General features: G+C 71.1%; 51 protein-coding genes (2 of these 51 cut by a window edge). 23 read left to right on the top strand and 28 right to left on the bottom strand.

All coding sequences use genetic code 11. The features are described from left to right. Positions 1-755: the beginning of a glycosyltransferase gene (locus tag AC07DF_RS29500; RefSeq protein WP_478977865.1), read on the bottom strand. It extends 2,938 nt beyond the left edge of the window; the window shows 755 of its 3,693 coding nt (coding positions 1-755); it begins with the start codon at positions 753-755; its stop codon lies beyond the left edge, outside the window. Between the two features lie 163 nt (positions 756-918). After that, positions 919-1,182, bottom strand: a complete 264-nt coding sequence (locus AC07DF_RS29495; protein WP_003990679.1) for a WhiB family transcriptional regulator — start codon at positions 1,180-1,182, stop codon at positions 919-921. 660 nt (positions 1,183-1,842) lie between these two features. On the opposite strand from AC07DF_RS29495, the gene AC07DF_RS29490 reads away from it, so the two are divergent. The 4 genes from AC07DF_RS29490 to AC07DF_RS29475 all read left to right on the top strand — a co-directional run bounded on the left by AC07DF_RS29490 (position 1,843) and on the right by AC07DF_RS29475 (position 5,762). Next, the gene (locus AC07DF_RS29490) at positions 1,843-2,349 is read left to right on the top strand and encodes a cysteine dioxygenase (RefSeq protein ID WP_478977861.1); all 507 of its coding nucleotides are present in this window, start codon (positions 1,843-1,845) and stop codon (positions 2,347-2,349) included. A 33-nt stretch (positions 2,350-2,382) separates the two neighbouring features. Then, on the top strand, positions 2,383-3,342 hold the full coding sequence (gene cofD / locus AC07DF_RS29485) for a 2-phospho-L-lactate transferase (protein WP_478977858.1): 960 nt from the start codon (positions 2,383-2,385) through the stop codon (positions 3,340-3,342). Next, complete coding sequence (locus AC07DF_RS29480) at positions 3,339-4,670, top strand: coenzyme F420-0:L-glutamate ligase (protein WP_478977855.1); 1,332 nt, start codon at positions 3,339-3,341, stop codon at positions 4,668-4,670. Before cofD ends, AC07DF_RS29480 begins: the two co-directional genes overlap by 4 nt. A 90-nt stretch (positions 4,671-4,760) precedes the next feature. After that, positions 4,761-5,762 (top strand): DNA-3-methyladenine glycosylase family protein, encoded by a 1,002-nt coding sequence (locus AC07DF_RS29475; RefSeq protein WP_478977852.1) that lies wholly within the window; start codon positions 4,761-4,763, stop codon positions 5,760-5,762. Positions 5,763-5,964: 202 nt separating this feature from the next. Here AC07DF_RS29475 and manB read toward each other — a convergent pair whose 3' ends face one another. Both manB and AC07DF_RS29465 read right to left on the bottom strand, forming a co-directional pair. After that, positions 5,965-7,047: a mannose-1-phosphate guanylyltransferase gene (gene manB / locus AC07DF_RS29470; RefSeq protein ID WP_478977849.1), complete on the bottom strand. Its 1,083-nt coding sequence runs from the start codon at positions 7,045-7,047 to the stop codon at positions 5,965-5,967. A gap of 134 nt (positions 7,048-7,181) precedes the next feature. Next, positions 7,182-8,636, bottom strand: a complete 1,455-nt coding sequence (locus tag AC07DF_RS29465) for a peptidoglycan recognition protein family protein (protein WP_478977846.1) — start codon at positions 8,634-8,636, stop codon at positions 7,182-7,184. A 149-nt stretch (positions 8,637-8,785) separates the two neighbouring features. On the opposite strand from AC07DF_RS29465, the gene AC07DF_RS29460 reads away from it, so the two are divergent. The 6 genes from AC07DF_RS29460 to AC07DF_RS29435 all read left to right on the top strand — a co-directional run bounded on the left by AC07DF_RS29460 (position 8,786) and on the right by AC07DF_RS29435 (position 18,667). Beyond that, positions 8,786-9,541, top strand: coding sequence for a TIGR03089 family protein (locus AC07DF_RS29460; protein WP_478977843.1), 756 nt, complete (start codon positions 8,786-8,788; stop codon positions 9,539-9,541). A 242-nt stretch (positions 9,542-9,783) separates the two neighbouring features. After that, the gene (locus AC07DF_RS29455) at positions 9,784-11,019 is read left to right on the top strand and encodes an LCP family protein (protein ID WP_478977964.1); all 1,236 of its coding nucleotides are present in this window, start codon (positions 9,784-9,786) and stop codon (positions 11,017-11,019) included. A gap of 240 nt (positions 11,020-11,259) precedes the next feature. After that, positions 11,260-13,023: an LCP family protein gene (locus AC07DF_RS29450; RefSeq protein ID WP_478977840.1), complete on the top strand. Its 1,764-nt coding sequence runs from the start codon at positions 11,260-11,262 to the stop codon at positions 13,021-13,023. A gap of 74 nt (positions 13,024-13,097) precedes the next feature. Next, entirely contained in the window at positions 13,098-14,729 is a 1,632-nt protein-coding gene (locus AC07DF_RS29445) for an LCP family protein (RefSeq protein WP_478977837.1), read from the top strand. Between the two features lie 186 nt (positions 14,730-14,915). Next, entirely contained in the window at positions 14,916-16,697 is a 1,782-nt protein-coding gene (locus AC07DF_RS29440) for an LCP family protein (RefSeq protein ID WP_478977834.1), read from the top strand. Between the two features lie 92 nt (positions 16,698-16,789). Further along, complete coding sequence (locus AC07DF_RS29435; protein WP_478977830.1) at positions 16,790-18,667, top strand: LCP family protein; 1,878 nt, start codon at positions 16,790-16,792, stop codon at positions 18,665-18,667. Between the two features lie 52 nt (positions 18,668-18,719). Here AC07DF_RS29435 and AC07DF_RS29430 read toward each other — a convergent pair whose 3' ends face one another. Continuing rightward, positions 18,720-19,757 carry a glycosyltransferase family 2 protein gene (locus tag AC07DF_RS29430; protein ID WP_478977827.1) on the bottom strand — a complete coding sequence of 346 codons (1,038 nt, stop codon included), beginning with the start codon at positions 19,755-19,757 and terminating at the stop codon, positions 18,720-18,722. A 127-nt stretch (positions 19,758-19,884) separates the two neighbouring features. Here AC07DF_RS29430 and AC07DF_RS29425 point away from each other — a divergent pair, with 127 nt between their 5' ends. Beyond that, positions 19,885-21,375 (top strand): LCP family protein, encoded by a 1,491-nt coding sequence (locus tag AC07DF_RS29425; protein ID WP_478977824.1) that lies wholly within the window; start codon positions 19,885-19,887, stop codon positions 21,373-21,375. 25 nt (positions 21,376-21,400) lie between these two features. Here AC07DF_RS29425 and AC07DF_RS29420 read toward each other — a convergent pair whose 3' ends face one another. Then, a complete protein-coding gene (locus AC07DF_RS29420) occupies positions 21,401-21,985 on the bottom strand; it encodes an acyl-CoA thioesterase (RefSeq protein ID WP_478977821.1) in 585 nt (194 codons plus the stop codon). 92 nt (positions 21,986-22,077) lie between these two features. Between AC07DF_RS29420 and AC07DF_RS29415 the strand changes: the two genes are divergently transcribed. Continuing rightward, positions 22,078-23,379, top strand: a complete 1,302-nt coding sequence (locus AC07DF_RS29415; RefSeq protein ID WP_478977817.1) for an LCP family protein — start codon at positions 22,078-22,080, stop codon at positions 23,377-23,379. 73 nt (positions 23,380-23,452) lie between these two features. Here the strand turns inward: AC07DF_RS29415 and AC07DF_RS29410 are convergent, their stop codons facing one another. Both AC07DF_RS29410 and AC07DF_RS29405 read right to left on the bottom strand, forming a co-directional pair. Further along, the gene (locus AC07DF_RS29410; protein ID WP_382495842.1) at positions 23,453-23,818 is read right to left on the bottom strand and encodes a four-helix bundle copper-binding protein; all 366 of its coding nucleotides are present in this window, start codon (positions 23,816-23,818) and stop codon (positions 23,453-23,455) included. A 218-nt stretch (positions 23,819-24,036) separates the two neighbouring features. Then, a complete protein-coding gene (locus AC07DF_RS29405; protein ID WP_478977813.1) occupies positions 24,037-25,194 on the bottom strand; it encodes an acyl-CoA dehydrogenase in 1,158 nt (385 codons plus the stop codon). Between the two features lie 189 nt (positions 25,195-25,383). On the opposite strand from AC07DF_RS29405, the gene AC07DF_RS29400 reads away from it, so the two are divergent. Further along, positions 25,384-26,727: a UDP-glucose dehydrogenase family protein gene (locus AC07DF_RS29400; protein WP_471294242.1), complete on the top strand. Its 1,344-nt coding sequence runs from the start codon at positions 25,384-25,386 to the stop codon at positions 26,725-26,727. 168 nt (positions 26,728-26,895) lie between these two features. Here AC07DF_RS29400 and AC07DF_RS29395 read toward each other — a convergent pair whose 3' ends face one another. Then, entirely contained in the window at positions 26,896-27,402 is a 507-nt protein-coding gene (locus AC07DF_RS29395; RefSeq protein ID WP_478977808.1) for a CGNR zinc finger domain-containing protein, read from the bottom strand. A gap of 116 nt (positions 27,403-27,518) precedes the next feature. Here AC07DF_RS29395 and AC07DF_RS29390 point away from each other — a divergent pair, with 116 nt between their 5' ends. Both AC07DF_RS29390 and AC07DF_RS29385 read left to right on the top strand, forming a co-directional pair. Then, complete coding sequence (locus AC07DF_RS29390; RefSeq protein ID WP_478977805.1) at positions 27,519-27,890, top strand: VOC family protein; 372 nt, start codon at positions 27,519-27,521, stop codon at positions 27,888-27,890. Between the two features lie 14 nt (positions 27,891-27,904). Then, a complete protein-coding gene (locus AC07DF_RS29385; protein WP_478977802.1) occupies positions 27,905-28,297 on the top strand; it encodes a VOC family protein in 393 nt (130 codons plus the stop codon). A 55-nt stretch (positions 28,298-28,352) separates the two neighbouring features. Here AC07DF_RS29385 and AC07DF_RS29380 read toward each other — a convergent pair whose 3' ends face one another. After that, complete coding sequence (locus AC07DF_RS29380) at positions 28,353-29,486, bottom strand: dipeptidase (RefSeq protein ID WP_478977799.1); 1,134 nt, start codon at positions 29,484-29,486, stop codon at positions 28,353-28,355. 122 nt (positions 29,487-29,608) lie between these two features. Then, complete coding sequence (locus AC07DF_RS29375) at positions 29,609-29,968, bottom strand: MerR family transcriptional regulator (protein ID WP_478977961.1); 360 nt, start codon at positions 29,966-29,968, stop codon at positions 29,609-29,611. A 52-nt stretch (positions 29,969-30,020) separates the two neighbouring features. Between AC07DF_RS29375 and AC07DF_RS29370 the strand changes: the two genes are divergently transcribed. Then, positions 30,021-31,154 (top strand): alkene reductase, encoded by a 1,134-nt coding sequence (locus AC07DF_RS29370; protein WP_478977796.1) that lies wholly within the window; start codon positions 30,021-30,023, stop codon positions 31,152-31,154. On the opposite strand, the gene AC07DF_RS29365 is transcribed toward AC07DF_RS29370, so the two are convergent. Genes AC07DF_RS29365 through AC07DF_RS29355 form a run of 3 tightly spaced genes read right to left on the bottom strand, consistent with a single transcriptional unit; the run spans position 31,103 to position 33,950 of the window. After that, on the bottom strand, positions 31,103-32,281 hold the full coding sequence (locus AC07DF_RS29365; protein WP_478977793.1) for a dipeptidase: 1,179 nt from the start codon (positions 32,279-32,281) through the stop codon (positions 31,103-31,105). The two genes, AC07DF_RS29370 and AC07DF_RS29365, sit on opposite strands and share 52 nt — an antisense overlap. Positions 32,282-32,286: 5 nt before the next feature. Then, entirely contained in the window at positions 32,287-32,814 is a 528-nt protein-coding gene (gene purE / locus AC07DF_RS29360) for a 5-(carboxyamino)imidazole ribonucleotide mutase (protein WP_478977790.1), read from the bottom strand. Further along, the gene (locus AC07DF_RS29355; protein WP_478977787.1) at positions 32,811-33,950 is read right to left on the bottom strand and encodes a 5-(carboxyamino)imidazole ribonucleotide synthase; all 1,140 of its coding nucleotides are present in this window, start codon (positions 33,948-33,950) and stop codon (positions 32,811-32,813) included. Before AC07DF_RS29355 ends, purE begins: the two co-directional genes overlap by 4 nt. 163 nt (positions 33,951-34,113) lie before the next feature. Here AC07DF_RS29355 and AC07DF_RS29350 point away from each other — a divergent pair, with 163 nt between their 5' ends. Continuing rightward, a complete protein-coding gene (locus AC07DF_RS29350) occupies positions 34,114-34,605 on the top strand; it encodes a GtrA family protein (RefSeq protein WP_478977783.1) in 492 nt (163 codons plus the stop codon). A gap of 22 nt (positions 34,606-34,627) precedes the next feature. On the opposite strand, the gene AC07DF_RS29345 is transcribed toward AC07DF_RS29350, so the two are convergent. Then, positions 34,628-35,905, bottom strand: coding sequence for an ATP-binding protein (locus tag AC07DF_RS29345; protein ID WP_478977780.1), 1,278 nt, complete (start codon positions 35,903-35,905; stop codon positions 34,628-34,630). A 28-nt stretch (positions 35,906-35,933) separates the two neighbouring features. Next, complete coding sequence (locus AC07DF_RS29340) at positions 35,934-36,611, bottom strand: response regulator transcription factor (RefSeq protein ID WP_382495813.1); 678 nt, start codon at positions 36,609-36,611, stop codon at positions 35,934-35,936. 483 nt (positions 36,612-37,094) lie between these two features. On the opposite strand from AC07DF_RS29340, the gene AC07DF_RS29335 reads away from it, so the two are divergent. Beyond that, complete coding sequence (locus AC07DF_RS29335) at positions 37,095-38,591, top strand: oligopeptide:H+ symporter (RefSeq protein ID WP_478977775.1); 1,497 nt, start codon at positions 37,095-37,097, stop codon at positions 38,589-38,591. 167 nt (positions 38,592-38,758) lie between these two features. On the opposite strand, the gene AC07DF_RS29330 is transcribed toward AC07DF_RS29335, so the two are convergent. The 4 genes from AC07DF_RS29330 to AC07DF_RS29315 form a co-directional block, all read right to left on the bottom strand. Beyond that, entirely contained in the window at positions 38,759-39,856 is a 1,098-nt protein-coding gene (locus AC07DF_RS29330; protein ID WP_478977958.1) for a hypothetical protein, read from the bottom strand. Positions 39,857-40,266: 410 nt separating this feature from the next. Then, positions 40,267-40,971 carry an LPXTG cell wall anchor domain-containing protein gene (locus tag AC07DF_RS29325; RefSeq protein WP_478977772.1) on the bottom strand — a complete coding sequence of 235 codons (705 nt, stop codon included), beginning with the start codon at positions 40,969-40,971 and terminating at the stop codon, positions 40,267-40,269. A 277-nt stretch (positions 40,972-41,248) separates the two neighbouring features. Further along, positions 41,249-41,803 (bottom strand): ATP-binding protein, encoded by a 555-nt coding sequence (locus AC07DF_RS29320; protein WP_184598229.1) that lies wholly within the window; start codon positions 41,801-41,803, stop codon positions 41,249-41,251. Between the two features lie 243 nt (positions 41,804-42,046). Then, positions 42,047-42,424, bottom strand: coding sequence for an STAS domain-containing protein (locus AC07DF_RS29315; protein WP_189726744.1), 378 nt, complete (start codon positions 42,422-42,424; stop codon positions 42,047-42,049). Between the two features lie 242 nt (positions 42,425-42,666). Here AC07DF_RS29315 and AC07DF_RS29310 point away from each other — a divergent pair, with 242 nt between their 5' ends. Next, positions 42,667-43,593 (top strand): RNA polymerase sigma factor SigF, encoded by a 927-nt coding sequence (locus tag AC07DF_RS29310; RefSeq protein WP_478977768.1) that lies wholly within the window; start codon positions 42,667-42,669, stop codon positions 43,591-43,593. 94 nt (positions 43,594-43,687) lie between these two features. Here the strand turns inward: AC07DF_RS29310 and AC07DF_RS29305 are convergent, their stop codons facing one another. From AC07DF_RS29305 to hutU, 5 genes are read right to left on the bottom strand one after another with little or no spacing between them, the layout of a single operon-like run. After that, on the bottom strand, positions 43,688-44,008 hold the full coding sequence (locus AC07DF_RS29305) for a hypothetical protein (RefSeq protein WP_478977765.1): 321 nt from the start codon (positions 44,006-44,008) through the stop codon (positions 43,688-43,690). A gap of 22 nt (positions 44,009-44,030) precedes the next feature. Next, complete coding sequence (gene hutI / locus AC07DF_RS29300) at positions 44,031-45,335, bottom strand: imidazolonepropionase (RefSeq protein WP_478977762.1); 1,305 nt, start codon at positions 45,333-45,335, stop codon at positions 44,031-44,033. Then, on the bottom strand, positions 45,332-46,681 hold the full coding sequence (locus AC07DF_RS29295) for a formimidoylglutamate deiminase (RefSeq protein WP_478977759.1): 1,350 nt from the start codon (positions 46,679-46,681) through the stop codon (positions 45,332-45,334). Before AC07DF_RS29295 ends, hutI begins: the two co-directional genes overlap by 4 nt. After that, positions 46,678-47,895 carry an allantoate amidohydrolase gene (locus tag AC07DF_RS29290; protein WP_478977755.1) on the bottom strand — a complete coding sequence of 406 codons (1,218 nt, stop codon included), beginning with the start codon at positions 47,893-47,895 and terminating at the stop codon, positions 46,678-46,680. Before AC07DF_RS29290 ends, AC07DF_RS29295 begins: the two co-directional genes overlap by 4 nt. Beyond that, positions 47,892-49,556 (bottom strand): urocanate hydratase, encoded by a 1,665-nt coding sequence (hutU, locus tag AC07DF_RS29285; protein WP_478977752.1) that lies wholly within the window; start codon positions 49,554-49,556, stop codon positions 47,892-47,894. The genes AC07DF_RS29290 and hutU overlap by 4 nt, the downstream gene beginning before the upstream one ends. On the opposite strand from hutU, the gene AC07DF_RS29280 reads away from it, so the two are divergent. Continuing rightward, positions 49,555-51,054 (top strand): type III PLP-dependent enzyme domain-containing protein, encoded by a 1,500-nt coding sequence (locus AC07DF_RS29280; RefSeq protein ID WP_478977749.1) that lies wholly within the window; start codon positions 49,555-49,557, stop codon positions 51,052-51,054. The genes hutU and AC07DF_RS29280 overlap by 2 nt on opposite strands. Before the next feature lie 87 nt (positions 51,055-51,141). Here AC07DF_RS29280 and AC07DF_RS29275 read toward each other — a convergent pair whose 3' ends face one another. The 3 genes from AC07DF_RS29275 to AC07DF_RS29265 form a co-directional block, all read right to left on the bottom strand. Continuing rightward, on the bottom strand, positions 51,142-51,726 hold the full coding sequence (locus tag AC07DF_RS29275; RefSeq protein ID WP_478977746.1) for a hypothetical protein: 585 nt from the start codon (positions 51,724-51,726) through the stop codon (positions 51,142-51,144). Positions 51,727-51,864: 138 nt separating this feature from the next. Then, entirely contained in the window at positions 51,865-52,728 is an 864-nt protein-coding gene (locus AC07DF_RS29270) for a MurR/RpiR family transcriptional regulator (protein ID WP_478977743.1), read from the bottom strand. Continuing rightward, positions 52,725-54,230: an aromatic amino acid ammonia-lyase gene (locus AC07DF_RS29265; protein WP_478977740.1), complete on the bottom strand. Its 1,506-nt coding sequence runs from the start codon at positions 54,228-54,230 to the stop codon at positions 52,725-52,727. The genes AC07DF_RS29270 and AC07DF_RS29265 overlap by 4 nt, the downstream gene beginning before the upstream one ends. A gap of 141 nt (positions 54,231-54,371) precedes the next feature. Between AC07DF_RS29265 and AC07DF_RS29260 the strand changes: the two genes are divergently transcribed. The 3 genes in view from AC07DF_RS29260 to AC07DF_RS29250 are tightly spaced (at most 1 nt apart) and all read left to right on the top strand, a layout consistent with a single transcriptional unit that may run on beyond the window. Beyond that, the gene (locus AC07DF_RS29260) at positions 54,372-55,415 is read left to right on the top strand and encodes an ABC transporter ATP-binding protein (RefSeq protein ID WP_478977737.1); all 1,044 of its coding nucleotides are present in this window, start codon (positions 54,372-54,374) and stop codon (positions 55,413-55,415) included. Next, the gene (locus AC07DF_RS29255; RefSeq protein ID WP_478977734.1) at positions 55,412-56,053 is read left to right on the top strand and encodes an ABC transporter permease; all 642 of its coding nucleotides are present in this window, start codon (positions 55,412-55,414) and stop codon (positions 56,051-56,053) included. The genes AC07DF_RS29260 and AC07DF_RS29255 overlap by 4 nt, the downstream gene beginning before the upstream one ends. Position 56,054: 1 nt before the next feature. Then, positions 56,055-56,636, top strand: partial view of an ABC transporter permease gene (locus AC07DF_RS29250; RefSeq protein WP_478977731.1) — the 5' portion only. The gene runs 117 nt beyond the window's last position; only the first 582 of its 699 coding nucleotides appear in the window; its start codon is at positions 56,055-56,057; its stop codon lies off the right edge, out of view.

The following is a 56,636-nucleotide window of genomic DNA, read 5'->3' as shown; positions in this document are numbered from 1 at the left end:
TCGAAGCCGCCGAGCTGTTCGAAGATGTCGCGGCGGACGAGCATGCCGGCGGTGGACACGGACAGCACGGTCCGGACGTGGTCGTGCTGGCCCTGGTCCTGCTCCCGGCGGTCCAGGCCGGTCCAGCGACGGCCGGAGTTGGCGATGGAGACACCGACCTCCAGCAGCTGCCGCCGGTCGTACCAGCCGCGGAGCTTGGGGCCCACGACGGCGACGTCCTCGCGGCCCAGCTCGTACTCGTTGTCCACGACGCGCAGCAGCTGGGCCAGGGCGTCGGGTTCCGGGGCGCAGTCGTCGTGCAGCAGCCACAGCCATTGCACCGGCTCACCGTGCGGGAGCTCGGGCATGTCGTAGGCGTCGTCCCGCCAGGAGCGCGTGACGGGGTCCCAGCCGCTGGGGCGCTTCAGGTACGGCAGTTCGTCCGGGGTGAGGACCGGGGCACTGCGGTCGCACTCCTCGACGGCCTGGCCGAAGCCGGTACGGCGGGCGAGGTGCAGCACCCGGTCGGCGCCGAGCGCGTCGGTGACCAGCTGGGCGGAGGTGTCCGCGCTGCCGGTGTCGGCCCCCATCGCGTACTGGACGGGGCGCTCCTGGCCGAGCAGCCCGGCGAGTGCGTCGGGCAGCCAGCGGGCGCCGTCGTGGGAGACGAGGACCGCGGTCACCACATGACGCGGGAACTCGGGTGGGTGGGCCGGGTCAAACACGGCGGTGGCAGCGGTGTCGTGATGAGCTGCCGGGTGGCTGTGCACGGACATCGAGGTACGGGCCCCGGTTCGGTGGACTGCGGTGGACGCCTGCGACCGGCGGGGGCCGCGGGGCGTCTCGGACGAGCGCCCACACTATCGGCTGGCAGCGCGACGGCCCGCCGCCTGTGGATAACCCACCCGCGACGGGCCGTTCACGCATCCATGGGTCCGGTCAGACCGCGGCCTTCTTCAGCCGGCGGCGTTCCCGCTCGGACAGGCCGCCCCAGATACCGAAGCGCTCGTCGTTGGCGAGGGCGTACTCGAGGCACTCGGAGCGGACCTCGCAGGAGAGACAGACCTTCTTGGCCTCCCGGGTCGAGCCGCCCTTCTCGGGGAAGAAGGACTCGGGGTCGGTCTGGGCGCACAGCGCGCGCTCCTGCCAGCCGAGTTCCTCGTCCGCGTCGTCGACCAGCAGTTGCTGCACCAGCTCGGTCATGTGCGCCCCTCGTCTGTTCTTTTCCGCGTCCCCGTGATGTAGCCGTTACCGATTGCGGCTGAACGACACGAGTGAAATTACAAGTGTGCTGCTCCGGGCGAGTCAAGCCGAGATCTGCTATTGAGCCCCTTATTCACTCTGCGGAACCAAGGCCGTGCGGAAAGTGTTCAAATCGGCATAAACCTTGACACGCAGACGGAGCCCGCGAGGAGCCCCACCGTCACCCAGGCCCCGTACAGACCTGTACGGGGGAGGACGCCCAGGAGTTCGATCTCGTTCCGACGCACACGCCGAAGCGAATCTGATCACAGTCTGATCACGAGTACGCAACGAGGTTTGTGCGCCCGGTGAACGCCAAGTGTCCCGGCCTGGCCCTGAACAAACCTTTCATCTGAGTGAACGACCGGATGAGGTGAACCTCGTCCCACATACCGGGTGCCGAGTTGACACCGGAGGTGTGACCCGGTGTCCTAGTGGGCATGCTCGCGAACTTGGCACTCACCTCGACCCGCACCGCCGGGTCCCACGGTGCTGCCCGCGCTCGCTGTAGCTGTCGCTGTTCCAGCTGTTGAGCCACACCCGCTCCAGCTGAAGGCCGGGCCACCAGTCCCTCGGCTCTCGTTCCCTCTGACCCACTTTCACTGAGGAACCACGCACCCCATGAACAGCGACAGCGACCTCCAGATCGCCGGCGACATCCTCGAAGTACCGCACCTGCTCCAGGTGGAGCGCGAGCACCCGGCCACCGTCGCCGAGTTCGTCGGCCTGGCCCGCTCCATCGCCGCCGACCGCTCCCAGTGGGAGCACCTCGTCCGCTACGACGCGGCCAGCCGCTGGTACCACCGGTTGCGCACCGGACCGGGCTACGAGGTGTGGCTGCTGTCCTGGGTGCCCGGGCAGGGCAGTGGGCTGCACGACCACGGCCGCTCCTCCGGTGTGCTGACCGTGCTGGACGGCACGCTGACGGAGCGCACGGAGCGGGGCACGCGCGCGTTGCGGGCGGGCGCGCAGCGCGTGTTCGCGCCGGGGTATGTACACGAGGTCGTGAATGACGCACTCGAGTCGGCGGTGAGTCTTCACGTCTATTACCCGGGGCTGACGGCGATGCCGATGCACACTGCCCCGCACTGCGAGGCCCGGAGCGTGCCGGAAGCCCTGACTACCTGACCCGCTGTCGTACCCGCCTGCAAGACTGCTCCCATGCGCATTGTGGTTCTGGCAGGCGGCATCGGTGGTGCCCGGTTCCTGCGTGGTCTGAAGCGGGCCGTGCCGGACGCGGACATCACGGTCATCGGCAACACCGGAGACGACATCCACCTCTTCGGGCTGAAGGTCTGCCCGGACCTCGACACGGTGATGTACACGCTCGGCGGCGGCATCAACGAGGAGCAGGGCTGGGGCCGTGCCGACGAGACCTTCCACCTCAAGGAGGAGCTCGCGGCGTACGGCGTCGGGCCCGAGTGGTTCGGCCTGGGCGACCGGGACTTCGCGACGCACATCGTGCGGACGCAGATGATCGGCGCCGGTTACCCGCTGAGCGCGGTGACTCAGGCGCTGTGCGAGCGCTGGAAGCCGGGCGTGCGGCTGATCCCGATGTCCGACGACCGCGTCGAGACCCATGTGGCGGTCGAGATCGACGGTGAGCGCAAGGCGATCCACTTCCAGGAGTACTGGGTGCGGCTGCGCGCCTCGGTGCCCGCCGAGGCGATCGTGCCGGTGGGTGCCGACCAGGCGAAGCCCGCGCCGGGGGTCCTGGAGGCCATCGCCGAGGCGGACGTGATCCTCTTCCCGCCGTCCAATCCGGTCGTGTCGATCGGCACAATCCTCGCCGTGCCCGGCGTCCGGGAGGCGATCGCCGACGCCGGGGTGCCGGTGATCGGCCTGTCCCCCATCGTCGGCGACGCGCCCGTGCGAGGCATGGCCGACAAGGTGCTGGCCGCCGTGGGCGTCGAGTCGACCGCGGCGGCGGTGGCCGAGCACTACGGCTCGGGACTGCTGGACGGCTGGCTCGTGGACACGGTGGACGCGGGCGTGGTGGAGCAGGTCGAGGCGGCCGGGGTGCGCTGCCGGGCCGTGCCGCTGATGATGACCGACACCGACGCGACCGCGCGGATGGCCCGCGAGGCCCTGGCGCTGGCGGAGGAGGTGCGGGGGGCTTGAGCGGAGAGATCTCCGTCCGGCAGCGGGATGCCGACGGGTACCGGGTGTGGGCCGTGGGCGGTCTGCCCGAGGTCGCGGCCGGGGACGATCTGGCCAAGCTGATCGCGGCCGCCGAGCCCGGTCTGGCCGACGGGGACGTGCTGCTCGTCACGTCGAAGATCGTGTCCAAGGCGGAGGGCCGCATCGTCCAGGCGGCGGACCGCGAGGCGGCCATCGACGCGGAGACGGTACGGGTGGTGGCCCGGCGCGGCGCCCTCCGGATCGTCGAGAACCGGCAGGGCCTGGTCATGGCCGCGGCCGGGGTCGACGCGTCCAACACCCCCTCCGGGACCGTTCTGTTGCTGCCCGAGGACCCGGACGCGTCCGCCCGCGCGATCCGTGACGGGCTGCGGGACATCCTCGGCGTCGAGGTCGGTGTCGTCGTCACCGACACCTTCGGGCGGCCCTGGCGCGCGGGGCTCACGGATGTCGCGATCGGCGCCGCCGGGGTGCGCGTCCTCGACGATCTGCGCGGGGGCACGGACGCGTACGGCAATCCGCTGAGCGCCACCGTGGTCGCCACGGCAGACGAACTCGCCTCCGCGGGCGACCTGGTCAAGGGCAAGGCCGCCGGGCTGCCCGTAGCCGTCGTACGCGGACTCCCGGACCTGGTCGCCGGGGACGGCGACGAGGAAGGCGCCCGGGCCATGGTGCGCGGCGCGCGGGACGACATGTTCCGGCTCGGCACGTCGGAGGCGGTACGGCTGGCGGTGACCCAGCGGCGTACGGTCCGGGCCTTCACGGACGAGCCCGTCGACCCCGGTGCCGTACGGCGGGCGGTGGCCGCCGCCGTGACGGCGCCCGCGCCGCACCACACCACACCGTGGCGGTTCGTGCTGCTGGAGTCCGAGGAGTCGCGGACGCGGCTGCTCGACGCCATGCGTGACGCCTGGATCGCCGATCTGCGGCGGGACGGCAAGACGGAGGAGTCCATCGCCAAACGGGTGCGCCGCGGGGACGTCCTGCGGAACGCGCCGTACCTCGTCGTCCCCTGCCTGGTCATGGACGGCTCGCACGTCTACGGCGATCCGCGGCGGGACGGCGCCGAACGGGAGATGTTCGTGGTCGCCACGGGCGCCGGCGTGCAGAACCTCCTGGTCGCGCTGGCCGGGGAGCGGCTGGGGTCGGCGTGGGTGTCGTCGACGATGTTCTGCCGGGACGTGGTGCGCGAGGTGCTGGGGCTGCCCGCGGACTGGGATCCGATGGGCGCGGTGGCGGTAGGGCATCCGGCGGAGGAACCGCGACCGCGGCCGGAGCGGGACGCGGGGGCGTTCATCGAGGTGCGGTGACCGGGGTGGGGTGGCGTCTACGCTCGTAGGGCTGCTTCTCTCATCCATCCCGGTCGGTCATCCCGGCGACTTTTCTCAGGGGCCTTGTTCATGGCAGGACGGTTCACTCCCCGGCCCACGCGGACATCTGTGCGCGGCGGGCAGGTCGCCGTGGGCGGGGGTGTGCCCCGGCAGGCGGCGGGGCCGGGCCGGGTGCGCGACTGGGTGCCGGACGGGCCGCTGGATCTCGGTCTTGTGCTCGGGCCGCTGCGGCGCGGGCCGGGTGATCCGACGTTCCGGACGACGCCGGACGGGTCGGTGTGGCGGACCGCGCTCACTCCTGCCGGGCCCGGGACGCTACGGGTGCGCGCGTCCGGCGGTGGGGTGCGCGGGGAGGCGTGGGGGCCCGGGGCCGAGTGGCTGCTGGAGGGGTTGCCCGAGCTGCTCGGGGCCGCCGATGATCCGTCCGTGTTCGTACCGCGGCACCGGCTGGTGGCGCTGACCCGGCATCGGCGGCCGGGGCTCAGGCTGACGCGGAGCGGGCTGGTGCTGGAGTCGCTGATCCCGTCGATTCTCGAGCAGAAGGTCACGACCGATGAGGCGTATCGGGCGTGGCGGTTGCTGGTGCGGAAGTTCGGGGAGCCGGCGCCGGGGCCCGTGCCCGTGCCGATGCATGTGATGCCGGGGCCTCGGACGTGGGCGTTGATTCCGTCGTGGGAGTGGCATCGGGCCGGGGTCGACAACAAGCGGGCGGCGACGATTCTGCGTGCGGTCCGGGTGGCCGGGCGGTTGGAGGAGGCGGCCGGGATGGAGCCGGGGGCGGCTCGGGCGCGGTTGGAGGTTGTGCCGGGGGTGGGGCCGTGGACGTCGGCGGAGACGGTGCAGCGGAGTCATGGGGCGGCGGATGAGGTGACGACGGGGGATCTGCATCTGCCGCGGATCGTGGGGTGGGCGTTGGGCGGGGATCGGGATGCGGATGATTCCGTGATGCTGGAGTTGCTGGAGCCGTATGCGGGGCAGCGGCATCGGGCGGCTCGGTTGGTGCTGTTGAGTGGGCGGGTGCCGGGGCGGCGGGCGCCGAAGATGCCTCGGTGGGATATCGGGGGGTTGTGAGGGGCTGCCGTTTTCGGGTGCCCTGCGTTGGTGCCGGGGGGCGGGTGGGTCCGCAACCCGGCGGAGCGGGGTGCCTCCCCCACTCTCGGCTTCGCTCGAGCGGGGGGGGACCCCCACCGCCCACCCGTGCCGCCCCTAGCGGCACGCATGCCCGCAGCTAGGAGGCACGGGGGCCCGCAGTGGGGCGGCGTGGGGCTGGTGCCTACTGGTCCGAGGAGAAGCGGACCGCTCCCGCTGGGATCTGGGTGTCGCACCAGATGCGGGTGCCTTCCAGGAGTTCGTTGTCGGGGCCGATGGTCGCGCCGTCGCCTATGACCGTGCCGGTGAGGACGGTGCGTTCGCCTACTCGGGCCCGGGCTCCTATGAGGGAGTCGGTGATGACCGCGCCGGGTTCGATCACGGCGCCCGGCATGATCGTGCTGCCGAAGATCCGCGCACCCTCGGCGACGAAGGCGCCCTCCCCCACCACCGTGCCGCCCGACAGCTTGGCGTCGGCCGCGACCGTCGCCGTCGGCAGTACCAGGCGGTCGCCGCAGCGGCCGGGGACGGCGGGCGACGGTGCCCGGCCGAGGACCAGGTCCGCCGAGCCCCGGACGAACGCCGCCGGTGTGCCGAGGTCCAGCCAGTACGTGGAGTCGACCATGCCCTGGAGGTGGGCTCCGGCGGAGAGCAGGTCGGGGAAGGTCTCCCGTTCCACCGACACCGGCCGGCCCGGCGGGATCGTGTCGATGACCGAGCGGCGGAAGACGTACGCCCCCGCGTTGATCTGGTCGGTGACGATCTCCTCGGGGGTCTGCGGCTTCTCCAGGAAGGCCAGGACCCTGCCCGTGCCGTCCGTGGGGACCAGACCGTAGGCACGCGGGTCGGTGACCTTCGTGAGGTGCAGGGAGACGTCCGCGCCCGTCGTCTCGTGGGTGTCCACCAGGGCCCGGATGTCCAGGCCGGTCAGGATGTCGCCGTTGAAGATCAGCACCGGGTCGTCGGGGCCGGAGCGCAGCCGGGAGGCGACGTTGCGGATGGCGCCGCCCGTGCCGAGGGGCTCCTCCTCCGTCACGTACTCCAGGTGCAGGCCCAGCGCGGACCCGTCGCCGAAGTACGGCTCGAAGACCTCGGCCAGATAGGACGTGGCCAGGACGATGTGCTCGACGCCCGCCGCTCTCGCTCTCGCGAGCTGGTGCGTGAGGAAGGGCACCCCAGCCGCCGGGACCATGGGCTTGGGCGTGTGCACCGTGAGCGGGCGCAGCCGGGTGCCCTTGCCACCGACCAGGAGGATCGCTTCAGTCACGTGTCGTCTCTGCTTCCTGCCGGGACCGGCCGAACTGTCTTTCGGCCGGTCAGTGTATGCAGACCGTTCCGTGGCGCCTTCGCTGGCCGTGCGGCATTCCGCCCTCCTGTCCCCCGACGGCGGTGAACGTGTTCTCAGCGTCCCTGGTAGCGGGCCGCCTTGGAGCGGGCCGAGCCGAGCTTGCCGTAGAGCTTCCGTCCCGGGCAGGCGGTCTTGAAGCCGTCCCGGTGACCGGAGATCACGTTCAGTCGTACCTTCTTGCCTTTGCGGTAGAGGTTGCTGCCGGCCGACTTCAGATAGGTCTTCCCCCGCGGATTCATCCGGTACAGGCCCAGCTTCCACGCCGTGACCCGGGCGATGGCCTTGACGGCTGCGGACGACGGTTTCTTGGCTCCGTACGATCCGATGACGGCGATGCCCATGCTGTTGCTGTTGAAACCAAGGGTGTGAGCGCCGAGCACCGGCCTCGCCACGCCCCCGGCGCGGCCCTCGTAGATCTTTCCGCACTTGTCGATGAGGAAGTTGTAGCCGACGTCCCGCCAGCCCATGCTCTTGACGTGGTAGCGGTAGATACTGCGGATGAGTGACGGGGACTGCGAGCAGCTGTACTTGTTGCCGCTGGCGGTGTGGTGCACGAAGGCCGCCTTGACCTTCTTCGTGTAGACGAACTTCCGCTCCCGCAGCCCCTCGTTCGCGCCCCAGCCGCGACGCGTGACGATACGCGGGCGCGGGCCGACGTACGGTTTCGCCCGCTTCCGCTCCACCGGCTGGCCGGCGCGGAGGGCGTAGAACTCGCGCTCGGTCGCCGCCCGGCTCAGTGCCGTGATCTCGGTGGCGCCGAGGGGGGCGAGGTCCGCGTTGGCGGCGGAGGCGTCGGTGGCGGCGGAGGCCTCGGTGTTCAGGCCGCCGGTGCGGGGGCCGTCCACGGGGCCGCCGGGCAGTGCCTCGTCGCCCTCGCCGGGGTCGACGAGTTCGAGACGGAGGCCGGAGGGGAGCGAGGGCGCCGCGACCGCGATGCTGCGGCCGCCCGTGCCCTGGAGTTCCGAACGGACCCGGAGTTCCACGCCGTCGGAGGCGCCCACCCACAGTGGTGCCGTGGCGCCGCGCACGCGGCCCGAGGTGCTCTCGGGGGTGTCCAGGTCGGCCGCGTGGTCGGCGTTGTGCGTCTCCACGTCCTGCCAGCCCGACCAGGTGCCGGTGCCTGCGGCGCGGGTGCGGACGTGGACGCGGCCGTGCAGTTCGGCTCGGGGGTCGTCCCAGATGACGCCGACGAGGGAGAAGCGGCGTACGGCACGGCGGGACAGGCCCTGTTCGGCGTAGGCGGAGGCGGACGCGGAGGGGGTGGCGCGGTTACGGGTGAGGGGTTCGAGGGGGAGGGACTGGGTGCTGCCGGAGGCGTTCGGTTCGGCCCCGCGCCGGGCGGTCATGGTCGTGTCCGGCGTCCCCGCGTGGGGCGCGGGTCTCGCGGCCGTGGCGGCCTCGGTGGTCGACACCGGTCTCGCCGTCGCCGCGAGGGCGGGCGGGGTGAGGGGAAGGGCCAGAGCGGCCGCACAGGTGACACCGATCGAGGAAGCAAGGAATCCACGCATGCCCCTGATCTTTGACATAGTCCTATAAGTCTGTCCATTTGGGATTTGACGGACTGTCGGCCTGAATTCGCCCGAACCGGTGGTGAACGCACGGTGGGCGGTGGCCGGGCCGTTGGGCGGAGTCCGGCGTGCCGCGTACGCTTGCGCGGGTGAACGCCACCGATCGCACCCCCGCCGACCTGCTGGGTTCCGCGCTCGCCGCGGATCCGGGACGCCCCCTGGTGACCTTCTACGACGACGCCACGGGCGAACGCGTCGAACTGTCCGTGGCCACCTTCGCCAATTGGGTGGCCAAGACCGCGAACCTGCTCCAGGACGAGCTGTCCGTCGAGCCCGGGGACCGGGTCGCGCTTTTGCTGCCCGCGCACTGGCAGACGGCGGTGTGGTTGCTCGCGTGTGCGTCGGTCGGTGTGGTCGCGGACGTGTCCGGGGACGCTCGGGCCGCCGATGTCGTGGTGAGCGGGCCGGACGGGCTGGAAGCGGCACGGGCGTGTTCCGGGGCGCGGATCGCGATGGCGCTGCGGCCGCTCGGGGGGCGGTTTCCGCAGCCGCCCGAGGGGTTCGTCGACTACGCGGTGGAGGTGCCGGGGCAGGGGGACCGGTTCGTGCCGTACGCGCCCGTGGATCCGGAGGAGCCCGCGCTGATCGTGGCGGGGCGGGAGTTCAGCGGGGCCGAGGTGGTCGAGCGGGCCCGGGCGGAAGCGACGGGGCTGGGGCTGACCGGGCCCGGGTCGCGGATCCTGTCGGGGTTGCCGTACGACACGTGGGAAGGGCTGAACGCGGGGTTGTACGGGCCGTTGGCCACGGGAGGGTCCGTGGTGCTGTGCCGGAATCTGGAGTTGGCGGGGGGCGAGGTGCTGGACAAGCGGGTGGAGAGTGAGCGGGTTACGGCGCTTGCCCGGTAGGTCGTTCGCAGGTGCTCTGCGTCGGCGCTGAGGGCGGGGCGTGGCGCAGCCCGGCGTAGCGGGGTGCCGCTGCGCCCACCCGTGCCGCCCTTAGCGGCACGATTGCCCGCAGTTCAGCGGCTGAGCGGCTGAGTGCCCCCCCATTCGGCCCATCCCGACCTCTCCCCCACCCCCCATCCACGCCACAGTCGTAAGAACAGTGCGCGCGGCACGTTCGTACGACGTGAGGGGTGGTCCCTGTCGTGGCCGACACCGGTGGTGGGTCCTTGCGGAGGCTTGGGCCGGGTGCGGGGGCCTCGGCCGGTGGGCGGGGGCTGGCGCGGCGGCGCCGGCGGCGGTGGGTGCGGTACACGGCGTTCGGGATCACCGGCCTCGTCGTGGCGGCCGCCGGGGCCGGATGGGCCGTGTACGCCAAGCTCAGCGGGAACATCACGCCCGACGAGGCCGCCGCCGCCGAGCTCGCGCGGTACGAGAAGGAGCGGCCCACCTCGCTGGTCAAGGACGCGCGGAACATCCTGCTGATCGGCTCGGACTCGCGCGAAGGGAACGACAACGCCCGTTACGGCCGGGACTCCGGGACCGAGCGGTCGGACACCACGATCCTGCTGCACCTGTCCGCGGGACGGCGCAGCGCCACCGCCGTCTCCCTGCCCCGGGACCTGATGGTGGAGCTGCCGGGCTGCCGGCGCCCGGACGGGTCCCGCAGCGCTCCGCGGTTCGCGATGTTCAATCAGGCCTTCCAGCTGGGCGGTTCGGCCTGCACGATCCGGACCGTGGAGAAGCTCACCGATGTCCGCGTCGATCACCACGTCGTCGTCGACTTCCACGGCTTCAAGGAGATGGTCGACGCGGTCGACGGTGTCGAGGTGTGCCTGCGGCAGCCGGTCGACGACCGGGCCGCCAAGCTGAGGCTGCCCGCGGGACGCGTGACGCTCAACGGCGAGCAGGCCCTCGGCTACGTCCGCGCCCGCAAGTCCCTCGGCGACGGCAGCGACACGGAGCGGATGGAACGGCAGCAACGATTCCTCGGCGCACTCGTCAACAAAGTGCGCAGCAATGACGTCCTGCTGAATCCGGTGAAGCTGTATCCCGTCCTGGACGCCGCCACGTCCTCTCTCACAACGGACCCGGATCTGGCCAGCCTCCGCGGTTTGTACGAACTCGTGCGCGGTCTGCGCGACATCCCCATGGAACAAGTGCAATTCCTGACCGTCCCCCGGGAGTCGTACGCATACGACGCCAATCGCGACCAACTCGTGGAGCCCGAGTCGGACAGGCTGTTCGAGCGGCTGCGGACGGACACTCCGGTGGTGGTCGCGGGGGACGCACCGGGAAGTTCCGCCCCGCCGAGGCCTGCCGATTCGCGTGAACGGTCGCACGGGGATCCGTATCCGGGCCCGTTCACGAAATCCGCCGTCACCGTTTCTCCTCCACCCACGTTCCGTGGAAACACGGCAGCCGAGGACACCTGCGAGTAAAGCGGACACCAAGGCCGCCTCAAGGTAACGCGCTCTTCACCCGGAAAATGGGCGAATTGCCCAGGTGTAGGGACGTGGACTTCGTCACCGTCGTCCCTCGACGCTGAACTGGGCGGTTAGTGTGAGCGATCCCGGTGCGCCCGGCTCTGAGGATGTTCCTGAGAGCGCGCACTGTGTGACCGAGACCGAGCGCCTTGGAGGGGTAGGCGCCGCGTGCCCCGACGGAGGAATCAGACAACCGTGGACGCGCAAGGCCGTGGGCGGGCGGACGACATCGATCCCGCAGACCAGTGGGTGCTCAATCCGAACACCGGCGAATACGAAATGCGACTGCCCGCTTCCGCACCGCGGTCGGGTGTCCCCTCACCCCGCAAGCCACCGCCCTCCGACGGAGACCTGTCGGCGCTGGGCACCACGCAGCCGCTCGGCCGCACCGAGGCGCCCGGACGCCCGCGGCCCGAGACGCCCGGCCGTGCGGTGCCGTCGCGCAGGCGCCGGGGGGCTCCGGCGCCGGAGGAACCGCTGCCGGGGCGGCGTGGCCGCCGGCCCGCCAAGAAGGCCGCGAAGGGCAAGAAGGTCCTGCTGTGGACCGGCGGCGTGATGGCGTTCGTGCTGGTCGCCGGGGCGGGCGCCGCCTACTTCTACATCGAGCACCTGAACAGCAACATCGCGTCCGTCTCCGACGACGGCGCGAGCACCGGTGGCTTCCAGAAGGACAAGGCCATCAACATCCTGCTGATCGGCACCGACAAGCGCACCGGCGCGGGCAACGAGAAGTACGGCGACGCGGGCAGTGTCGGGCACGCCGACACCACGATCCTGCTGCATGTCTCCAAGGACCGTTCCAACGCGACCGCCCTGAGCATCCCGCGTGACCTGATCGTCGACATCCCGGACTGCCCGACCACGCAGGAGGACGGGTCCCAGAAGGTCATCCCGGGCACGCCGAAGACCCGCTTCAACACCAGCCTCGGCCAGGACGAACGAACCCCGAGCTGCACCATGCGGACCGTGACGGAGCTGACCGGGGTCAAGCCGGACAACTTCATGGTCGCCGACTTCAACGCGGTCAAGACGCTGACCAGCGCGGTCGGCGGGGTCGAGGTCTGTCTGGGCAAGGACATCGACGACCCGGACTCGCACCTGAAGCTGTCGAAGGGCAACCACACCATCGAGGGCGAGCAGGCGCTGGCCTTCGTGCGCACCCGGCACTCGGTCGGCTTCGGCGGCGACCTGAGCCGGATCGGGCTCCAGCAGCAGTTCCTGAGCGCGCTGATGCGCAAGCTGAAGTCCAACGACACGCTCACCAGCCCGTCGAAGATGCTCGATCTGGCCGAGGCGGGCACGAAGGCGCTGACCGTCGACTCGCAGCTGTCCAGCATCGGCAAGCTGAAGGACCTCGGTCTGGAGCTGGGCAAGCTCAACACCAAGAACCTCACCTTCGCCACGACCCCGGTGATCGACAACCCGGCGGAGAAGGTCCCGACCACGGTCGTCCTCAACGAGTCGTCGGCACCGCAGGTCTTCGACATGATCAAGAACGACGTCTCCTTCACCGCGGTCAAGGAAAAGAAGAAGAAGGAAGCCGCCGCGGTGGCCGCCAGGCTGAAGGGCACCAAGTCCGCGGCCTCCGAGGTGCGGGTGCGGATCATGAACGGCGGTGCCGTCGCGGGCAGCGCCCAGGAGACGCTGAGCTGGCTGCAGAACGAGGAGGGCGTGACCAAGTCGGAGAACGCCGGCAACGCGCCCGCCGAGCTGGCGAAGACGACCCTGGAGTACGCCCCCGACCAGGCCGACCAGGCCCGGCGCCTCGCCGACATCATGGGCCTGCCCGGGTCCGCGCTGAAGCCGGGCGAGAGCGTGGAGAACGCCCAGGGCGTACCCGCGATGACCCTGACCCTCGGCAAGGACTTCAAGGGCGCGGGCGCTTCCCAGACCACTCCGACCAAGGCGCCGGCGGACGTGGACAAGTCCACGGCGGACAAGGTGGAGTGCGCCGAGTGACCTGAGGGGCCTGACGTACGTCTCACAGGGCGTACGGCAGGCCTTGTCCGGTGACACGGGGGTGGGGAAGACAGATGGCGCGGAGCAGCGGCGTGTATGGGGAGGGGACGAAGCCGGGTGCCGTCCCGCGGGAGCCGGCCCCGGGCAGATCCTCCGGGCCGGTCGGCGGGGACGGCCGCAGAGGCCGCCGGGCCCGCCGCGGACGCCGCGTCCTGCGCTGGTCGGCTACGACCCTCTCCCTGCTGGTCCTCGGGACCGCCGGCGCCGGTTACCTCTACTACGAGCACCTGAACGGCAACATCGAGAAGGGCCAGCGCAGCAGCGGCGACTCCAAGGCGAGGCGGGCCGCTCCGAACGCGGCCGGGCAGACGCCCCTGAACATCCTGCTGATCGGCTCCGACAGCCGTAACTCCGACGAGAACGTGAAGCTGGGCGGCGCCAGGAAGGACCGCGGCACTCCGCCGCGAGGCGATGTGCAGATGCTGATCCATCTGGCCGCGGACCGCGAGAGCGCCGCCGTGGTGAGCATTCCGCGCGACACCCGGGTCGACATACCCAAGTGCACCGACCCGGAGTCCGGTCGGGCGTATCCGCCGGTCAACACGATCATCAACGCCTCGCTGGCCCGGGGCGGAGCGGGCTGCACGCTGGCGACCTGGGAGAACCTCACCGGGGTCTACATCGACCACTGGATGACGATCGACTTCGCGGGCGTGGTGAAGATGGCGGACGCCATCGGCGGGGTCGAGGTGTGCGTGGAGCAGAACGTGTGGGACCGCCCGCTGCCCCGCGTGCCCGGCGGCTCCGGCCTGAAGCTGAAGGCCGGCCGGACGAAGGTACAGGGAGAGCAGGCCCTGCAGTGGCTGCGCACCCGCCACGCCTGGGGCAGCGACCCGCTGCGGGCCAGGGCGCAGCACATGTACATGAACTCGATGATCCGCACGCTCAAGTCGCAGAACGTCTTCACCGACACCGGCCGGCTGACGGACCTGGCCGAGGCGGCGACGAAGTCGCTGCACGTGTCCGAGGAGATCGGCACGGTGAAGAAGCTGTACGACCTGGGGGCGCAGCTGAAGACGGTGCCGACGGACCGCATCACCATGACGACGCTGCCCACGGCAGCGGACCCGGAGGACGCCAACCACCTGATCCCGGCCGGTGCCGACGCCGACCGGGTGTGGGAGATGATCCGCGACGACGTGCCCTTCGACGGCAAGGGCGGGAAGTCCGGCTCGAAGAAGGCCGGTTCCAAGCAGCCCGGGGAGAAGGCGTCCCGGGATCCGGCCGCGGCGGACGGCGAGATCGGCGTCCTGGTGCAGAACGCCACGCGCGCCGGCACCCTCGGTCCGGTGACCGGACGCGCGGGCGCCGTCACCCGGTCGCTCGTGGACAAGGGCTTCACGAAGGCCGCCGCGGACACCTCGGGTGCGCTGGCCGAGGAGCGGACCGTCGTGCGCTATCCGAGCGCCGAGTTGGCGGGAGATGCCCAGCGCGTCGCCAAGTCGCTGGGCATTCCGCTGACTTCGGTGCGGCGGTCCACCGAGGTGTCCGGTGTCACGGTCGTCGTGGGTGCCGACTGGCGTACGGGGACGGCGTATCCGAAGCAGCCGGCGCCGAAGGCCGGAGACCTGCCCGGTGACGCGGACGCGCTCAACGGTTCGGACTCCGGTAAGTGCATGGATGTGTACGCGCCCTACCGCTGGTAGAGATTCCTGGCAAGGAATTGCGCCGGATTGCCCAAATGTAGGGACGTTGAATTTGTCATTCAGCGCACATCGGCGTTCAACTGGGCGGATAGTGTGAGCGATCCAGTGCTTCTGTGATGACCAAGTACCCGCGCGCCTTCCGGGGGGAGAAGGCGCCGCGTGCCCCGACGGAGGAATCGGACAACCGTGGACGCGCAACGCCGTGGGCGGGGGGAACAGATGGACCCCGCAGACCAGTGGGTACTCAATCCGAACACCGGCGAATACGAACTGCGACTGAATCCATCCGCAGCGCAATCGGGGGCGGCTCCCCGTACAGCCACCGCACGTTCGGCTTCGGCACGTTCGGCCTCCGCACGTTCGGGTTCCGCACGTGCGGCCGCTCCCCGTGAGGGCGTTTCCCGTGGGGCCTCTCCCCGCGGCGGCGCGACTCGCACCGACGTTCCGCCGCAGCGCAGGCGGCGCGGTGCTCCCGAGGAGCCGCCGCCGGGGCGCCGCGGCGGCCGCCGGCCGGTGCAGCAGAAGCCGGGCAAGGCGAAGAAGGTGCTGCTGTGGACCGGCGGCACGATGGCGTTCGTGCTGGTCGGCGTCAGTGCGGCCGGCTACTTCTACCTCCAGCACCTGGAGGGCAATGTCTCGACGACCGACGTCGGCAGCGCGGGTGCCAGCAACTTCAGCAAGGACGAGGCCTTCAGCGTCCTCATCATCGGTACGGACAAGCGCACCGGCGAGGGCAACGGGGGCTACGGCGACAAGGGCAGCTCCGGGCACGCCGACACCACGATCCTGCTGCATGTCGCGAAGGACCGCTCCAACGCGACCGCGCTCAGCATCCCGCGCGACCTGATCGTGAACATCCCCGACTGCCCGACGAAACTGGAGGACGGCTCGGAGAAGGTCGTACCGGGGATCCAGGGCGCCCGCTTCAACCGGAGCCTCGGAGAGGGCGGCCGGGACCCCGGCTGCACGATGCGCACGGTGAAGGAGAACACCGGCATCACCGTCGACCACTTCATGATGGCCGACTTCAACGCGGTGAAGACGCTGACCACGGCGGTGGACGGGGTCGACGTGTGTGTGGAGAAGCCGGTCAACGACAAGCAGTCCAAACTCGTCCTGCCCGCAGGCGAGTCCACGGTCGAGGGCGAGCAGGCCCTCGCGTTCGTCCGTACGCGCAAGAGCTTCGGCAACAGCGGCGACCTGGACCGGATCAAGGTGCAGCAGCAGTTCCTGGGCTCGCTGATGCGCAAGATGGCCTCCAGCGACACCCTCACGAGTCCCTCGAAGCTGCTGAACCTGGCCGAGGCCGCGACGAAGGCGCTCACCGTGGACCAGGCGCTCGGCAAGGTCAGCACGCTCAAGGACGTCGCCCTCGAGCTGAAGAAGGTGCCGACGAAGAACATCAGCTTCACGACGGTGCCGGTGGTGGACAACCCGGCGGAGACGGTGAAGGCGACGGTCGTCCTCGACGACTCCAAGGCCCCGCAGGTGTTCGACATGATCGAGAACGACGTGTCGTTCACCGAGGTCAAGCAGCAGGAGAAGAAGGAGAAGGACGCCCAGGCCGCCCGGTTGAAGGGCCCCAAGTCCGCGGCCTCCGAGGTGCGGGTGCGGATCATGAACGGCGGTGCCGTCGCCGGCAGCGCGCAGAAGACCCTCCAGTACCTCCAGGTCGAGGAGGGCGTGACCAAGTCGGACAACGCCGGCAACGCGCCCGCCGAGCTGGCGAAGACGACCCTCGAGTACGCCCCCGACCAGGCCGACCAGGCCCGCCGCCTCGCCGACATCATGGGGCTGTCCGGGTCCGCGCTGAAGCCCGGCGAGAGCGTGAACAACTCCCAGGGCCTGCCCGCGATGACCCTGACCCTCGGCAAGGACTTCAAGGGTGCCGGCGTGAAGCTCAACGCCCCGGTCGAGGCGGCGGACGTGGAGAAGTCCACCGCGGACAAGGTGAAGTGCGCGAGTTGACCCGTTGAGGGCAACTGACAGGCCCGTCGTGCGTCTAACAGGAGGCAGGGCGGGCCTGCTGCATGCGCCGGGGGGCGGAGAGGACCGGGGAAGTGACGCAGAGCGGTGTGCGGGAGGACGGTAAGCGGCAGAGCGTCCGCCACGAACCGGACCCGGGCGAGGAGGAGCCGACGCCGGGCAGCCGGTCGCCCGGCGGCGACGGCACGTCGGCACAAGGCGCGCGAACGCCCGGCGCCGAGACCCTGCCGACGGGCAGCGCGAACCCGCCCGGCCACGACGGCGCACCGACGACGGACCCGGACTCACCCGACCGCGACAGCACGTCGACGACAGCCGCGGACTCACCCGACCGCGACAGCACGTCGACGACAGCCGCGGACTCACCCGCCCGCGACAGCACAGCGGCGACACCCCCGGACTCACCCGACCGCGACGGCGCGGCCGGAGGCGACGGTGGGGGAAGCGGCCGGCCGCGGGGAGGCCGGGCGCCGCGCAAGCGGCGGGTGCTGAAGTGGTCCGCTGCCGTGCTGGCCGTGCTGATACTCGGGACGGCCGGGGCCGGCTACCTCTACTACCGGCACCTGAACGGCAACATCAAGAAGGACGCCCTGAACCTCGGCGACAGCAAGGTCGCCGCTCCGACGCCCAACGCCGCCGGGCAGACCCCGCTGAACATCCTGCTCATCGGCTCCGACGCGCGGGACAGCAAGGAGAACCAGAAACTCGGCGGCGCCCGCGAGACGTTCGGCGCCACGCCCCTCGCGGACGTCCAGATGCTGCTGCACCTGTCCGCCGACCGCACCAACATGTCGGTCATCAGCATGCCCCGCGACACCCTGGTGAAGATCCCGAAGTGCACCGACCCGGACGACGGGAAGGTCTACCGGGCGACCCAGGGGCGGACGATGACCAACCAGAGCCTCGGACACGGCGGTCCGGGCTGCGCCGTGGCCACCTGGCAGGAGCTCACCGGCATCCACATCGACCACTTCATCATGGTCGACTTCGCGGGCGTGGTGTCGATGGCCGACGCCGTCGGAGGCGTCCCCGTGTGCGTCGACGCCAACATCCACTCCCGCACCTCCGACGGCAAAGGCTCGGGCCTGAAGCTGGAGAAGGGCACTTCGTACATCCAGGGCGAGCAGGCCCTGCAGTGGCTGCGCACCCGCTACGGCTTCGAGGACGGCAGCGACCTCGCCCGCGCCAAGGCCCAGCACATGTACATGAACGCGATGGTCCGCCAGCTCCGCGACAACATGACCCTGAGCAGCCCGAACAAGCTCCGCAGACTGGCCGAGGAGGCCACCCGGGCCATGACGGTCGACCCGGGCCTCGACACCGTCAAGAAGCTCTACGACCTCAGCGACGAGCTGCGCAAGGTGGAGCCGGAGCGCATCACCATGACGACGATGCCCAACCGCTACGTGGGCGCCCGCGTCGAGCCCACGGAGGACGCCGAGCAGCTGTTCCGGCTGGTGCGGGAGGACATCGCGCTGGACGGCAAGGACAAGGCGAAGAAGCCGGCCGCGGAGAAGGCCTCCGCCGACCCGGCCGCGCCCGACGACGAGATCCCGGTCCAGGTCCGCAACGGCACCCGCACCGACACCCTGGCCGCGGCCCGCGGACGCGCCGGCACGGTGGCCGGCCTCCTGAAGGACGAGGGCTTCGCCCAGGCCGTCGCCGACACCACCGGATCGTGGCGCGAGGACCGGACCGTCGTCCGCTACCCGAGCACCGACCTGGAGGGCGACGCCCGGCGCCTCGCCAAAGCCCTGGGCATCCCGGCGAGTTCGGTGAAACGGTCCACCGACGTTTCCGGCATCACCCTCGTCGTGGGCGCCGACTGGCGCGAGGGCACGGCCTACAAGGCGCCCGAGGAGAACGACAAGACCCCGAAGTCGGCCGAGGCGCTCAACGGCGCCGACGACAAGGCTTGTATGCATGTGAACCCGGCGTTCACCTGGGACTGAACGGCGACGGGCCCCCTCCCGGCCGGGAGGGGGCCCGTGAATCCGCTGCCGATCAGTTCGCCGGGGCGTCCGCGCGGACCGCCGGACGCCGGCTCGCGATCACCTTGCGGGCCAGCGCCCGCGGGCTGGTCAGAAAGCCCCAGCCCCACGACATGTGCATGGTGGCCAGCGCCACGGGGATCTGGAGCCGCGCCTTCAGCGGCAGCCCCTTGCCCGCCGGGACCGAGCCGGCGAGGATCGCCGCGAGATAGCCGCCGGGCACCACGAAGCCCCACGGGGTCAGCAGCGCGCCCACCACGATCCCGGCCGCGATCGCGCACACGGCGGTCGGCGGGGCGAGGTAGCGCAGGTTGATGGAGCCCTCGTGGTAGCGGGCGACGACATGCCGCCAGCGGCCGTAGTCCTTGTACTGCTTGGCGAGGGCCTTCACGCTCGGCCGCGGCCGGTACGACACCCGCAGCTCGGGCGAGAACCAGATCAGCCCGCCGGCCTCACGGATGCGGAAGTTCAGCTCCCAGTCCTGGGCGCGGATGAACTCCACGTTGTAGCCGCCCTGCTGCTCCAGCGCCTCGCGCCGGAAGACACCGAGGTAGACGGTCTCGGCCTGCTGGGCCTTGCCGCCCGTGTGGAAGGCGGCGTTGCCGACCCCTATCTTCGAGGTCATCGCGGCCGCGACCGCGTGCTCCCAGTCGTTCTCGCCCTCGGCGTGCATGATGCCGCCGACGTTCTGCGCGCCGGTCTCCTCCAGGAGCCGTACGGCGGTGGCGATGTAGTTGGGCGAGAGCATGCCGTGCCCGTCGACGCGGACGACGATCGGGTGGCGGGAGGCGTTGATCGCGGCGTTGAGCGCGGCGGGCGTACGGCCGGTCGGATTCGGGACGGTGTGGACACGCGCGTCTTCCGCGACGAGCTCAGCCGCGATCTCGTCCGTGCGGTCCGTGGACGGACCGAGGGCGATCACGACCTCCATCTCGCCGGCGTAATCCTGCGCGAGGATCGCTTGGACCGCTCCCCGCAGATGCCGCTCCTCGTCGAGGACGGGCATGATCACGGAAACGGCCGGGGGGCGCACGTCGGGATTGGCGTTCATAGGGGCCTCACGTTACCGCGAACGGGCGACACCGGTGCGCGCCGCCGGGGCGGTACCGCAGGCTGCAGATCGTATCGGCCTACGGTGTCACGGATCCCACGTACGGCCGTCGTCCGGAGGTGTCCTCTTGCCCACGCCGCCGCGGTCCTCCCGGACCACCGCCGCCCCGCAGCGCCGCCCGCAGCCGCCCTCCTCCCGCCGGCACCCGCGCAGGCCGGCGCCGCCGGCGCGGCGCCGGAAGCCGCGCTGGGGCATGCGGGCGCTCACCACGCTGTCCGTGGTGGTCCTCGCGTCCGCCGGTATCGGGCACGCGGTGGTCACGAGCCTGGACGCGGACATCGCCCGGGTCGACGCCTTCAAGGACATGAAGAACCGGCCCGAGGCGGGCCACGGCATGAACGTCCTTCTGGTCGGCACGGACGGCCGCGAGAAGATCAGCCAGGACGAGCGGCAGAAGTACCGGCTCGGCGGTGCGCCCTGCCACTGCACCGACACGATGATGATCGTGCACATCTCGGAGGACCGGGAGCGGGCGAGTGTGGTGAGCCTGCCGCGTGACTCGTACGCCGAGACGCCGACGCATGTGGACCGTACGACGGGGCGACGGCACGAGGGCCACCCGATCAAGCTGAACGCGGCGTACGCCGAGGGCGGGGCGCCGCTGACCGTGCGGACGGTCGAGAACATGACCAAGGTGAAGATCGACCACTATCTGGAGGTCGACTTCACGAGCTTCATGAAGACGGTGGACGTGGTCGGGGGCGTGCAGATCTGCACGGCCGCCCCCCTGAGCGACAGGTACACGGGACTGAACCTGCCGGCCGGGCGCCACACCCTCGAGGGCGGGCAGGCGCTTCAGTATGTGCGCGCCCGCCATGTCGACGGGGCGTCGGATCTGGGCCGTATGAAGCGGCAGCAGCGGTTCATGGCCGCGCTCGTGGAGCGGGTCATGTCCTCCGGGATCCTGCTGAACCCGATGAAGTTCCGGGACGTGACACGGGCGGTGCTCGGCTCGGTGCGGGCCGACAAGGGCTTCGGCACGGACGAGATGCTGGCCCTGGGCCGGGCCATGCGGAACTTCTCCCCCTCCTCCTCCGAGTTCACGACCGTCCCGATCGGGCAGCTCGGATACCCCGTGGAAGGCGTCGGCTCCACGCTGAAGTGGGACCCCGTGAAGGCGGAGCGGCTCTTCCACGCCCTGCGCGCGGACCAGCCCCTGTCCGTGCGGCGGCAGCGCGACGAGGCCCGGGTCGTCCCGGTCGCCCCGCAGCAGATCAGCGTCCAGGTGGAGAACGGCACCCCCACGCCCGGCCTCGGCCGCCGGGTCGACGCGGCACTGGCCTCGACGGGCTTCCGTACGACCGGCATCCCGGCCAACGCCGCCACCACCGATGTGAAACGCACGGTCATCGTCTACGACCCCGGCTGGGACCGCTCGGCCAAGTCCCTCGCGGCAGCCCTGCCGGGCAGCGAGCTGCGCGCGGCCCCGGGTCTGGGCGCGACCCTGAAGGTCATCGCGGGCACGGACTTCGAACGCGTACGCAAGGTGCGGGCGGAGGACACCGGGGAAGGCGAGTCCGGCGTGGTGGTGCGGGGGGACGAGGTGGCGTGCTCGTAGGAGCAGGAGCGGTGCCCCCCGTCGGTCAGTCCTCGAACCCCTCCGCCGCCCGCTTCTCCCGCAGCTCCATGATCGCTCGGCGGCGGGCCAGGCGGTGGGTGCGGCGGATCTGGGCCTCCTGGTAGCGGCGTTTGTCACGTTCGGTCTCCGGGAGGACCGGAGGGACCCGGCGGGGCTTGCCGTCCGCGTCGACCCCGGCGAACACGAGGTAGGCGGAGCCGACCTGGGTGGGCGGGGCCGACTCGTTCCAGCGTTCGGCCAGGACCCGGACGCCGACCTCCATGGACGTCCGGCCGGTCCAGTTGACCTGCGCCTTGACGTGGACCAGGTCGCCGACGCGGACCGGTTCGAGGAACGCCATCTCGTCCATGGACGCGGTGACGGCCGGCCCGCCGGAGTGCCGCCCGGCCACGGCCCCCGCCGCGTCGTCGACCAGCTTCATGATCACCCCGCCGTGCACCGTCCCCAGCAGGTTCGTGTCGTTGTGGGTCATGATGTGGCTGAGGGTGGTGCGGGACGCCGAAGTCGGCTTGCCCGGGATATCCGTAGTGCCGGAATCCGCAGCTGGGCCCTGGTCTGTCATGGCCCCCACCTTATGCCGAGGCGGCATGAGGGGGTTTTGTGTCAGCTTCGCCACAGCCGTGCTCTGATTTTCCGACGACTCTTGTATGGCGCACTACGGGGACCTGCACACTGGTCCGCATGAACACTTGGCCCGAGGGGCGGTCCGACGACAACCGCGGCAACCGCTACGGACGCGGGAGCTCGAGCGCACAGCCCGAGAGCGCCCGCGTCATGCGGCAGGTCCGCCGTGGCCCGGCGCCGTCGCCCGGGCAGGCCGGGTACGGCGGTGCGCCGCCGTACGGCGGCGGAGTCCCGCAGCAGCCGTCGTACGTCGACGGCGGCTACGGCGGCTCCGGCGACGGCTACGACAGCGGCTACAACACCGGCCAGGTCTACGGCTCCCCCGGGGGCAGGGGTCCCGGTGGCCCGGGCGACGGCAGGTACGAGCCGCGGCCCGCGCCGAACTGGCGCCGCCGTATCAAGGTGACGACCATCACGCTGGTGACGGTGCTGGTGGTGACCAGCGTCGCCACGTACTTCTGGGCCGACTCCAAGCTCAACCGCGATGTCGACCTGTCGAAGGTCATCGACCGGCCGGAGGCGGGAGAGGGCACGAACTACCTGATCGTCGGCTCCGACAGCCGCGAGGGCATGTCGGCCGAGGAGAAGAAGAGACTCCGCACCGGTTCCGCCGAAGGCAAGCGCACGGACTCGATGATGATCCTGCACACCGGCAGCAACGGCCCGACGCTGATCTCCCTGCCCCGTGACTCGAACGTCACGATCCCGTCGTTCGTGGGCTCCGATTCCGGCAAGTCCTACCCGGGCACGGGCCGCCAGACGAAGCTGAACGCCGCGTACGCGGAGGACGGCCCGGAGCTGCTGGTCCGTACCGTCGAGGCCAACACGAACCTGCACATCGACCATTACGTGGAGATCGGCTTCGGCGGCTTCGCGAGCATCGTGGACGCGGTCGGCGGTGTCGAGATGGACATCCCGCAGGACATCAAGGACACCAAGTCCGGCGCGAACTTCAAGAAGGGCAAGCAGACGCTGAGCGGTGAGCAGGCGCTCGCCTTCGTCCGCACCCGTTACGCCCTCAAGGGCTCGGACCTGGACCGTACGAAGAACCAGCAGAAGTTCCTGTCGGCCCTGGCCAACCAGGTCGCCACGCCGAGCACGATCCTCAACCCGTTCAAGCTGTACCCGACCATGGGCGCGGGCCTGGACTCCCTCGTGGTCGACAAGGACATGGGCCTGTTCGACCTGGCGTCCATGTTCTGGGCGATGAAGGGCGTCAGCGGCGGCGAGGGCAAGTCGATGAACATGCCGATCTCGGGCAACTCCGCCAACGGCAACCTCCAGTGGGACACCGCCAAGCTGAAGACACTGGTGGACCAGCTGAAGAACGACGAGAAGGTCACCGTCTCCAGCAACTGAGCACGCGCAGCAGGAAAGACAGGAAGAAGGGGGCACCCGGGCGGGTGCCCCCTTCTTTCCTGTGAGGCGGTTCTCACATCGCGGCGGCCGACATCGAGCGGCACATCTCGGCGCAGCGGCGACACGCCTCGGCACAGCGCATCATCTGGTCGTCGTCCGGCATGGACATACACGCCTCGGCGCACATGTCACAGGCCCTGGCGCACATCGCGCACATCTCGGCCGACAGCGGCGAGCGGCGCATCATCATGTCGGCGCACATGCGCGTCATCTCGGCGCAGTCCATGACGGCACGCATGATCTGCATCTGGGCCGGGCCGCCCATCTGCAGGCAGGAGCTCATGGTCTCCTCGCACACACTGTGGCAGGCCATGCACGCCTGGACACAGTCCTGCATCTCCTTGCTCAGCGGGGTCGCGGTGGCGGGCTGCTGGGTCATGACTTCCTCCCGGGGGACGGTGAGGGCCGGGGGCGGCCCCCGTGCCTTCCGTCCTACGCCTGCGCGACGCTGCCCGCCATGGGGCGGAAGGAAGGAATCCGCCATGCGTGCGCCGGAACCTCCCGGAACGACGGTCGCCCTCCGGCCCGGCGGAACGGGCGGAGGGCGACCGGTGAAGGGAAGCGGCGGCGCCTTCAGGGCCTTATGGCCTTATGGCCTTATGGCAGGTTGCGGGCGATGACGATGCGCTGGACCTGGTTCGTTCCCTCGTAGATCTGCGTGATCTTCGCATCGCGCATCATGCGCTCCACCGGGTAGTCGCGCGTGTAGCCGTAGCCGCCGAGGAGCTGGACGGCGTCCGTGGTGACCTCCATCGCCACGTCCGAGGCGAAGCACTTGGCGGCGGCGCCCTGGTAGGTGAGGTCGGCGTCGCCCCGCTCGGAGGCCGCGGCGGCCTGGTAGGTCAGGGCGCGGGCGGCCGAGATCTTCATGGCCATGTCGGCGAGCATGAACTGGATGCCCTGGAAGTCGGCGATCGGCTTGCCGAACTGCTTGCGCTCCTGGACGTAGCCCTTGGCGTAGTCCAGCGCCCCCTGCGCGATACCGAGGGCCTGCGCGGCGATGGTGATGCGGGTGTGGTCGAGGGTCTTCATCGCCGTGGCGAAGCCGGTGCCCTCCTCGCCGATCATGCGGTCGGCGGGGATGCGGACGTTGTCGAGGTAGACCTCGCGGGTCGGGGAGCCCTTGATGCCGAGCTTCTTCTCGGGGGCGCCGAAGGAGACGCCCTCGTCCGACTTCTCGACGACGAAGGCCGAGATGCCCTTGGAGCGCTTGGCCGGGTCCGTGACGGCCATCACCGTGTAGTACTCGGACTCGCCCGCGTTGGTGATCCAGCGCTTCACGCCGTTGAGGACGTAGTGGTCGCCGTCGCGGACGGCCTTCGTCTTCATGCCGGCGGCGTCGGAGCCGGCGTCCGGCTCGGACAGGCAGTACGAGAACATGCCGTCGCCCTTGGCGAGCGGGGTCATGTACCGCTTCTTCAGGTCCTCGGAGCCGGAGAGGATCACCGGGAGCGAGCCCAGCTTGTTCACCGCGGGGATGAGGGAGGAGGAGGCGCAGACGCGAGCGACCTCCTCGATCACTATGACGGTCGCCAGCGCGTCCGCGCCCGACCCGCCGTACTCCTCGGGTACGTGCACGGCGTGCAGGTCGTTGCCGGTCAGCGCCTCGAGCGCCTCCCGCGGGAAGCGGGCCTCTTCGTCCACCGCGGCGGCGTGCGGCGCGATCTTCGCCTCGGCCAGGGAGCGGACGGCGTCACGGAGCATGTCGTGCTCCTCGGACGGGCGGTACAGGTCGAAGTCAGCCGATCCGGCCAAGGTCTCTCACGCTCCAAAACGCTGCGATGCTGACGCTAACTACCGTTAAGTAATCAAAAGTTTATGGGGTCGCCCCCGGGAGTGATACGTGAGCTAGGCGACAGCGGAGAAGTTGCCCAGTGAAGCGCCTTCCCATGCCCCGGCTATGCTCGGGCGCGCACCGCATGCCGTAGACCCCTGGAGCACCCCATGGCCCTGAAGATCACCGTGATCGGCACCGGTTATCTCGGCGCGACACACGCGGCGGCCATGGCCGAGCTGGGTTTCGAGGTGCTCGCCCTCGACGTGGTGCCCGAGAAGATCGAGAAGCTGGAGCGCGCCGAGGCCCCGATGTACGAGCCGGGCCTGGAGGAGCTGCTGCGCAAGCATGTCGCCGGTATCGAGGGCTCCAGCGGGCGGCTGCGCTTCACCCAGGACTGGGCCGAGGTCGGTGCCTTCGGGGATGTGCACTTCGTCTGTGTGAACACTCCGCAGCGGCACGGCGAGTACGCCTGTGACATGTCGTACGTCGACTCCGCGATCGCTTCCCTCGCCCCGCATCTGCACGGACCGGCCCTGGTCGTGGGCAAGTCGACGGTGCCCGTCGGCTCGGCCGATCGCCTCGCGGCCTACCTGGCCGCGCACGCGCCGGCCGGCGAGGACGCCGAGCTGGCCTGGAACCCGGAGTTCCTGCGCGAGGGCTTCGCGGTCGACGACACGCTGCACCCCGACCGGCTGGTGGTGGGCGTGCGCAGCGAGCGTGCCGAGAAGCTGCTGCGGGAGGTGTACGCCACGCCGATCGCCGAGGGCTCGCCGTTCGTGGTGACCGACTTCCCTACGTCGGAGCTGGTGAAGACCTCCGCGAACTCCTTCCTCGCCACGAAGATCTCGTTCATCAACGCGATGGCGGAGGTGTGCGAGGCCGCGGGCGGTGACGTCGCCAAGCTGGCGGAGGCCATCGGTTACGACGACCGGATCGGGAAGAAGTTCCTGCGGGCCGGGATCGGCTTCGGCGGCGGCTGTCTGCCGAAGGACATCCGGGCGTTCATGGCGCGAGCCGGTGAGCTGGGCGCGGACCAGGCGCTGACCTTCCTGCGGGAAATCGACTCCATCAACATGCGCCAGCGCGGGCAGATGGTGGAGCTGGCCCGGCAGGCGCTGGGCGGCGGGCCGTTCCTCGGCAAGCGGGTGGCGGTGCTGGGCGCGACCTTCAAGCCCGACTCCGACGACGTACGGGACTCGCCCGCGCTCAATGTCGCCGGTCAGATCCATCTCCAGGGCGGTCAGGTCACGGTCTACGACCCGAAGGGCATGGAGAACGCCCGCCGGGTCTTCCCGACCCTCGGCTACGCGGACTCGGCGCTGGAGGCCGTCCGGGGCGCCGACATAGTGCTGCATCTGACGGAGTGGCGGGAGTTCCGGGAGCTGGACGCCGAGGCCCTCGGCGAGGTCGCGGCGACCCGTCTCGTCCTGGACGGCCGCAACGCCCTCGACCCGGACCGCTGGCGCAAGGCCGGCTGGACGTACCGCGCGATGGGTCGCCCCAAGGCCTGAACATGGCTGGCGGTGCCTGAAGCCACCTGAAGGTGCCCGACGGCGCCCGAAGGTGCCCGACGGTGCCCGAAGGTGCCTGAGAAAAGGTGACGCCGGTTCGGCCGAGGCTCAGTCGGCCGAACCGGCGTCACCTTGCATTCTGCCCCACCGGGCCCGGGCGCGGGCGGGTCACGCCCCCTTTGCCCGGTAACGCCGCATCTTCGCGCGAGCCCCGCACACCTGCATCGAGCACCAGCGGCCGCGGCCGGCCGGGCTGCGGTCGTAGTAGGCCCAGTGGCAGTCGGGGGCCTCGCAGGCCTTGAGGCGGGTCCAGGTGCCGGCGACCAGGGACTCGGCGACGGCGGCGGCCACGCGTGCGTGCAGGGAGCGGTCGCCGGCGGGGGTCAGGGCGGCCGAGCCGTCCGTCGCGTCGACCGTGACGATCAGCGGGGCCCGGGCCAGGAGTTTGCCGAGCGGGGTCGTCTCGCGGTGCGGCGGGTGGCCGGCGTGGGCGAGGAGGGTCGCGCGCAGGGACTCACGCAGGGCGCGGGCCCGGTCCGTCTCGTCCGGTGCGATCCCGAAGCGCTCCCGGCCCTCGGGCGAGTCCAGCGCGTCGGCACCCGACTCGATGTCCAGCGTGTTCACCAGGGCCTCGACAAGGGCCAGGCCGCCGGGCGCGGGCGATCTCTCCGTCATGGCTGGACCGTACCTCTCGCTTTTTCCCTTGCGAGGTTACCTCCAATGGGGGAGCATGCAGTAACGGTTACTGGTTACCCGATTCTGAAGGTAACAGCGACTTCGAGGAGGAAGTCATGGCTCTCGCCAAGCTGGGTGTCGTCGTCCTGGACTGTCCCGACCCGCACGCACTCGCCGCCTTCTACGCCGAGGTGCTCGGCGGCACGCCGGAGGTCGCGAGCGACGGGGAGGACGAGTGGGTCGACCTGAAGGTGCCGGGCGGTACACCGCTGGCCTTCCAGGCCGCCCCCGGTTTCGTGCCGCCGGCGTGGCCCTCGCCCGACCACTCGCAGCAGTTCCACCTCGACCTGGACGTGGAGGACCTGGACGCGGCCGAGAAGGGCGTGCTGGCGCTCGGCGCCAAGCCGCTGGACACCGAGGACCGCTCCCGGACCTTCCGGGTTTACGCCGACCCCGCCGGGCACCCGTTCTGCCTCTGCGCCTGCTGACACCGGGAGGCCTCATGTCCGCAGTGGCACATTTCCGTTCCGTGGTCGTCGACTGCCCCGACCCGCGCGAGCTGGCCCGCTTCTACGCGCGGGTCGGCGGCGGCACCCCCGAGGACGACGATCCCGACTGGGTGGTGCTGCGCCTCCCCGGCGGGCCCCGGCTCGCCTTCCAGCGCTCGCCCGGCCACACCCCGCCGGAGTGGCCCCGGTCCGACCGCAACGCCCAGCAGTTCCACCTGGACTTCGACGGCGGTGCGACCTGGGAGGAGATCGACGCGTCCGAGGAGCGGGTGCTGGCGCTGGGAGCGCGGGTGCTGGACAAGGAGGACGACAAGAAGAAGGACTTCCGGGTCTACGCGGACCCGGCGGGCCACCCGTTCTGCCTCTGCCGGATCGCGCACGACTGACCCCGCAGAGGCCAAAAAATCACGACTGACCCCGCAGAGGCGAAGGAGGGGGCTATTACCCGTCCAGCTCCGAGATCGTCGCCTTCGACGGTGCCCGACGCTGCTGCGCCGCGCGTGCGGTGAAGTCGGCCCCGCGCAGGATGCGCTGGACGTTGCCCCAGGTCAGAAGGGCCACATCGCCCTCGTCCCAGCCGCGCCGGAGCAGCTCGGCGATCAGCCGCGGGTAGCAGGAGACGTCGCCGAGTTCCTGCGGATGGGCCGAGCCGGAGTCGTAGGTGCCGGACAGTCCGACGCTGTGCGCTCCGGCCACGGCACGGATGTGGTCGAGGTGATCGGCCACATCACGGACGGTCGGGCCGGTCTGCTCCGCCGTCAGCGGCACCAGGCACAGCCCCTTGGCGCCGCCCAGCTCGGCCAGCAGGTCGTCGGGGAGGTTGACCGGGTGGGGGCGGATCGCCCGGGCGGCGGAGCGGCTGCACAGCACGGGTGCCCGGGAGAGGCTCAGCACACGGCGGAGGGTCTCCGCCGGGGCACCGGAGAGGTCCGCGATGACACCGAGCCGGTTCATCTCGCGCACGACCTCCTCGCCGAACCGGGTCAGTCCCGCGTCGCTCGCCCAGGACACACCGGTCAGCGTCAGGGCGCGCAGGCCGAGGAGGTGCAGCTGGCGCAGGGTGCCCAGCGAGTCGCCCACGGCCGAGGCCCCGGCGGGACCGAGGAGCACGGCGACCCGGCCGCAGTTGCGGGCGTCGGCGACCTGCCCGGCCGTACAGGCGGGCCGCAGGCCCTCGTCGCAGGTGCGGACGATGCTCTTCGCCAGGTCGAGCTGTTCCAGGGTGGCGCCGACGGCCCGGTCGCCGTCGAGGCCCTCGGGCAGGTGCAGCGACCAGAACAGCGCGCCCACATGGCCGCTGCGCAGCCGGGGCACGTCCGTGTCGACGGTGCTCTCGCCGTCCTCGAGGTCGTAGTAGGACAGGCGCTTGAGCGCCCAGGGCAGTCCGTTGTACCCGTCGGCGACGGGGTGGGCGGCGAGGATGGCGTGGGCCCGGGTCAGGGGCGCGTCGTCCGGATCGGAGACGGGCTCGTAGGGCTCCGCCGCGACGAGGCCCTCGTCGGGGTACGGCTCGGCCAGATCGTCGAACTCGCCGGTCGCGGCGGTGGGGCGCAGGTCGTGCTGGAGATCTGCCATGGCGGCTCCGTACGGTGCTCGTGACGTACGGTCACCGTCGCACGGAGCCAAGGGCTGTTCCTGGTGAGCGGGGCGTTCGGAGTACGGCCCCGGCCCCGGACGGGCGGGCTCTCAGGGCGCTCTCAGGGCAGCCGGGCCGCGTCGATCACCTCGTCCAGGGTGTCCCGGGAGCGGACCAGGTCGGCGATCATCCGGTCGATGCGGGCGCGCTCGGCCGTGAGGTTCGCGACCAGACCGGGGGTGGCGCGGGCCGAGGGGCCGCCGTCCGCGTCCCGCATGCACGGCAGCAGCTGGACGATCTTCTCGCTGCACAGTCCCGCCGCGAACAGCTCCTGGATCCGGATGACCCGGTCCACGGCCGCCTCCGGGTACTCCCGGTGCCCGCCGGGCGTCCGCTCGGCGGAGAGCATGCCCTGCTTCTCGTAGTAGCGCAGCGACCGCTCGCTCACGTTGGTACGCCGGGCCAGTTCACCGATCCGCACGTCCACTCCCGCACTTGATTCTGACATCAGTGTCAGGTTCTAGCGTACGGGCATGACGCAGCACACGACAGCACTCTTCGAACCAGCTCGTCTCCCCGGTCTCGAGCTGCCCAACCGTCTGGTGATGGCGCCCCTGACCCGCAACAGGGCCGAGGCCGACGGCACCCCGACCCCGCTCATGGCCACGTACTACGCCCAGCGTGCCTCGGCCGGGCTGATCATCGCCGAGGCCTCGACGCCGAACCCGGTCGGGCAGACGTACCCGAACATCACCGCAGTCCACAGCCCGGCGCACGTGGCCGGCTGGCGGCAGGTCACGGATGCCGTACGGGACGCTGGCGGCCGGATGTTCCTGCAGCTCCAGCACGGCGGGCGGGTCGGCCACCCGGCGACCAGCGGGCTGACGCCCCTCGCGCCCTCGCCCGTCGCGCTCCCCGAGACGATCTTCACCCCGGAGGGCCACCGGCCGGCCGTGGTGCCGAGGGAGATGACCGCCGAGGACATCCGCACCACCGTCGCCGACTTCGCGAAGGCCGCCCGCAACGCGGTCGAGGCGGGTTTCGAGGGGGTGGAGGTGCACTCGGCCAACGGCCACCTCCTGCACCAGTTCCTGGCCGCGAACACCAACCTGCGCACCGACGGCTACGGCGGACCGGTCGCGGCCCGGATCCGGTTCACGGCCGAGGTGACCGAGGCCGTGGCGGACGAGATCGGTGCCGAACGGGTCGGGCTCAGGGTCTCCCCCGGCAACACCGTCAACGGCATCGCGGAGGGCGAGACCGAGGAGCTCTACCCGGTGCTCGCCGAGCGGCTCGGCGGGCTGGGGCTCGCCTATCTGCACCTGGGGTACGCCGACCCGGACACCACGGTGTTCCGGAAGGTGCGCGCCGCATGGCCCGGCGTGATCATCGCCAACCCGGTGCTGAAGGAGATCACCACCGAGGGCGTGCACCGGGCGTCGGAGGCGCTGCTGACGGCCGGGGCGGACCTGATCGCCCTCGGGCGGCCCTTCCTCGCCAACCCGGACCTGGTGACCCGGCTGCGGCTCGGGGCGCCCCTGAACGAGCTGCGCGACCGGTACTTCATGTATGTGGGCGGGGCGGCCGGTTACACCGACTACCCCGCCCTGGACACTCAGCCGTCGAGCGAGTCGATCGTGGCGTTGGACGGCGATCGCGTCGCCTGAAGGCCACGGGCCACGTCCTCGGCCGCGTCCAGCACCCGCACCGCGTTCTTCCAGGTCAGCTTGGCCAGGTCGGCCTTCGACCAGCCGCGGTCCAGCAGCTCGGCGAGGAGGTTCGGGTAGCCGGAGACGTCGTCCAGGCCGTCGGGCGTGAACGCCGTTCCGTCGTAGTCGCCGCCGATGCCGAGGTGGTCGATGCCGGCGACCTCGCGCATGTGGTCCAGGTGGTCGGCGACCGTCGCCACCGTCGCGACCGGGCGCGGGTGCCGCTCCTCGAAGGCGCGGTGGACCTTCATGGCCTCCGCGGTGGTGTCGAGGTGGTGGAAGCCGTGGGCGCGCATGTTCTCGTCGGCCGCGGCCGTCCAGTCCACGGCCGCCTGGAGCACGAACTTCGGCACGAACGTCACCATCGCGACACCGCCGCCCGCGGCCAGCCGCTCCAGGACGTCGTCCGGGATGTTGCGCGGATGGTCGCACACGGCCCGGGCGGAGGAGTGGGAGAAGACGACGGGGGCGGTGCTCGTGTCGAGCGCGTCCCGCATGGTCGTCGCCGCCACGTGGGAAAGGTCGACGAGCATGCCGAGCCGGTTCATCTCCCGGACGACCTCACGGCCGAACGCGGTGAGGCCACCGGCCTTCGGTTCGTCGGTCGCGGAGTCCGCCCAGTCCACGTTGTCGTTGTGGGTGAGGGTCAGGTACCGCACACCGAGCCCGTACAGACCGCGCAGGGTGCCCAGGGAGTTGGCGATGGAATGACCGCCCTCCGCCCCCATGAGCGAGGCGATACGGCCCTCCCCGCGCGCGGCCTCCATGTCGGCGGCCGTCAGCGCGGGCCGGAGGTCGGCCGGGTGGCGGGCCAGCAACTGCCGTACGCAGTCGATCTGTTCGAGGGTGGCCGCGACCGGGTCAGGCGAGTCCGTACGGACGTACACCGACCAGTACTGCGCACCGACGCCGCCCGCGCGCAGCCGCGGGATGTCGGTGTGCAGATGGGCGCTCTGGTCGGCGGCGACATCGCGGGCGTCGAGGTCGTAGCGGACCTGTTCGCGCAGCGCCCAGGGCAGGTCGTTGTGGCCGTCGGCGACCGGGAACTCGCGCAGGAGTTCCCGGGCCGACTCCAGGGAGGTCATCGCCGTCACTTCCCGGCGCCGAAGCCGAAGCCGCCCGAGCCCTCGACCTTGGAGCGCAGGCGCTTGCCCTTCTCGGTGGCCTGGTCGTTCAGCTCCTGCTGGAAGTCGCGCATCCGGCCGCGCAGTTCCTCGTCGTGCGCGGCGAGGATGCGGGCGGCCAGCAGACCGGCGTTGCGGGCACCGGCGACGGAGACCGTCGCGACGGGGACACCGGCCGGCATCTGCACGATCGACAGCAGGCTGTCCATGCCGTCGAGGTACTTCAGCGGCACGGGCACGCCGATGACCGGCAGCGGGGTGACCGAGGCGAGCATGCCGGGCAGGTGGGCGGCGCCGCCGGCCCCGGCGATGATCACCTTGAGCCCTCGGCCGTCGGCCTGCGCGCCGTACGCGACCATCTCGCGCGGCATGCGGTGGGCCGACACGACGTCCACCTCGTAGGGGATCTCGAACTCGTCGAGGGCCTTCGCGGCGGCCTCCATGACGGGCCAGTCGGAGTCCGACCCCATGACGATGCCAACAACAGGGCTCATTCGGTGATGGTGCCTCTCAGGTAGCCGGCTGCGTGACGGGCGCGCTCCAGCACGTCGTCCAGGTCGTCGCCGTAGGTGTTGACGTGTCCGACCTTGCGGCCGGGCTTCACGTCCTTGCCGTACATGTGGATCTTGAGCTGGGGGTCGCGGGCCATGCAGTGCAGGTACGCGGAGTACATGTCCGGGTAGTCGCCGCCGAGGACGTTGACCATGACCGTCCACGGGGCGCGCGGGCGCGGGTCGCCGAGGGGCAGGTCCAGGACCGCCCGGACGTGGTTGGCGAACTGGCTGGTGACGGCGCCGTCCATCGACCAGTGGCCGGAGTTGTGCGGGCGCATCGCCAGCTCGTTGACGAGGATGCGGCCGTCGCGGGTCTGGAACAGCTCGACCGCGAGGTGCCCTACGACGCCGAGCTCCTTGGCGATGTTCAGCGCCATCTCGGAGGCCTCCAGGGCGAGGGCCTCGTCGAGGTCGGGGGCCGGGGCGATGACCGTGTCGCAGACGCCGCCCACCTGGCGGGACTCGACGACCGGGTAGGCCACGGCCTGGCCGTGCGGGGACCGTACGACGTTAGCGGCGAGCTCGCGCAGGAAGTCGACCTTCTCCTCGGCGAGCACGGGGACACCGGCCTTGAACGGGTCGGCTGCCTCCTCGACGGAGTCGACGACCCACACGCCCTTGCCGTCGTAGCCGCCGCGGACGGTCTTGAGGACGACGGGGAATCCCTCGCCCTCGGCTGCGAAGGCCGCCACGTCCTGCGGATCGGAGACGATCCTGTGTCTGGGGCAGGGGACGCCGATCGCGTCGAGCTTCGCGCGCATCACCCCCTTGTCCTGGGCGTGCACGAGCGCGTCGGGGCCGGGGCGCACGGGGATGCCGTCCGCCTCCAGGGCCCGGAGGTGCTCGGTGGGTACATGTTCGTGATCGAAGGTGATCACATCGCACCCGCGGGCGAAGGCGCGCAGCGTGTCGAGGTCGCGATAGTCGCCGATGACGACATCGCTCACGACCTGCGCAGCCGAGTCCTGGGGGGTGTCACTGAGAAGCTTGAACCTGATGCCCAGCGGGATGCCCGCCTCGTGTGTCATACGAGCGAGCTGGCCACCGCCGACCATGCCGACTACCGGAAACGTCACTCCCTCAGGGTATCGGCCGCGCCAAGGTGGCCGGTTTCCTGTCCCTCCCCTCCCCGGCCCGGACCATCTCCGGCCGTCGACCGGCATCCGCAGGAAGATCGCGCGGGAGGGTGGTTAGCATGGCTGAGTTGACGCCAACTGAGGGACGGGGGCCTGCACGACCATGGGACATGGTGCCTCGCGGCTCCGACGGCTCGTCTCCGAAGTCGCCAAATTCGGCGCGGTGGGCGGGGCCGGAGTGCTGGTCAACCTCCTCGTGTTCAACCTGGTGCGGCATGTCACCGACCTCCAGGTGGTGCGCGCGAGCGTCATCGCGACCGTCGTCGCGATCATCTTCAACTACGTCGGCTTCCGCTACTTCACGTACCGCGACCGCGACAAGAACGGCCGCACCCGGGAAATGACCCTGTTCCTGCTGTTCAGCGCGGTGGGCCTGGTCATCGAGAACGGCGTGCTGTACGCGGCGACCTACGGCTTCGGCTGGAACACCCCGCTCCAGAACAACATCTTCAAGTTCGTCGGCATCGGCGTCGCCACGCTCTTCCGCTTCTGGTCGTACCGCACCTGGGTCTTCCGCGCGCTCCCGGCCCGGACGCCGGCGCCGGAGAGCGGACCGACGGCGAAGCAGGAGCGGAACAAGCAGCGGGTGCCGTAGCCGCACGGGACGACGAAGGGCCCTAGCGGACCATCGGCTCGTCCTCGTCCGTCAGCGGTGTCTGGGTGGCTGTGCGGGACAGGAACAGGCCGAAGACCGGGGGTTTGGTCTGGAGCATTTCCAGGCGGCCGCCGTCCGCTTCCGCCAGGTCGCGGGCGACGGCCAGACCGATGCCCGTGGAGTTGCGGCCGCTGATCGCCCGCTCGAAGATGCGCGCGCCCAGGTCGGCGGGGACGCCGGGGCCCTCGTCCGTGACCTCGATGACCGCCTGGTTGCCGGTGACGCGGGTGCGCAGGGCCACCGTGCCGCCACCGTGCATCAGGGAGTTCTCGATCAGCGCGGCCAGCACCTGCGCGACCGCGCCGGGCGTGCCGACCGCCTCCAGATGCCGCTTGCCGGAGCTGACGATCGCCCGGCCCGCGCTGCGGTACGCCGGCCGCCACTCGGCGAGCTGCTGCTGGATGACCTCGTCGAGGTCGAAGGTGACGGCGGAGCCGGTGCGCGGATCGCGGGAGTTGGTCAGCAGCCGCTCGACGACGTCCGTCAGCCGCTCGACCTGCGTGAGCGCGATGGTCGCCTCGTCCTTCACGGTGGCCGGGTCGTCGGTGAGGGTGATCTCCTCCAGCCGCATGGACAGGGCCGTGAGGGGTGTCCGCAGCTGGTGGGAGGCGTCCGCGGCCAGGCGGCGTTCGGCGGTGAGCATGCGTGCGATGCGCTCGGCGGAGCCGTCCAGCACGTCCGCCACCCGGTCCAGCTCGGGCACGCCGTACCGCTTGTGCCGCGGGCGGGGATCGCCCGAGCCGAGCCGCTCGGCCGTCTCCGCGAGGTCGGTCAGCGGCGATGCCAGCCGGTTCGCCTGGCGGACCGCCAGCAGCACGGCGGCCACCACCGCGAGCAGCGCGACCAGCGCGATGATCAGCAGCGTCCGGCCGACCTCGCGGGTCACCGAGGAGCGCGGCTCCTGGACGGTGACCGTCTCGCCCTCCTCGCCGGGCGCGGTCGCGCTGATGACGTCACCGGACGGCTTGGTGCCGACCTCGATGGGCGCCTCGCCGGGCAGCCGGATCACCGCGTAGTAGCGGTCCTGCGTGACCTGGTCGCGCAGCACCTCGGCGTCGACCTGCTGGGACCCGAAGAGCCGGCTGTCGACGATGCTGGCGAGGCGGACCGCCTCGGACTCCACCCGCTCCTGGGCACTGTTGCTGATCGTCCGGGTCTCCACGATGACGAGTGAGACACCGAAGACGGCGATCACGACCAGCACCACGGCGAGCGTGGACTGGATCAGTCGGCGGCGCATGTCCTGTTACCCGTGCCTGCCCTGTGGCTCAGCTCTTCTCGAAACGGAAGCCCACGCCGCGCACGGTGGCGATGAAGCGGGGGTTGGCCGCGTCGTCGCCGAGCTTCTTGCGCAGCCAGGAGATGTGCATGTCGAGGGTCTTGGTCGACGACCACCAGGTCGTGTCCCAGACCTCGCGCATCAGCTGGTCGCGGGTGACGACCCGGCCGGCGTCGCGCACCAGTACCCGCAGCAGGTCGAACTCCTTGGCGGTGAGCTGGAGCTCCTCCTCGCCCATCCAGGCGCGGTGCGACTCGACGTCGATGCGCACGCCGTGCGTGGCGGGCGGCTGCTGCGGCTCGGCGGCGCCGCGCCGCAGCAGGGCCCGGACTCGGGCGAGCAGCTCGGCGAGCCGGAAGGGCTTGGTGACGTAGTCGTCGGCGCCCGCGTCGAGCCCGACGACGGTGTCCACCTCGTCGGCGCGCGCGGTCAGGATGAGGATCGGGATGGTGTGGCCCTCGCCACGCAGGCGGCGGGCCACCTCCAGTCCGTCCATGCCGGGCAGACCCAGGTCGAGCACGACCAGGTCGACGCCGCCCTGGAGTCCTGCGTCGAGAGCGGTGGGGCCGTCCTCACGCACCTCGACCTCGTAGCCCTCCCGGCGCAGAGCACGGGCCAGTGGCTCCGAGATGGACGCGTCGTCCTCGGCGAGCAGTACACGGGTCATGGAGTGATGGTAGACCTGCGTGGCCCTGAGCTGGGGTGTGACCGGAAGCCTTGATTCTTACCGCTGGCATACCCGCTTCTTACGTTCCGGGGGAACGCTGACGAACCTCTGCCTATGGGGTGCGATCCTGGTAAGGACCTTGGAAACGAGGCCCACGGTTCCCCCGACACCTGTGATCCTCCTCTCAAGTCCTTCCATATGCGGCAGTGTCCTGCCGTATGGTGAAACAACGCCTGTAGCCCTAGGCGACCTTCTGCGGCCCTCTGCCCTGAAGGTCTCTTTTGTGTCGGGCCTCGTCGTGCGGCGACGCGCGTAGAGGCGTGGACCCCCCACGTGGACCCCGGAGGCGACCGCCCACCGCTCCGTGCCCCGGAGCGGCCCCCGTAGGCGTCGGGGACGACGGCCGTACGCTCCGGTGCCGACAGCCCCCACCGGGCGCACCACCCCTGTCGCGGGGCGCGTCCCGACCAGCAAGGAACGACCATGGCGTCCAGCCTGACGAAGGACTCGGCCCGCCCGGGCACCCCCGGCTCCGAGAAGACCTTCTTCGGCCACCCCCGCGGACTGGCCACACTCTTCATGACCGAGATGTGGGAGCGATTCTCCTACTACGGCATGAGGGCCCTGCTCCCGCTGTACCTGGTGGCCCCGGGTGGCCTGCACCTCGACGCGGCCACGGCGACGGCGATCTACTCCGTGTACGTGTCGCTGGTGTACCTGCTCACCATGCCCGGCGGCTGGTTCGGCGACCGCGTCTGGGGGCCGCGCAAGACGGTCGCCATCGCCGGCGGGGTCATCATGCTGGGCCACCTCACGCTGGCCCTGCCCTCCTCCGGCACCTTCTACGCCGGCCTCGGCCTGGTCGCGATCGGTTCGGGTCTGCTGAAGGCCAACATCTCGACGATGGTCGGCCACCTCTACGACGGACCGGACGACCCGCGCCGCGACGGTGGCTTCACCGTCTTCTACATGGGCATCAACCTCGGCGCCTTCGCGGCGCCGCTGGTCATCGGCACCATCGGTGAGAGCGTCAACTGGCACCTGGGCTTCGCGCTCGCCGCACTCGGCATGGCGCTGGGTCTCGTCCAGTTCCTGATCGGCTCGCGCAACCTGGCCGAGCGCTCCAGCGTCGTCCCGACGCCGCTGTCCGCCGAGGAGAAGACGTCCACGCTGCGCAAGGCCGGGATCTGGGCCGGTATCGCGGCCGTCTTCTACGCGATCGTCGGCTTCTCCGGCAACTACACGCTGAACTGGATCCTCGTCCCGCTGACCCTGCTCGGCGTGATCATCCCGATCATGGTTCTGGTCCGCATCAAGCGCGACAAGGACCTGGACCGTGCCGAGCAGTCGAAGATGTCCGCGTACATCTGGTTCTTCGTGGCCGCGGCCGTGTTCTGGATGATCTACGACCAGGGCGGCTCGACGCTGTCGATCTTCGCGGACTCCTCCGCCGAGAACAGCGTCTTCGGCTGGGCGTTCCCGGTCTCCTGGTACCAGTCGGTCAACCCGGTCCTGATCATGGCGCTGGCCCCGGTCTTCGCCTGGTTCTGGCTGGCGCTGAACCGGCGCGGCAAGGAGCCGAGCACGATCGTGAAGTTCGGCTCGGGTCTGGTCCTGGTCGGCGCGTCCTTCTTCCTCTTCCTGGCCCCGCTGTCGATCGCCGAGGGCGGTCACAAGGCGGCGGCGCTGTGGCTGGTGGCGATCTACTTCACGCAGACCGTCGGTGAGCTGCTGCTCTCCCCGGTGGGTCTGTCGGTGACGACGAAGATGGCACCCGCGAAGTACGCCTCGCAGATGATGGGCGTCTGGTTCCTGGCCGTCACCGCCGGTGACGCCACGACCGGTCTGCTCTCCATCGCCGGGGTCGACCTGAACAAGGCGAACATCGTGACTCTGGAGGCCACGCTCGCCGTCCTCGCCGGTGGCGCGGTGTGGATGTACCGCAAGAAGGTCAAGGAGCTCATGGGCGACGTCCGCTGACCCGCCCCGCCGAGCCATGACGAAGGGCCGCCGCATCCCGAGGGTGCGGCGGCCCTTTCGCGTGCACGAGGGCATGCGCGCGCGTCAGGCCTTCGTCGTCGGGTCCTTCGTCGTCGGGTCCTTCGCCGTCGGGTCCTTCGCCGTCGGATCCATCATCGTCGGATCCATCATCGTCGGACCTTCGTCGTCGGATCCTTCGCCGTCGGATCCTTCCCGTACGGCACGGAGGACCGTTCCTCGTCTTCCGTACCGGCGTCGGGCGTGACCCAGGGCAGGTCCGGGGCGGCGGAGGGGGTGTTCGCTGCTGTGCCGGTCCCGCCACGCCTCACCGGGCGGTGCGGCAGTGCGGGCAGCCCCTTGCGACGGGCCGGGCGGGCCGCGTGGCCGGGGTGGCGGGGCCGCAGGTGGTCCACCAGGGCCAGGCCGGCGCGGAACACCGCCGCCGGTACGACCAGGAGGACCAGGACCCAGAACAGGGTCACGCCCCAGGGGCGGCCCACGCCCCAGGGGTGTTCGGCGAGGACCTTGCCGCCGTACTTCAGGGACACCGTGTAGTCGCCGTGCGCGCCGGCCGCGAGCTCCACGGGCAGCTCGACACGGACCTCGCCGCCGGGCCGGATCGTGCCCCGCCAGCGCTGGTCCTGCCACTGCGGGGCGAACACGCCGTGCGCGGTGCCGACCTGAAAGACGGGGTCCTTAACGGGGGACGTACCGACGTTGCCGACGGTGACCTCCAGGGTCCGGGCGGGCGGCGAACCGAACCAGGTCAGCACCCCGTCGCCGCCGCGCAGCCGGGTGTCAGCGGGCAGGGAGAGCCGCCCGCCGGACCGTTCCGCGGGCAGCGGCTCGACCGTGTGCCCGGCGATCCGGAGGGCCGCGTCGGCCTCGGCACCGGCCCCGGTCACCGTCGCCACGTGCACCACGCAGGGGCACGGCACCGGTGGCTCGACGACGGGCAGCGCACGGCGGAAGCGCCCTTCGGCGTCGGTGGTGACGGCCCGGCCGTCGGCGTTGGCGCAGGAGTAGGTGCCACCGGTCACACCCCGGTCCGGCTCGGCCTGCCCGCACACCAGCAGCGTCAGCAGGGCACGCGCCCGCCAGCCACTACCGCTGACCGTGACCGACCCACCCGCCCCGGCCTCCGCCTCGGACACCTCGACCCGGGGCCGATCCACCGCCCCGACGGGGCCGGCCCCCGCCAGAACCAGCAGAAACACGAACAGAACCGAGAGCGACAGGGACGAGAGACGTACCGCGCACGACATCGACGGCTCCAGGGATCGTCCGGGCGTGGCCACACCATCGACAGCCCGGGCAGCCGACGCCGACGGGCGTTCGGGGCGGGCGTACCTCGCCTCCGACGGGCGTCCGGGCACACGCACGGCATCAACAGCCCGAGCGGCCGGCCCCACCGGGCGCCCGGGGCGGGCGTACAGCGCCGACTCCAGGGGTCGTCCCGACGTGGACACACCATCGACGGCCCGAGCAGCCGACCGCAGCGGGTGTCCGGGCCATCCGCACGGCGTCGCCTCCAGCAGGGCCCCGGCCGTACGCAGGGCATCGACGGCCCGAGCAACCGGCAGCACCAGACGCCCGAGGCGGGCGTGCAGCGGCGGCCGCAGCCGGCCGGACCGTCGGCGTGCGGCGTCGGCTCCCGCGAACGTCCGGGGCATGCTCAGTGGCGGGCGCGTGCGCTCTGGTGACGTCGTGTCAGCCACAGGGTGCCCGCCGCGCCGGCGAGGAGGACCGTCCCGCCGAGCGTGCCGAGGGCTATGGCCGAGTCCTCGGGCCCGGTCTGCGCAAGCCCGGCGCCGGTGTCCGGGCCGGGCCCGGAACCGCCGCCCTGGGCGGAGCCGGTGCCGCCGCCGCTCGCGGCCTTGACGTCGAGGGTCAGGGACGGGCTCGGGTCATTGGTCGGGGTGCAAGTGGTCGTCGTACCGAGCGCTTTGATGGTGAGCACGGCGGCCGTGAAGGTGACCTCGCCGCTCTTCTTCGGCACATACGTCCCGCTCAGATCGTTGATCTTGATCGGGGTATTGGCCGGTACGGCGGCGTCGTTGGCGGGGCCGGTCACCGTGAGAGTGCCGCTGTCCGCGCCGCCCAGGGCGATCGTGGCGCTCGGGGTCATCGCGCCCTTGCCCAGTTCGACCGGGCTGGAGGAGACGCCCTTCTGCCAGGACATGGTGATCTTGTAGCCGTCACCGTCCTCGACGCCCTTGATGTCGATGGGCGAGACGGCGCTCTTGTCGCCGATCGGCGTCTTGCACTGGTAGTTGACGTCGACGACCTCGGCCCGGGCCACGGGGGCGGCCATCAACACCGCCGAGCCGGCCAGGGCCGCCGCGGACGCGAGCGCGGCGGTTCGATTCCGGTACGACACGGTGCCACTCCCCTTCCTGTTCCTGACGGCGTATCAGATCGGGCCGTCAAGGTACGCCCGGGGCCCAGAGGAAGGAAGACACAGCGCGCGCCGGATCTGTGGCGATCCGGCGCGCGGCGAGTGACGTATGAGGGGATGTACGGCGGGGATTTTGTGGGGACCGGCGGACGGTCCCCGGTCAAATCCGTGAGGACAGGCGGACGGTCCCCGGTCAAATCCGTGAGGACAGGCGGACGGTCCCCGGTCAAATCCGTGGGGACCGGCAGACGGTCCCCGGTCAGGCGGGTGCGCCCAGTTCCGCCCACACCGTCTTGCCCGCGACTCCCGGCGTGCGCACGACGCCCCAGTCCAGGCACAGCCGCTGGACGATGAACATGCCGTGGCCGCCCGGGCGCCCCGCCCGGTGCGGATTGCGGGGAGCCGGCTGCCCGGTGCCCCGGTCGGCGACCTCCAGACGGATCACCTTGTTGTCGCAGGTGATCCACAGCTGGTCCGGCCCCTCGGCGTGCAGGCAGGCGTTGGTGACCAACTCGGATACGACGAGCAGCACATCCTCGGCGGCGGCCCGCTGGTCGGCGGAGGCGGCGGGCAGCCAGCCCCACGCGTACAGCGCCTGGCGGGTGAAGTCGCGGGCGAGCGGAACGACACCGCTCTCCCCGTCGAAGCTCAGCCGGCGCACCTGCCGTCCCCCCGGCGGCGCCGCGGCTCCGGACGGCGCGCCCACGCCCTCGCCGGACGCAGTGGCCGCCGGTACGCCACCCTCGGACGCCCCGGAAGCGCCGCTGGGCTCCGGCCCGCGGTCGCCCGGCGGGTAAGGCCGGGTGGTGCTCATCAGCGCTTCACCTCACCGATTCACCAGTTCACGATTCAAAAGATTCTGTACACCGTCAGTCACGCAGTGCGCGGCATATCGGTTTCGTGGTGCCCCCCACACCCCGGCGGTCAACAGGTTCAGGTTGTCTCCTGCCCTGGCGTCCCGGCGGAACACCCCCGGATTCGGCACGAAAGGCGTGACGGACATAGGACGTCGGTCACAGCGGGAAGGCCGAGGCTCGGCGCGCCGACGCACCGCCGCTCAGCTCGACTCGTCGGCCAGGGCCGCCTCTAGCGTGTCGTGGACGGTGAAGACCGCGTCCGCACCCGTGATCTCGAATACGCGCGCCACCACCGGCTGCATCCCGGCGAGGGTCACACCGCCACCGGCGGCCTCCGCCTTCAGCCGTGCGCCGAGGAGCACGTTGAGCCCCGTGGAGTCGCAGAACTCCAGGCGCGCGCAGTCGATGACCAGGCGCTTGAATCCCTTGGCGAGGCAGTCCTCGAGTGGCTCACGCAACAAATCGGCGGTGTGGTGATCCAACTCACCCGCCGGGGTCACGACGGCGCTAGAGCCCTCTTCCCGCACCTCAACCAGAAGCCGGCCAGACTGTGCGCTGCCGACCGTCCCGCGGTCCATGCCGTCTCTCTCTCCTGACGTCGAGGCTGCTTGCTGACGCCCTCGAACACTACGCCTTCCTGACGTGCTCCGACACCCGAACAACTACACACAAACGGACATATGCCCACAGAACGCACTTGCGGTGGGCTCGGGAAAGCGGGTAGGCCTAGTAAGGACACGTACCCGACACACGGCCGGCTTTGGAGGCGCCGCACACCGCAGTGCACGTAATTGGCTCCGGCAGCCTTATGCCGAGAACGATGGAGGACATCATGTCACCCCGGCTCGACGCATCGCGTACCCAGAAAGCGACGTCGACACCCCCTCCGGAACATCTGGATCCCATCGAGCAGGACGAGACGCTCGTCACACACGACGACCTTCTCGCCGGACTTCCGGACATCCCCCCGTACGAGCAGGTCGACGCGGTCGACGCACGGGCTCTGTCCAAGACCCTCTTCGAGCGCCTCGAAGCGCTGGAGGAAGGCACGCACGAGTACTCGTACGTCCGCAACACGCTTGTCGAACTGAATCTCGCGCTGGTCAAGTTCGCCGCTTCCCGGTTCCGCTCCCGCAGCGAGCCGATGGAGGACATCATCCAGGTCGGCACCATCGGCCTCATCAAGGCGATCGACCGGTTCGAACTCTCCCGGGGTGTCGAGTTCCCCACCTTCGCGATGCCGACCATCGTCGGCGAGATCAAGCGCTTCTTCCGCGACACCTCGTGGTCCGTGCGCGTTCCGCGGCGGCTCCAGGAGCTCCGGCTCGACCTGGCCAAGGCCGGTGACGAGCTGGCGCAGAAGCTGGACCGCGCCCCGACGGTGACGGAACTGGCCGAGCGCCTGGGCCTGTCCAAGGACGAGGTCGTCGAGGGCATGGCCGCCTCGAACGCCTACACCGCCTCCTCGCTGGACGCCCAGCCGGAGGAGGACGACTCCGAGGGCGCGCTCGCGGACCGCATCGGCTACGAGGACCACGGACTCGAAGGCATCGAGTACGTCGAGTCGTTGAAGCCGCTGATCGCCGAACTGCCCCCGCGCGACCGGAAGATCCTGTCGCTGCGGTTCGTCGCGGGTCTCACGCAGTCGGAGATCGGCGAGGAACTGGGCATCTCGCAGATGCACGTGTCGCGACTGCTGTCGCGGACGCTGGTACGGCTCCGCAAGGGGCTGACCGTCGAGGAGTGATCCTCGTGTGAACCCTGCCGGGTGACGTGTCCTTCGGGGGCGGACCGAACGGTCCGCCCCCGGGCGCGTGACACCTCTGGTCCGTGGCCTCTTGTCAGGAGTTGAGGAACAGCGCCGCCGTCGGCAGCAGCGGGGCCGTCAGGCTCAGTAGCCAGTAGGTGTGCGGAGCGAGGGTCGTCCTGCGCCGCAGCGGCATGTTGGCGAGCAACCAGACCAGGCCGTACAGCGTGACGACGGGGACCACGATCACGAGCCAGAGGGCCATGCCGTCGTTCTCGGTGGGTTCCCGCGTGGTCCAGCCGGCCGCGGCGAGCGGCCCGTTCGCGGCGAGGTACCACAGCAGCCAGAACGGCACCACGCCCGGTATTCCGAGCAGCAGGTTCACCAGGAGCGGTGCCGACCAGTGTCTTGTCATCCGTCCCGCTCCCCGTCGGTGATCAGAGAACCCTTTCGCCGCGCCTCCAGACTCCCGTGACCAGGGGAACGCCGGGGCGGTAGGCCAGGTGGACGTGGCTCGGGGCGTCGAGGAGCGTCAGGTCGGCGTACGCGCCCGGGGTGATGCGGCCGATGTCGGTGCGCCGCAGGGCCGCCGCACCGCCCGCCGTGGCCGACCAGACGGCCTCGTCCGGGGTCATGCCCATGTCCCGTACGGCGAGCGCGACGCAGAACGGGACGGACGAGGTGAAGGACGAGCCCGGATTGCAGTCGGTGGAGAGGGCCACGGTGGCACCCGCGTCCAGGAGACGGCGGGCGTCCGGCCACTCGGCCCGCGTGGAGAACTCGGCGCCGGGCAGGAGGGTGGCGACCGTACGGCTGTTCGCCAGGGCGTCCACGTCCGCGTCGGTCAGGTGGGTGCAGTGGTCGGCGCTGGCCGCGTCCAGTTCGACGGCGAGCTGTACGCCCGGGCCGTACGAGAGCTGGTTGGCGTGGATACGGGGGTGCAGGCCCTTGGCCTTGCCCGCGGTGAGGATCGCGCGGGCCTGGTCGCCGTCGAAGGCGCCCTTCTCGCAGAAGACGTCGATCCAGCGGGCGTACGGGGCGCAGGCGTCGAGCATCTCGCCGGTGACGAGGGCGACGTAGCCGGCCGGGTCCTCGGTGAACTCGGGGGCGACGATGTGGGCTCCGAGATAGGTGACCTCGTCGGTGTGGGCTGCGGCGACGCGCAAAGCCCGGGCCTCGTCCTCGACGGTCAGGCCGTAGCCGGACTTGGTCTCGAAGGTCGTGGTGCCCTGACGGAGGGCCTCTTCGAGGTAACGGGTGACGTTGGCCTCGAGTTCCTCGTCGCTCGCGGCGCGGGTGGCGGCGACGGTCGTGCGGATGCCGCCCGCGCTGTACGGCCGCCCCGACATGCGGGCGTTGAACTCCTGTGTGCGGTCGCCCGCGAAGACGAGGTGCGAGTGGGAGTCCACGAAGCCCGGGAGGACCGCCCTGCCACCTGCGTCGACCCGATTGTCAGTGGCGGGTGCTTTGCTTTGATCACCGGTCCACACGACGCGGTCGCCCTCGATGGCGACGGCCGCGTCCTGGACCAGTCCGAGGGGGGAATTGTCACCTAGAGAGGGGTCGTTGGTGACCAGGGCGGCGATGTTGGTGATGAGCGTGCTTGCGGTGCTCGCGGAGTGGGCGGGGCTGACGGTCGTCGCGTTGCTCATGGCGTCCTTGGTGGCCTGGTCGGCGGTGGGGGCGGGTTCGGGGACAAAGGCAGGTGCGGGCCGTGCGGGTGGGCGGCCCGCTGCCGTCATCCGCGCAGTGCTTCGACGGCGTCCGCGAGGGCTTTCGGCACATCCGGTACGAGGGAGTGGACCCCGTCCCGTACGACGTGCCGACCTCCCACGACCGTATGCGACACGTCCGCTGCCGACGCGGCGAATACGGCCGTCTCGGCCCCGAGCCGCGGAAGCGGCCCTGCAGTCCTGACCGAGTCCAGCGCGATGGTGGTGAAGTCGGCGAGCGCGCCCGCCTCCAGGGTGCCTGCGCCGTCCCAGCCGAGGGCCGCGTGGCCGTCGGCCGAGGCCGCCCGCAGCAGGGCCGCCGCCGTCCAGTGACCTCGGGTACGGGTGCGCAGGCGCTCGTTGAGTTCCATGGCGCGTGCCTCTTCGAGCAGGTCGATGACGGCGTGGCTGTCGGAGCCGAGGGAGAGCGGAGAACCCTCGTTCTGCAGGGCGGCGGCGGGCCCGATGCCGTCGGCCAGGTCCCGCTCGGTGGTGGGGCACATACAGGTGCCGGTGCCGCTGCCGCCGATGAGGGAGACGTCCTCGGCGGTGAGGTGGGTGTTGTGGACACCGGTCGTGCGCGGCCCGAGGACACCGTGCAGGGCGAGCAGCTGCGTCGGGGTGCACCCGTGGATCTCCAGGCAGGCCTCGTTCTCGGCGGTCTGCTCCGACAGGTGCACATGCAGCGGGGCCCGCCGCTCCCCGGCCCACCTCGCGACGGTCGCCAGCTGGTCGGCGGGCACGGCCCGTACGGAGTGGATGGCCGCTCCGATCCGCGCGTGATCCCGTTCCTTGAGAACTGAACAGCGTTCGGCCCAGGCGTCCGCCGTGCCGTCGGAGAAGCGGAGCTGCTGGGCGGAGGGCGGCTGCCCGAAGCCGGAGGAGAGGTAGGCGGTGTCGAGGAGGGTGATGCGGATCCCGGCTTCGGCGGCGGCCGCGATCAGGGCCTCGCCCATCGCGTTGGGGTCGGCGTAGGGGGTGCCGCCGGGGGCGTGGTGGACATAGTGGAACTCGCCGACCGCCGTGATGCCGGCCAGGGCCATCTCGGCGTACACGGCGCGGGCCAGGGCGTGGTAGGTGTCCGGGGTGAGCCGGGCGGCCGTGGCGTACATGACCTCGCGCCAGGTCCAGAAGGTTCCGGAGCCCACCTGGACGGTGCCGCGCAGAGCCCGGTGGAAGGCGTGGCTGTGGGCGTTGGCCAGCCCGGGGAGGGTGAGGCCGCGCAGGACCTCGGCGCCGGGGGGCGGGGTGGTGACCTCGGTCCGGACGGCGGTGATGCGGCCGTCGTGGACGTCGAGGGCGACGCCCGGCTCGACGTGCGTGCCGAGCCAGGCGTGTTCCAGCCAGTACGTACGGGTCTGCTGGGTGGGCGTCACGTGCGGGCCAGTCCTTCCAGTACGTCGGCGAGGGCGAGTACCCCGGCCACGCAGTCGTCCTCGGCCGCGGACTCCGCCGGGGAGTGGGAGACGCCGGTCGGGTTGCGCACGAACAGCATGGCGGTCGGGATGCTCCCGGACAGGATCCCGGCGTCGTGTCCGGCGCCCGTGCCGAGGACGGGGACCGTGAGGCCGGTGTCCTTGCCGAGGATGCGGGCGAGTTCGTCGCGCAGGGCGTGGTCGAACTCGACGACGGGGGTGAACGACTCGCGGACGACGGCCAGCTCGACGCCGTGGGCGGCGGCGTACTCCCCGGCCGCCTTCTCCACACCGGCGACGACGGCGTCCAGGCTGTCCTGGTCGGCGGCCCGCGAGTCGAGCCAGCCGCGCACCAGGGAGGGGATGGCGTTGACGCCGTTGGGCTCCACGGCGATCTTGCCGAAGGTGGCGACGGCACCGGCGAGTTCGGCCTCGCGGCGGGCGGCGAGGACGGTCTCGGCGTAGGACAGCATGGGGTCGCGCCGGTCGGTGAGCCGGGTGGTGCCGGCGTGGTTGGCCTCGCCCCGGAAGTCGAACCGCCACCGGCCGTGCGGCCAGATCGCGCTGGCGATGCCGACCCGGTCGCCGGACAGGTCCAGGGCCCGGCCCTGCTCGACGTGGAGTTCGACGAAGGCGCCGATGCGGGCGAGCCGTTCGGGGTCCGGCCCGATGGCGTCGGGGTCGTAACCGGCGGCCTCCATGGCGCGCGGCAGGCTCACTCCGTCGCCGTCGGTCAGCTTGTGGGCGCTCTCGACGGTGAGCTGTCCGGCGGTGAGCCGGGATCCGACGCAGGCGAGCCCGAAGCGGGCGCCTTCCTCGTCACCGAAGTTCACGATGGCGAGGGGGCGGGTGAGCTGCGCGCCCCGGCCGCGCAGTTCGTCCAGCGCGGCGAAGGCGGACACCACGCCGAGGGGCCCGTCGAAGGCCCCGCCGTCCGGCACGGAGTCGAGATGCGACCCGGTGACGACGGCGTCCCCGGCGGCGGGGTCGCCGAGCCAGGCCCACTGGTTGCCGTTCCGGTCGGTCTCGTAGGTGAGCCCGCGCGCCTCGGCCTGGTCCTTGAACCAGGCCCGGCAGTCGAGGTCGGCGCCGGTCCAGGCGAAGCGACGGTAGCCGCCGGAGGTGGAGTTGCGGCCGATCGGCAGCAACTCCGCCCACATGCTGTGGAAGGTCACGCGTCGTCACCCTCGCGCATCGGGACACGGACGCCCTTGTCCCGGGCCACCGAGTCGGCGATGTCGTACCCGGCGTCGACATGCCGGATGACGCCCATGCCGGGGTCGTTCGTGAGGACCCGGCGGATCTTCTCTCCGGCCAGTTTCGTGCCGTCGGCCACCGTCACCTGCCCGGCGTGGATCGACCGTCCCATGCCGACGCCGCCTCCGTGGTGCAGGGACACCCAGGACGCCCCGGACGCCACGTTCACCATCGCGTTCAGCAGGGGCCAGTCGGCGATCGCGTCGGACCCGTCGAGCATGGCCTCGGTCTCCCGGTAGGGGGACGCGACGGATCCGCAGTCGAGGTGGTCGCGGCCGATGACGACCGGCGCGGCCAGCTCCCCGCTCGCGACCATGTCGTTGAACCGCTCGCCGGCCTTGTCCCGCTCCCCGTAGCCCAGCCAGCAGATACGGGCGGGCAGGCCCTGGAAGTGGACGCGTTCGCCGGCCATCTTGATCCAGCGGGCCAGGGACTCGTTCTCCGGGAAGAGGTCGAGGATCGCCTTGTCGGTCTTGGCGATGTCGGAGGCCTCGCCGGAGAGCGCGGCCCAGCGGAAGGGGCCCTTGCCCTCGCAGAACAGCGGGCGGATGTAGGCGGGGACGAAGCCGGGGAAGGCGAAGGCCCGGTCGTATCCGGCGAGCTGGGCCTCGCCCCGGATGGAGTTGCCGTAGTCGAAGACCTCGGCGCCGGCGTCCATGAAGCCGACCATGGCCTCGACATGCCGGGCCATGGACTCGCGGGCCCGGGTGGTGAACCCGGCCGGGTCCTTGGCGGCGGCGTCGGCCATGTCCTCGAAGGCGACGCCGACCGGCAGGTAGGCCAGGGGGTCGTGGGCCGAGGTCTGGTCGGTGACGATGTCGATCGGGGCGCCCTCGGCGAGCATCTGCGGGAGCAGCTCGGCGGCGTTGCCCAGCAGGCCGATGGAGAGCGGGCGGCGGGCGTCGCGGGCCTCGGTGGCGAGTTGGAGCGCGTGCGCCGGGTTGTCCGCCTTGACGTCGAGGTAGCGGTGCTCGATGCGGCGCTCGATGGCGCGCGGGTCGACGTCGACGCAGATGGCGACGCCGTCGTTCATGGTCACCGCGAGCGGCTGGGCGCCGCCCATGCCGCCGAGACCGGCGGTGAGGGTGATGGTCCCCGCGAGGGTGCCGCCGAACTTCTTCGCGGCGACGGCGGCGAAGGTCTCGTAGGTGCCCTGGAGGATGCCCTGGGTGCCGATGTAGATCCAGGAGCCGGCGGTCATCTGCCCGTACATGGTCAGGCCGAGGGCCTCCAGGCGGCGGAACTCCTCCCAGTTGGCCCAGTCGCCGACGAGGTTGGAGTTGGCGATGAGGACGCGCGGCGCCCACTCGTGGGTCTGCATGACGCCGACGGGACGGCCGGACTGGACGAGCATCGTCTCGTCCTGCTTCAGGCCCTTCAGCGTGCGCACCATCGCGTCGAAGGAGCGCCAGTCGCGTGCCGCCTTGCCGGTGCCGCCGTAGACGACGAGCTTGTCGGGGTGCTCGGCGACCTCCGGGTCGAGGTTGTTCTGCAGCATCCGCAGGGCGGCTTCCTGCTGCCATCCCAGGGCGCTCGGTTCCGTGCCGCGCGGTGCTCGGACGGGGCGGGGTCCTGACATGGTCTGCCTCCCGGCGGTCTGTTGTTACGTCTATTCACATCCTGACTTCATGAATAGAGCTAGTCAATACATGGGGAGGTCGGCGCGGCGGTGCCCCGGATGTTTGGCTGGATCCATGGATGACGACATTCAGGCAGGCGATTCGGGCACGGGGCGGGCGGCCCGGCGGGACGAGGCGGTGCGGGCCGCCGTGGAGCAGGGGCTGCTCGGGGCCGGCAGCCCCGTCGTCGGGCTGCTGGACGTCACCGGTATCCGGGAGTCGGCGGCGGAGCTGCGGGCGGCGTTCGACGCGGTCGTGGCACCGGGCACGCCCGTGCTGCACGCCTTCGCGGTGAAGGCGACCCCGCTGGTACCGGTGCTGCGGCTGCTGCGCGAGGAGGGCATCGGAGCGGAGGTGGCGAGCCCGGGCGAGTTGGCACTGGCGCGGGCGGCGGGGCTGGACCCGGAGATGACGGTCCTGGACTCACCCGCCAAGACACCGGCCGAACTGCGCGAGGCGCTGACGCTGGGCGTCGCCGTCAACGCGGACAACCCGCAGGAGCTGGACCGCATCGACGGCCTGATCAGTGCCGGCAGCAGCCGACCGCCCCTCGGGATCCGGGTGAATCCGCAGGTCGGCGGGGGTTCCATCGAGTCGACCTCGACGGCCACGGCGACGTCGAAGTTCGGGGTGGCGCTGCGCGACGAGGGGGCCCGGGAGTGGGTCGTGCGGGCGTACCAGGACCGCCCGTGGCTGACCCGGCTGCACGCACACACCGGCTCCCAGGGCATCCCGCTGTCGCTGCTGGCCCGGGGGGTGGCGGAGGTGTACGCGCTCGCCGAGGAGATCAACCGGCGGATCGGGCGACGCCAGATCGACACGCTCGACATCGGCGGCGGACTGCCGGTGAACTTCGCGTCGGACGCGACGACGCCGACCTACGAGCAGTACGCGCGGACGCTGGCCGAGGAGGTGCCGGGGCTGTTCGACGGGCGGTACGGGCTGGTCACCGAGTTCGGACGGTCGCTGCTGGCGAAGCACGGCACGGTGGTGGCGCGGGTCGAGTACGCGAAGACCTCCGGCGGACGGGCGGTCGCGGTGACGCACGCCGGTGTGCAGGTCGCCACGCGGACGGTGTACGCGCCGGAGAGCTGGCCGTTGAGGATCGCGGCGTATGACGCGAAGGGGCGGGTGAAGGAAGGGCCGGTAGTGGTGCAGGACGTCGCGGGGCCGGCCTGTTTCTCGGGGGACCTGCTGGCGGAGGGGCGATCCATGCCGGTGCTGGAGCAGGGCGATTACGCGGCGGCGCTGGATACGGGGGCGTACTACTTCGCGCATCACTATGGGTACAACTCGCTGGTGCGGCCCGGGGTTTATGGGTTCGGGCCGGGTGGGGAGAGGGGTGTCTCCTTCGCGGTCGTGCGGGAGGCGCAGACGGTGGAGGAGGTTGTGGCGGAGTCCGGTGGGGCGCATGTGGAGGCGCTGTTGAGTGGCCAGGCGCCGTGGGGGCGTACGTAGTTTCCGGCCTGCGGGCGCGTTGTGGCTGTTCGCGCCCACGCGGCGGAGCCGCAGGTTCAGCACAGCCCCGCACCCCTGAAGGAGCGCTCACACCAGCGCCGGCGACTTCCTGCGCGCCCCGCCCGGGGCCGCGTCCCCCGCCACGATGCCCGTGTTGCGATAGCCCTTGACCGGCTTGCCCGCCGGGCTGCCCGCGCCCCCGCGCAGCCAGTCCACCCGGACCCACAGCAACGCCTCGTCGGCCCGCTCCCGGCGGCCCAGCCACGCCGCCTTCAGCCACAGGCCCGCTCCGCAGCCGGCCAGCAGCATGCCGCCGGCGGCAGGGACGGCGAAGGCGGTGCCGAGGGCGGCGAGGAAGGCGAGGAGGAGCCACCAGCGGTGGTGGCGGCGCCAGTTGCGTACGGTCACCGCGCGGTCCTGGAGAACGTCGTGCTTGCCGGCGCGGGACGCGGAGGCGGCCAGGGTGACGCAGCGCTTGCGGCCTCCGCAGGCCACCACGGCCGTCGCCAGGAGGAACAGCGCCGCCCCGGCCAGGACGCCGATGCGGCGGCCGGTCAGTCCCGGTGCGAGGACGCCGATGCCCGCGGCGCACACGCCCAGCCACCACAGCGGTGCCGCCCCCGCCCGTACGACGACGGCGACCCGAGCCAGTCCTTGTCCTCCGCGCGTCACGTCAGCCTCCGTACCGTCTTCCGAATCCTCTGAAGGGGGTGCAGGAGAGGCACGTTAGCGACGCAACGTGAGACGGGTCTGAGAAACCGGCGCGCGCGCCGTGCCGGGCGCACGGCTGCGCCTGCGCCGCATGGTTGCTCAGTCGACGAACAGGCCCCGTGCCGCCGCCTTCGTGTCGAACTCCTCCAGGCGGGACTGGGCCTCGGGCAGGTCGTCGCACATCGCCTCCAGCAGCACCCGGCCGAGGAGCATCGGCGCACAGGCCGTGTCGAAGGCCAGGCCGGTGCCGACCGCGGCGGGGAGCAGCAGGTCGGACACCTTGGCGACCGGCGCGAAGGCGGAGTCGGCGACCGTGACGACGGTCAGCCCGGCCTCCTTGGCGTGGGCGAGGGTGTCGACGACCTCGCGGGGGTGCCGGGGCAGCGCGAAACAGAGCAGTGCGGTGGCACCGGCCCGGACGGCGGCGTCGATGCGGTCCTGGAGCATCGTGCCGCCCTCGTTGAGCAGCCGTACGTCGGGGTGGACCTTGGCGGCGAAGTAGGCGAAGCCGTGCGCCTGGGCGGCCGCCGCCCGCAGGCCGAGGACGGGGAGCGGCCGGGAGGACGCGAGGACGCGCCCGGCCCGCTGCACGGGCCCGGTGTCGGCCAGGGCCTCCGCCAGGTGCCGCAGGTTCGCGATCTCGGCCTCGACGGCCTGCTGGTACTCGTTGACGGACCCGGCGTCCGCCGCGGGTTCGGCGGGGGCGACCTCGCGCAGATGGCGGCGCAGGGCCGGGTAGCCGTCGAAGCCCAGGGCCACGGCGAAGCGGGTCACGGACGGCTGGCTGACCCCGGCCAGTTCGGCGAGTTCCACGCTCGACAGGAACGGCACGTCGGCGGCCCGCCGCACCATGCTGTGCGCGATACGCCGCTGGGTCGGCGTCAGCCGGTGGCCCTCGAAGAGCGCCTGCAACCGTGCGGCGGGGCTGTCCGAAAGGCCGGTGTTCCTGTCCGCGCTCGTCATGCGCTCCCCCTCGAGATGTCCGTGAACCTGTCGAGCAGCCGGGCCGCGGCCGTCACGTCGTCCGTGAGCGGCCGGTCGGCCGGGTCGTCGTCCAGCACCGCCCCGGCCAGCTCCAGCGCCCGGCCCAGTGGCAGACCCGGCTCGGGGGCGAGGCCGCGCTGACGCAGTGCCCGTACGGCGGCGACGAGTTCACAGCCGACGACGAGACGGTACGCGTCGCACGCGCGCAGCGCCTGCCGTGCCGCGAGCGAGGCGAAGCTGGCCTGTTCCTCGACGCCTCGGGAGAGTACAGCGTGGCCGAGCGACGCGGGCGCCGAGAAGGCGCGCAAGTCGCCCAGGGCGGCCCCGGCGGCGTACTCGAGGATCATCACGCCGGACGAGGCGGGCTCGCGATCGGCGAGGAAGGGCTGCAGGCGTGTGTAGGCAGGCTCGTTGAGGGCCGACAGACGGGACGTCGACAGCCGTGCCACCTGTGTCACCGCCAGCCTGAAGTGGTCCAGGGCGAGGGCCAGTTGCGCCTGGTAGAAGCCGCCGTGGTGGTAGGCGGCCATGTCCTCGGCGCAGATGAGGGGGTTTTCGGCCGCCGCGTTGATCTCGACGGCGAGTACGGCCTCCAGGGCGGCGGCGGCATCCTGCGCGGGGCCGTGGATCTGGGGCACGCAGCGGAAGCCGTACGGGTCCTGGATCCGGCCGAGGGGCGGTGCGGGCCGGTCCTCGGCGCCGATCAGTTCCCGCATGCTGCGGGCGACGTCGGTGGAGCCCCGGTGCGGCCGGACCGCGTGCACGGGCGCGGCGTAGGCCTCGTGGGAACCGTCGACGGCGAGCAACGACAGGGCGGCGACGACCTGGGTGGCGGCGATGAGCCCGCGCAGTTCGTGCAGGGCGAGGGCCGACTGGCCGAGGGTGAGAGCGTTACTGCTGATCAGAGCCAGCGCGTCGTTGTTGTCCAGGGGCTGTGACTCGGGGGCACCTGACCCGCGCCACGCGTGCTCCCCGGCCAGCGCCAGCCCCATCTGCGCCAGCGCCGCGATGTCGCCCGTGCCCACGGAGCCGAACTCGTTGACGACCGGGTACGCCCCGTTCTCCAGCGCCTCGCACAGGGCCGTGACGACGGTGGGCCGCAGCCCCGCACCGCCCGCGAGCAACTGGTTGGCCCGTACGGCGAGCATCGCCCGCACCTGCCGGGCGGGCAGCTCCGCGCCGATGGCGCCCGCGTGGCTGCGCAGCAGGCGCAGGCCGTGTCCGGCGGCGGTCTCGGTGGGCAGGTCCTCGTTCCGGTTGGCGCCCACACCGGTGGAACGGCCGTAGACACGTCCGGTCGCGGCGATCTGCCGGGCGGCGTTCCAGGACTCTTCGGCGCGCTTCATGGCGGCCGGGTCCGGGACCGGCCGCGCGGCCCCGTCGGCGAGGCGCACGACGTCCGTGACACCGAGCCCGCTGCCGTCGAGCACCACCGGGCCGCTCTCCAGGGAAACGGACATGTCCACGATCCGAGACGACATAGCGCCCAAACTCCCCTCAATCCTGACAACGGATCTTGCCCACCGGTCATCCGTTACCGCGGATTAACGCCGGAGCATTGACAACCTATTCAGACACCAAGAACTCTGCATGACGTTATACAGCCGGGCAAGGGACATCTCATGATCCAGTTCGATGCGGTCCACAAGCGCTTCCCGAACGGCACCACAGCAGTCCATGACCTCAGCCTCGAGCTGCCGGAAGGCGGCGTGACGGTCCTCGTCGGATCCTCCGGTTGCGGGAAGACGACCACCCTGCGGATGATCAACCGGATGGTGGAGCCGAGCTCCGGCACCGTCCGGGTCGGCGGCAAGGACGTCCAGCGCCAGGACGCCGCCGAGCTGCGCCGCTCCATCGGGTACGTCATCCAGCAGGCCGGCCTCTTCCCGCACCGGACGGTGCTCGACAACATCGCCACCGTGCCGCTGCTGCTCGGCTGGGGCCGCCGCAAGGCACGGGCCAGAGCAGCCGAACTCCTGGAGCTCGTGGGCCTGTCCGCCGACTCCGGCCGGCGCTACCCGCACCAGCTCTCCGGCGGCCAGCAGCAACGCGTCGGTGTGGCACGCGCCCTGGCCGCCGACCCGCCCGTGCTGCTCATGGACGAGCCGTTCGGCGCGGTCGACCCCGTCGTGCGCACCCAGCTGCAGGACGAACTGCTCCGCCTGCAGCAGGAGCTGAGCAAGACCATCGTCTTCGTCACGCACGACGTCGACGAGGCCGTCCGGCTCGGCGACCGCATCGCGGTCTTCCGCACCGGCGGCCACCTGGTGCAGTGCGCACCGCCCGCCGAGCTGCTGGCCCGCCCGGCCGACGACTTCGTCGCCGGCTTCCTCGGCGCCGAGCGCGGCCTGAAGCTGCTCTCCCTGAAGACCCTCGCGGACGTCCCACAGGGCCCGGCCCCCGAGGGCGGTGCCTGGAACCTCGTCCTCGACGAGGCACGCAGGCCGCTGCACTGGCGGTCGAGCGACACGAAGGACGCCGAGCTCCCCGTACGACCGCTCAAGGACACCGACTCCCTGCTGTCGGCCCTCGACGAGTCGGTCGCCTCCCCCACCGGCCTGGTCGCCCGGGTCGACGCGGACGGAGCTCTCACCGGCGTGACATCCCGCGACGACATACACGCGCACGCGGGCCGCGCCCACAGCGAAGCCCGGGTGGCCGCATGACCGTCGACCGGTCCTGGCTCGCCGACCACACGGGCGACCTCACGGCCCTCACCCTCTCCCACCTCCAGGCCGCCCTCACGGCCGTCCTCCTCGGCCTGCTGATCTCGCTTCCGCTGGCCGTTCTCGCCCACCGCGTGAAGCCCCTGCGCGGCTTCCTCCTCGGCGCCTCGAACGTCCTGTTCACCATTCCGTCGATCGCGGTCTTCGTCCTCCTGCTCCCGGTCTCCGGCCTGACCCGCACCACCACGGTCGTCGGGCTGACGATCTACACCCTGGTCGTCCTGCTCCGGAACACCGTCGAGGGCCTCGACTCGGTCCCGGCGAGGACGAAGGAGGCCGCGAGGGCGATGGGCACGCGTCCCCTGCGCACCCTGCTCACCGTCGAGCTTCCGCTCGCCCTGCCCGTGATCATGGCGGGTGTGCGGATCGCCACCGTCATGTCGATCTCCCTCGTGTCGGTGGCGACCTACATCGGTGACGGCGGCCTCGGCCAGCTGTTCACGGACGGCTTCCAGCGCAACTTCCCCACCCCGGTGATCGTCGGCGTCGTCCTGACCCTGCTCCTGGCCGTGCTGGCGGACGCCCTGCTGGTCGCCCTCCAGTACGTCCTCACTCCGTGGAAGAGGCGGCGAGCCTGAGATGTACGAGCTGTTCGAGAACCTCGGCGCCTGGCTGGTCAGCGGTGATCAGTGGTCCGGCCCCGACGGCATCGCCCACCGCATCGCCGAGCACCTGCAGTACTCGCTCCTGGCCACCCTCGTCGCGGCGGCCATCGGCCTCCCGCTGGGTCTGCTGATCGGCCACACCGGCCGGGGCGCGTTCCTCGCCATCAACCTCGCGTCCTTCGGCCGGGCCCTGCCCACCGTCGGTCTGGTGGTGCTGGTCTTCCTGGCCAGCGGGCTGTCCATGTGGCCGGTGTACATCGCGCTGGTCGCCCTCGCGGTCCCGGCGATCGTCACCAACACCTACGCGGGCATGACCTCCGTCGACCCGGACGTGAAGGACGCGGCACGCGGCCAGGGCATGCGCGGTCACCAGGTGCTTTTCCAGGTGGAGCTGCCGCTCGCCCTCCCCCTGGTCATGACGGGCCTGCGCCTGGCCCTGATCCAGGTGGTCGCCACCGCCACCATCGCCGCGTACGTCTCCTTCGGCGGTCTGGGCCGCTATGTCTTCGACGGCCTCGCCCAGCGTGACCTCGTCCAGGTGCTCGGCGGCGCGGTG

This window comes from Streptomyces sp. NPDC044719, from assembly GCF_056433405.1.
Note: the sequence above shows the minus strand (reverse complement) of the source record. Positions and strands in the feature narration are given on the sequence as shown.

What these genes read in the sequence shown, in the direction of transcription:
- AC07DF_RS29495 (WP_003990679.1), bottom strand. Translation starts at nt 1,182, where the DNA reads ATGACCGAGCTGGTGCAGCAACTGCTGGTCGACGACGCGGACGAGGAA.
- AC07DF_RS29490 (WP_478977861.1), top strand. Translation starts at nt 1,843, where the DNA reads ATGAACAGCGACAGCGACCTCCAGATCGCCGGCGACATCCTCGAAGTA.
- cofD (WP_478977858.1), top strand. Translation starts at nt 2,383, where the DNA reads ATGCGCATTGTGGTTCTGGCAGGCGGCATCGGTGGTGCCCGGTTCCTG.
- AC07DF_RS29475 (WP_478977852.1), top strand. Translation starts at nt 4,761, where the DNA reads ATGGCAGGACGGTTCACTCCCCGGCCCACGCGGACATCTGTGCGCGGC.
- AC07DF_RS29465 (WP_478977846.1), bottom strand. Translation starts at nt 8,636, where the DNA reads ATGCGTGGATTCCTTGCTTCCTCGATCGGTGTCACCTGTGCGGCCGCT.
- AC07DF_RS29445 (WP_478977837.1), top strand. Translation starts at nt 13,098, where the DNA reads ATGGCGCGGAGCAGCGGCGTGTATGGGGAGGGGACGAAGCCGGGTGCC.
- AC07DF_RS29430 (WP_478977827.1), bottom strand. Translation starts at nt 19,757, where the DNA reads ATGAACGCCAATCCCGACGTGCGCCCCCCGGCCGTTTCCGTGATCATG.
- AC07DF_RS29420 (WP_478977821.1), bottom strand. Translation starts at nt 21,985, where the DNA reads ATGCCGCCTCGGCATAAGGTGGGGGCCATGACAGACCAGGGCCCAGCT.
- AC07DF_RS29415 (WP_478977817.1), top strand. Translation starts at nt 22,078, where the DNA reads ATGAACACTTGGCCCGAGGGGCGGTCCGACGACAACCGCGGCAACCGC.
- AC07DF_RS29410 (WP_382495842.1), bottom strand. Translation starts at nt 23,818, where the DNA reads ATGACCCAGCAGCCCGCCACCGCGACCCCGCTGAGCAAGGAGATGCAG.
- AC07DF_RS29400 (WP_471294242.1), top strand. Translation starts at nt 25,384, where the DNA reads ATGGCCCTGAAGATCACCGTGATCGGCACCGGTTATCTCGGCGCGACA.
- AC07DF_RS29395 (WP_478977808.1), bottom strand. Translation starts at nt 27,402, where the DNA reads ATGACGGAGAGATCGCCCGCGCCCGGCGGCCTGGCCCTTGTCGAGGCC.
- AC07DF_RS29390 (WP_478977805.1), top strand. Translation starts at nt 27,519, where the DNA reads ATGGCTCTCGCCAAGCTGGGTGTCGTCGTCCTGGACTGTCCCGACCCG.
- AC07DF_RS29385 (WP_478977802.1), top strand. Translation starts at nt 27,905, where the DNA reads ATGTCCGCAGTGGCACATTTCCGTTCCGTGGTCGTCGACTGCCCCGAC.
- AC07DF_RS29380 (WP_478977799.1), bottom strand. Translation starts at nt 29,486, where the DNA reads ATGGCAGATCTCCAGCACGACCTGCGCCCCACCGCCGCGACCGGCGAG.
- AC07DF_RS29370 (WP_478977796.1), top strand. Translation starts at nt 30,021, where the DNA reads ATGACGCAGCACACGACAGCACTCTTCGAACCAGCTCGTCTCCCCGGT.
- AC07DF_RS29365 (WP_478977793.1), bottom strand. Translation starts at nt 32,281, where the DNA reads ATGACCTCCCTGGAGTCGGCCCGGGAACTCCTGCGCGAGTTCCCGGTC.
- purE (WP_478977790.1), bottom strand. Translation starts at nt 32,814, where the DNA reads ATGAGCCCTGTTGTTGGCATCGTCATGGGGTCGGACTCCGACTGGCCC.
- AC07DF_RS29350 (WP_478977783.1), top strand. Translation starts at nt 34,114, where the DNA reads ATGGGACATGGTGCCTCGCGGCTCCGACGGCTCGTCTCCGAAGTCGCC.
- AC07DF_RS29345 (WP_478977780.1), bottom strand. Translation starts at nt 35,905, where the DNA reads ATGCGCCGCCGACTGATCCAGTCCACGCTCGCCGTGGTGCTGGTCGTG.
- AC07DF_RS29340 (WP_382495813.1), bottom strand. Translation starts at nt 36,611, where the DNA reads ATGACCCGTGTACTGCTCGCCGAGGACGACGCGTCCATCTCGGAGCCA.
- AC07DF_RS29335 (WP_478977775.1), top strand. Translation starts at nt 37,095, where the DNA reads ATGGCGTCCAGCCTGACGAAGGACTCGGCCCGCCCGGGCACCCCCGGC.
- AC07DF_RS29330 (WP_478977958.1), bottom strand. Translation starts at nt 39,856, where the DNA reads ATGTCGTGCGCGGTACGTCTCTCGTCCCTGTCGCTCTCGGTTCTGTTC.
- AC07DF_RS29320 (WP_184598229.1), bottom strand. Translation starts at nt 41,803, where the DNA reads ATGAGCACCACCCGGCCTTACCCGCCGGGCGACCGCGGGCCGGAGCCC.
- AC07DF_RS29315 (WP_189726744.1), bottom strand. Translation starts at nt 42,424, where the DNA reads ATGGACCGCGGGACGGTCGGCAGCGCACAGTCTGGCCGGCTTCTGGTT.
- AC07DF_RS29310 (WP_478977768.1), top strand. Translation starts at nt 42,667, where the DNA reads ATGGAGGACATCATGTCACCCCGGCTCGACGCATCGCGTACCCAGAAA.
- AC07DF_RS29305 (WP_478977765.1), bottom strand. Translation starts at nt 44,008, where the DNA reads ATGACAAGACACTGGTCGGCACCGCTCCTGGTGAACCTGCTGCTCGGA.
- hutI (WP_478977762.1), bottom strand. Translation starts at nt 45,335, where the DNA reads ATGACGGCAGCGGGCCGCCCACCCGCACGGCCCGCACCTGCCTTTGTC.
- AC07DF_RS29280 (WP_478977749.1), top strand. Translation starts at nt 49,555, where the DNA reads ATGGTCTGCCTCCCGGCGGTCTGTTGTTACGTCTATTCACATCCTGAC.
- hutU (WP_478977752.1), bottom strand. Translation starts at nt 49,556, where the DNA reads ATGTCAGGACCCCGCCCCGTCCGAGCACCGCGCGGCACGGAACCGAGC.
- AC07DF_RS29270 (WP_478977743.1), bottom strand. Translation starts at nt 52,728, where the DNA reads ATGACGAGCGCGGACAGGAACACCGGCCTTTCGGACAGCCCCGCCGCA.
- AC07DF_RS29265 (WP_478977740.1), bottom strand. Translation starts at nt 54,230, where the DNA reads ATGTCGTCTCGGATCGTGGACATGTCCGTTTCCCTGGAGAGCGGCCCG.
- AC07DF_RS29260 (WP_478977737.1), top strand. Translation starts at nt 54,372, where the DNA reads ATGATCCAGTTCGATGCGGTCCACAAGCGCTTCCCGAACGGCACCACA.
- AC07DF_RS29255 (WP_478977734.1), top strand. Translation starts at nt 55,412, where the DNA reads ATGACCGTCGACCGGTCCTGGCTCGCCGACCACACGGGCGACCTCACG.